The organism is Cytobacillus sp. ABV4_503, assembly GCF_056158445.1.
The window spans coordinates 3,336,208-3,393,878 of sequence record NZ_JBSWTH010000001.1; the positions used below are offsets into that span (position 1 = coordinate 3,336,208).

The following is a 57,671-nucleotide window of genomic DNA, read 5'->3' on the forward strand; positions in this document are numbered from 1 at the left end:
AGCGGCTCATTTGTTTATATTGGGCTGGGGGCTGATGACTGCAATGGGAGCCATGTATCAGCTCGTACCGGTGGCCTTTCTTACACCTATATGGAATGAAAAGTTTGGCTTTTTCCAATTTACGGTTACTGCATTTGGAACCTTATATTTTGCCCATAGTTTATTTCATACTCCAGAGAGCGCGATGCTGCCTGGGCTGATTACTTTAAGTGGCATCTTAATGTTTTTACTGCAAATGTTCATGACTATAAGGCAGCAGGCGAAGCCTAATGTATTGACTCTTTTCGTGGGAACTGCACTGATTAGTCTGTTAACTGTTATTCTAATGGGAATCATCCTGGTCTACAGCATGAAAACAGGATTTATTTCTGATTATTATCAAGCAGTCTTTAAAAGCCATATACTGCTTGGAACAGCGGGCTGGTTTACACTCCTGATTTTTGGATTTTCCTATAAAATGGTTCCCATGTTTTCCTTGTCTCATGGCTATAGCATGAAGCCGGCCAAATATGTCTTTACGGTTTATGCAGCAGGTCTGGCTGCCGCAGTTATCTCTTTTTTCACAGAGAAAAGTTCACTTCTTACCATTGCATTAATGATCCTTGCAGGCGGATTTGCATTCTTCACCTGGCACATGCTGCAAATCCTGCAGAAAAGAGTAAAGAAAAAGCTTGATTATTCATTTCGATTTGCTCTTCTCGCTATACTTGCAGGACTGGCCATCCACCTGGGGGCTTTCATATGCTCGTTAACCGGCAGACTTGAAAGTACCGTCGGGTATCTGGCATTTGCATATCTCATGCTTTGGGTAGCATTGAGCATTTGGGGTTATCTATTTAAAATTGTGCCATTCCTATGGTGGACTTGGAAATACAGCAAAGAAATCGGCAAAAAGAGTGTACCTTCGCTAAAGGATATGATAAATGACAAGGCAGCCATTCCGGTTCTTTCCGCTTTCATTCTCGGTATACTCAGTGTGACAGTCTCCATAGCATATAAACACCTTGTCCTGTTCCTATCCGGTCAGGTTTTAACGGCTGGCGCCAGCATTGTTTTCTGTTATTTGATTATTACTGTTTTAAAAAAATAGGAGGATATGAACTTGAATCCAAAAGAATTAGTTCTCAGCAATCTAAAAAGAGTAATGGATCCTGAGTTAAATATAAACGTGGTTGATTTGGGACTTATTTATGATATTGATTTTCCCGATGATGGCAAGACAGTAATTACCATGACCCTTACAACACCCGGATGCCCGCTCCATGACAGTATTGTCAGCGGAGTAAAGTATTGCATCGAAGATCTGATGCAATTTTCTGCTGTCGAGGTTAATCTTGTCTGGGAGCCTGCCTGGACCCCTGCCCTTATGACACCTGAAGCTAATCAGCTTTTGAGAGGTTAACAATAAGGCAGCGCCCGCTTGGGGCACTGCCTTTGTTCAGCTTTTTATGGATGGCTCTGAAGGCAGAACCCTTATTATCGTTTCACGCACTTCCTGGTTTTCATTTTTATTCATCAGAATATGAACGGTGCCCTTGTCTTCATGTGTTCTAATTAATCGCCCAATTCCCTGTCTTAACCGCAGAATCATATATGGCAGATCAACCTCTCTGAAAGGATCAGATGAACCTTCCCTTTTGGCTGTAAAGACCGGATCATGAGGAGGAAATGGCAAGCCAAAAATAAGCACATTTTCCAGGGATCTTCCCGGTATATCTAGACCTTCCCACAAATGGACAGAGCAGAGGACTGAATGCTCATCATTTTGGAAATTTGACACGAGGGTACTTATTTCTGCATCCCCTTCAAAAAAGATCGGCATACTCAATTTTCCCGATGCAAAGGCTTTGAATTCTGCCAATTCAGAAGGGCTGTTAAATAATACTAAAGCCCTGCCTTCTGTCAGCTTAATTTGTTCCAGAATATATTCCATCTTCGCTAAACATGATTCCTCTGCAAATTCCGGCATGCGAATGACCATATTTTCTTCATAGTCGAACGGGGAATCTACAGTAAAAGATAAATAATCATCTACTCCAAGGCTCTTTGCCATATAATCAAAGGATTTATTTTCTGACAATGTTGCTGAAGAGAATACAAACGGCTTCTTTTGGGAAAATACTTCTTCCCGCATAATATCTTCCACCATTCTTGGCATGATGACCAGGGTTCTTTCACCATTATTTTCTTCAAACCAGGTAATTCCTTTTAAATCCTTTAGGAATAGTGAAAGTGAGTATGCGATTTGCTCAAGATATTCTTCGACAATTTTTAAGTCATATTCATTAATAACGTACATTTCGCTTTCAAACACCAGTTCTTCCTCAAGTGTATTGATTAAGCTCTGCAGTTTACTGCCTTCTCTCATTACATCGGCAGTTTTTTCAATCGTTTTCTTGTCAGAGCCTGCGTCACCTGAAGCGGACATGGAAAGTGTTAAAAAGAAATGCTCATTCTGGTAAATAGCATCCTCAATTATATTTAACGTTTTTTCACGTACATCATTAGCCATGAGCCTTGTCAAAATGGATTCCAGTATCTGCTCAGTAAAACGATAAGTCAGGGCCTTTTGGGAGGCATATTCCAACAAATGGCCTTCATCAAAAACCACACAGGAGCTCTCTGGAAGCAAGGGCAGCTGCCCTTCACGTTTTCTTGATTCCTTGGTCCAGATATGTTCCATATAAAAATCATGCGAACAAATAATCAAGTCTTTTGCGCTCCGGTAATATTCCCGATGGAGAGTTTGACCGCAGCGGTGGCGCTTCTCACAAGTAAAACAATCCTGGATTGAATCCCACGCAACTTTCGTCCAATGCTCATCCGGCAAATCAGGATAATCTTTCCGGTCACCATATCTCTCAAACTTTTGCATGGAAGAGCCTGTTTGAACAAAATCAGGAAGATCATCAAAAATACGGTTATAATGATCATGAACATCATTCGCTACGAGCTTGTCCAGCTTATTTAAACATAGGTACTGATCACGTGATTTTGCCAGCCTGACATCAATATTCAACCCCAGTGCTTTTTCCAGCTTGGCAATATCTCCTTCCTTTTTCACCAGCTGCTCGATTAAAGTCTCATCCGCACAGGCGATAATAGCAGGTTTGTTTATGTACCTTGCATAACTGATTGCATATAAAAGATAAACAATCGTTTTCCCGGTCCCAACACCGGCCTCAGCAAATATAACACTCTTGTCTTTAAATGCCTTCTCCAGCTGAAAGGCCATAAATATTTGCTCATCCCGAATTTCAAATCCTGCTTCAGGCAATATATCGTAAAAAACATCTCCGATCCACTCACTAAGCTTTTCGTAAAAAGATTCGCTCTTGGATACGGCAAAAGGCATTCGGTTAGACATGCTACCCCTCCGTAATTAAAAAGTTAAAGCGCCTTTTTATCCAGACGCTTTGATTTCAGTTCTATCATTATTTCATATTTAGATTGTTAATAATCAAATGAACATCATATAATTTTATCTCAAATACTGCAAGTGTCAAGATTTATAAAAAATCGTATATTGATCTTTCACATAAAAAAACAGGGGTGCTATTTAAGGCAGCCCTGCTCAATATTGACGATCAGTTGACACGTGACATAGAAAATGACAATGCCTGCTGCAGTTCGTCCTGTGCATTTCTTAGACTCTCCAGTGCTTCTGCTGATGGATCACCATCTCCCTGTATTGCTTCAAGTGTTCCATTCAGCGCCTGGGAAATTTTATAAAAATCGATGCTGGAATGCTTCATTGCCACCCCTCCTTAGAAAAGCGCAAGCGCCTTGCCCGCCCCCGACAATCCCTCGAGGGGTAGGCGCTGGAGCTAGACAGCTCTCGAAATAGAATATAGATTCTTATGGTATGAAAAAAAGAATCAGATAGAGATATTCTATACAGTTTCAGAAGGAATTATGCTTTTGTTTTTTAATACTATTTATTTCTTGGCGGTCTTTTTCCCCAGTACTGGTAATAGTCAGTGCGAATAAAACCATTGAAGAGCTTGCGTTTCTTAGTTGCCTTTTTTCCAAAGTGAGTTTCAAATTCTTCGTCTGAGGTCAGGATATAAATGGACCATGTGTCAAGAGAGGCAAATGCACTCCCCATTTCAGTATACATTCGCTGTACCGCAGACTTCTCACCAAGTCTTTCCCCATATGGAGGATTTCCGACAATGACACCATATTCCTTAGCAGTCGTAAAATCGCGCACTTGCATTTGTTTGAAGTTTATTAAATCTCCCAATCCAGCTTCAAATGCATTTTCTTCAGCTATTTTCACCATCCTGTGATCAATGTCAGCACCTGCAATATCGAGAGGCTGATCATAATTCGCCAGGTCTTCAGCTTCATTCCTTGCATCTTCCCAGACTTTTTCAGGTATCCATGACCATCCTTCCGATATGAATTCACGATTAAAACCTGGTGCAATATTCTGGCCGATTAACGCTGCTTCTATCGGGATAGTGCCAGATCCGCAGAAAGGATCTGCAAATGGCTTATCCGGGTTCCAATTAGTCAGCATAACCAATGCAGCAGCAAGTGTTTCCTTCAGTGGCGCTTCCCCCTGCCCTGCACGATATCCCCGTTTATGCAGGCCGCTTCCGCTGGCATCGATGGTCAAAAGCGCTACATCTTTATGAAGAGCAACTTCTATTTTAAATAACGGCCCATTTTCTTCGAGCCAGCCTGACTTGTGATACTTCGTTCTCATTCGTTCCACTATTGCTTTCTTGACTATAGCCTGACAGTCAGAAACGGAAAAAAGCTTGGACTTCACAGATTTTCCTGATACAGGAAATTCGGCATTTTCAGGCATATACTTTTCCCAGGGCAGCGATTTTGTTTTCTCAAAAAGCTCATCAAAACTTGTTGCTTTAAATTCTCCAACTTTTATGCGAATCCTGTCTGCTGTTCTCAGCCATAAATTCGACCGGACAATTGCAGCTTCATCGCCTTTAAATGTTATTCTGCCATTTTCAACTTCACATTCATATCCGAGATCGCGCACCTCTTTGGCAGCGAGTGCCTCAAGCCCCATAGCCGTTGTGGCGATTAAATCATATTTAGACATATTTTCACCTTACCTAAATTCTTATTTCTATATATGTATACCCAAACTGAACTTGGTTATTAATACATAAAGTATATCTGTTTACATACATAGCCGCAACGTATGCCTGTTTGGCCCCATTATTTTAGCCAGCATGGCAGAAAAGTAAAAAGCTCTCCCAAAAAGGAGAGCTTGAATTTATAACACTCATACTGTCTCACTAATAACGTTCTGTAAGCCATGTTTTGTACCGTAGTACTGCAAGCGACATATGTCTCGTACTCAGGTGGCAATCATCTATCTACAGGCATCTGCCTGTCCTTCCCGTTGTTCATTTCCTCAGGGAAAGTGCCCCTACCATCATTTGGGTTTCTCGCTCGCGGGGTTTACCTCGTTCCACCCTTTTCATTTCTGAAAAGGCTACGTCACTGTGGCACTTTCAAGGTATTCATGCCATATCCCGAAGGACTTAGGCATTTTCCCTGCCGTCAGCCAGAGCTAGCTCCGACTGCCCTAGCTTATGAATTCGCTAGGCACGAACACTACAGGCATCTCAGCCTGTGCGAGCATGGACTTTCCTCTACAATATAAAGTATATTGCAGCGATTACCCGAACGCTATTAATGATCACAATGAATATTATATGTAATCTGTGATGGAATAGCAATGGTTTTAAACAGGAAAAACTGACAATTCCTGTCAATCGTACAATTTACTGCCAAAAACGTGTTTTTCCAGATTTGATAATCTTTTTAGAATATCAAAATTGGTTGTACCTGCAGTTTGTGCTGCCGGTCTGCGTGAAGCTTCATCAACCTGTTTTTTCAATCTCATATTTTCCTGCTGAAGATCTTCAATTTCCTGATGGAAGGCTTCATAATCTTTAATGACCAAATCTAAGAACTTATCAACATCTTCAGGCTTATAGCCTCTCATGGCTGTCTTAAACTCTTTTTCCAAAATATCTTTTGCAGTTAATTTAATTTTATCGGATAGCATGACACTCACCTCAGTATATCGCCAATCATAATTAATACTATTTTTCCAGAGATATGTACATTTGTCAATTTATCTGAGCATTATTCAAATATGTCTCTCTGAGAGAATTGTTCTTCTTCTACAATCAATTGTAAATCATAAAAGGTGATTAGTCTAATGTCATATTCATTTTCTTCCTGATATTTTTTTGCGGTTTCATACAAATATTTAGGGCTGCCCTCTTTTTCCAAATCATAAAATAGAAGCAGCACATCACTTTTGCTGACAAAAAAGTGATTTTTTAATCTGAATTGCTGAGGGTTTTCATAAGGTTTTTTTGTTACTGAATCAATAAAATCAGCCTGAAGCAGTATAGATTCATACAATTCTTTGTTCGCATCCTTCCAGGACGCTTCCTGCTCCAAGAAAGGAGTAATGACTGCAAGCTTCAGGTCTTCGTAACCTTCCAGCTTAAGATCAGATACAACTTCAGCTGCCCAAAGCTCGGCACCCAGCTGCCCGCTGATGATAACCCACTCGAGCCCATCATCCATCAGCGAAAGCAGGCTTTTTCTTATGGCGCTTTTTATATAGCCGACTGCCGGGTCATCATTTTTAAATATCCCTACTTCAAAAGGCTTGTACCCCGAAATAACTGCTACTTTTGCCAATTGCAAAAACTCCTTAAAGAAATCTGCCTGGGACTTATTTTAGTACCATTGATATTTATATAAATAAAACAAGGGCATAAAGCCCTTGTTTATTATCTGCCGGAAAAACTCGGCCCTTGTTTTGGACCCATACCGGTTGATGCTCCTGCTACGCCAGTACCTGGTCCGCCATACCCAGGACCCATTCCCATGCCTGGGCCCATTCCCATACCTGGACCCATTGCTGGGCTATATGCACCTGCCACGCCAGGTCTTGGTCCCATATTAACATTCGATTGTGTCACCTGGTTCACGTTAGACTGCGATTGCGGGAAAGAATGCTGATTCTCATAGTTAATGTGGTTTACATGAGTATGATGTGTAGGATGTATGTGTGGAACCACAATGTTCTGGAACGAATGAGTTACACAGCATTTTGTCGGATGAACAACAGCAGGCATCACCTGCGAAGGTCTTGGTCTGCAATACATGTAAAGATCCCCTTTCGAAATTGTTTTTACATTAACAACCTATGTGAGAAAGAGTAATCTTGTACTAATGAAAATACCTATTTTTTAGGTACTAGCCCTAGAGCATACTGTAGAAACTGTCTTTTAAATTGGAGAAAACGATTGCTGTAGTGAAAATTACAAGGAAGAATAAAAATAAGATTGCTTTATACATTTTACCAGCCCCACTATATAAAATTCCTAAAAAAGTACCACACAAGTTATAATTTTACCTGTTAGGAGAAGTACATACAACTAGGAAATAGTGGATTTTTTTGTCTGGTATATTAAAATTATGTTACAGGGAAATTTAAGTTCGATTAAACTTTCGTTCAAGCCGTACAATCCGCCGATGTAATTCTTCCTGTTTAATTTTTAGCTTTTCTGTTTCGCCACCTGAGATTTCTTTCATCATGTTAAAAGCTTTTTTTGCGTACATAATAGCCTGGTCTATATCCTTTAAGCGATGCTCATAGATCTTGGCCAGTTCAATGCATGATATTACCTTCATATTCATCAAGCCTTTTTCAGCAATATCCTTCCATAATTTTGCCGCCTCATCCCAGTTTTTATGTTTCTTATGCTCAAAAGCCAGTGCAAACCTGGCATTCAAAGCTTCAGAAGACTCTCCTCCGGATATTTTATTAAAGGCTGTCTTCGCCTGTGAAGATTCACCCAGTGTTGAAAGCCATCTTCCTACTTCATAGACCTCACGAGGAGTCTGTTTTTCATCCAGCTGCATTATTTGGAAAGAAAGATGTGTATACAGACTGATCAAGGATAAAATATCTATTTCATTATGTTTTATGATTCCCAGCATTCCTTCAGGATTTTTTCTTTCCACAAAATCAAAATAGATCATCGGTGCCAGAAAACCCGGAATATCATCCTTTCTTTCAATCCCCAAAACATCCTTTTCTACTGCACCAAGTTTTATCCTCTCGAGTTTGTGCTTCCACATTCTTCTTGCTGCATGATACAAATCAAAATGGCCAAATGGAGGAAGTTTTGGTACATGCTCCCTAAGAAGGGTATGCCTTGTTTTTACCTGCGGCCAGTCGAAAGCCTTCCCGTTGTATGTCACCATTGTTGAATAATCAATGCTTTCAAGAAAGCTCTTATACAATGGAATCTCGGCTCCAGGTTGAGGAAGGATATGCTGCTTCAGCTTTATTTTACTCCCGTGCAGACTGGCTTGGCCAAGCAGGAATATAGTATTGCCAGTACCTCCGCCCAGACCTGTTGTCTCCGTATCAAAAAAGAAAAGATTCTCCGGCCCATGACCGGCAGCAGACAGGGGATGCCTGATGTCTGAAGAATTCCAGGCCTCCACCGCCGCTGTAAACTGTCCAAAAGAATAGATTCCATGCATTTGATCAAGGCTATACTCCTTTTCCCTTACTAGGCAATAGGAGTCCTCAAAATAATATGGATAGACATTTTCGGATTCCCATACTTCTTTGAATGGCACATCGATATTATTCTTTGACAACTTTATGGGAGATGACTGTTTATCCTCTGTGCCGAGATGGCCTTTTAACCTGTTCAGTTTGTTTTTAATGGACAATTCTATCACCCGCATCATTAACACCATTTTTAAAAGAGCTAAGTATCTTCAGTACGTCTTTTTTTGCCGTTTCTAATGAAGTATCTGTTCCGGTGCAGGAAGGACAGCCCTGGTCACATGAACATCTGCTTACCATTTCCATCGTTTCGTGCATGATATGTTCTATTCCCCCAAAAATTTTCTCGCTTAACCCTACACCGCCGGGGTACCTGTCATAGAAAAAGATTGTCGGTTTTTCATTATGGGATGCTTTTACCTGGGGGACAACATGAACATCCTGAGGATCACACATAACAAATAGCGGCACTATATGCTTCAGGGCATGCGCTGTTCCGATGAGTCCCTGCTCAAGCCGATCTTCCTTATAATTTAAGGATTCCTTGTTAAACGAAAGCCAGGTTGAGCTTGTATGAAGTTCTTCTTCCGGAAGTGTTATTGGACCAGATCCGATATTTTCATGTGTTTCAAACTTAATTTTCTTAAAGATCGTAGCCATTGCCACTACACTTACATCCCCAAACCCTACTTCTCCAATGGTGGATGTTCTGAGTTTATCCTGTTCCAGCACCTTTAGCTCAACTGCCAGGTTAGCATCTGTAAAATAGTCTACATCCACTTCGCGGACAAAGGCTTTTTTCTCTTCCCAATCAAGCATTTCCACCTGAAACTGGGTCCCCTGGTGGAGATAAATTGCTTCTTCATGCAGAAGAGTCATAGCGGAAAAGCGGTCCATTTCCCCAATAACTTTCACATTCGCGATATCTGATTGATCGATTATAACGACATTTTCCTGTGATGCTGAACGGAGGCTGATGTTATGGGCAGGAAATGAGTCTTTCATCCAATAGAATTTATCTCCGTTTTGATGCAATATCCTTTCTTCTGCCAGGTATTCCAATACCTCTTCAGTTTCAAAGGTGCCAAAACGTTCCCCGGCATTAAAAGGAAGCTCATAGGCTGCACACTTGATATGATCCACCAGAATAATAAGGTTATCTGGATTAATTCTGGCTGTTTCAGGACTTTTATTAAAAAAGTATTCAGGGTTTTGAATAACATATTGGTCGAGTGGACTGGAGCTTGCCACCATGATGACAAGCGATTCACCATGCCTTCTGCCTGCACGTCCAGCCTGCTGCCATGAGCTGGCAATTGTACCGGGGTATCCAGTCATGATACAAACCTGCAGCTGTCCGATGTCCACTCCGAGCTCAAGGGCATTTGTGCTGACAACTCCATAAATCTCCCCTGAACGAAGTCCTTTTTCTATTTCCCGCCTCTGGGTTGGCAGATACCCCCCTCGATAACCCCGAATAGCTTTAAATCCCAATTTATGCTTTACAAGCTCCTGGAGGTAGGTCAGAAGAATCTCGACTCTGACTCTGCTTCTTGCAAACACAATGGTCTGGATTTTGTTTTTCAGAAGTTCACCTGCTAGCTTTCTCGCTTCCAGAGTAGCGCTTCTTCTAATATTAAGCGGTTTATTGACAATAGGAGGATTGTAAAATACAAAATGCTTTTTCCCGCTCGGGGCTCCATTATTATCTACGAGTTTCATCGGCTTTTCTGTAAGCTTTTCTGCGAGTTCCAATGGATTTGCAATTGTTGCAGAAGTACAGATAAAAATGGGGTCACTCCCGTAAAAGCGGCAAATACGTCTAAGGCGGCGTATGACATTGGCTACATGGCTTCCAAATACTCCTCTGTAAATATGAAGTTCATCTATGACCACATACTTCAAATTTTCAAACAAAGACACCCATTTTGTATGATGGGGCAATATCGCAGAATGAAGCATATCCGGGTTTGTTATAACCACATGCCCAGCCCTGCGTACCTTTTGCCGAATGTTTGCTGGTGTATCCCCGTCGTATGTATAGGAATTGATATCCAATCCAGACTCCTGGATGATTTCATTGATTTCGCTTTTTTGGTCCTGAGCCAGGGCTTTTGTCGGAAACATATAAAGCGCCCTAGCATCTGGATCATTGACAATCGTCTGCAGGACTGGAAGGTTGTAGCAAAGCGTTTTTCCTGAGGCTGTTGGAGTAACTGCTACAAAACTGTCCCCATTAATGGCTGTACGATAAGATGTTTTTTGATGTGTATAGAGCCTTGTAATGCCCCTTTTTTGCAATGCCTCTATTAATGAGGGATGAATATCTTCCGGAAGGCAGGCAGTCTTAGCCTCTTTTTCTTCTATTGTATGCCAATGGACAATATTATCTTTATATTGCTGTTCAGATATAAGTTCTTTCATGATTTCAGGCAGATTTTTACGTACTTTCATCTATTTCACCTCATACCCCTATTCTAGCGAATAAACGTTCGTTCTAACAGAGCAAACTCTTAAATTCCATTAACTTTTTATGGAAATATTCTATTAAACTTTAAAATCTTCGTCCGCAATTCCTCTTAATCAGATTTCATGGAAAAAATTGACTGAAAGTTCCAAATATAGGACAATATTATGTATATTTTTCATTTATTTAAAAGAGGTGAAGCCATGCTGCACAGCATTTTAAAATCAGCAGCGGTGTTTTTGTTAATACTGATTGGATTTATCCTGATTCTTCTTCTTCCCCGGGAACAAGAGGTAACTGTTTTTTCGGCGTTTCATGTTGAAGCGGATTATCCCTTTAGCTTGGAAATATATAAAAAGAGAATACAAGATTTTACTGATTATATAGTAACTGAAAAAGGTTTGGGTGATGCAAGGAGCGGACGGCCAGTCAGTGAGGAATCAGCGATATTTGTTATGCGCAGCATTAAGATTATATTGCCGGCTTTTATGGCCAGCATGCTCATTGGCACACTGATGGGTGCACTCCAATTTTACAGGAGAAAAAAATTCACCGGGAAGCTGCAGAACTTTCTTTCATGGCTGTTTTCTTCCGTACCCGATTTTTTTCTTTTTATTGCCATTCAATATCTTTTGATTCTGATGATGCAGCATGGGCTGCCCCACTTTAAGCTTTATGGGCATGAAAATTGGTATAGCTTTTTACTGCCTCTCATTTCTTTATCCGTGTTTCCATTTCTTCATATGTCCCGTTTCACGTCGGCTGCACTTGAAAATGAAATGGGGGAAGAATATGTGCGCACAACCTATGCGAAAGGTCTGGGCGACTTTAAAGCACTCCTGCATATGCTCTGGAATTGCTGGTCCCCCATTTTGAACCAGGCGCAGCTGGTGATGCTCTATATCCTATCCAGCCTGCCAATCATTGAAAAGCTGGCTGGCTATAATGGGGCAGGCAAGGAGCTGCTATTCAGCATATCTTCTAATGATGAAATAAAGGCACTGTCCCTAATGCTCCCTTTCCTCTTTATCATGTTTATAACTATTGTCCTTTCACAGATAGTAAAATTCTGGCTCGTGCCAAAAGGAAGGTTGTGATGGAGTATGCGCTTTTCAATATGGTTTAAGAAACATGCCTTATTTTGTATAGGAACTGTTTTGCTGCTGATATTATTGGCAATCACGTTTGCCGGACCATATCTTCCTTTTGTAGACCGCGAGTTAACAAAGATTACATACATCCTTAATGAGGATAAAAGCCAGTTATACCCCCATATCCGCCATCTGAGGATTACCTCTTCGGCACTGACAAAAGCGGAAGAGATTTGCTCAGCCTGGTCATATTGGGAGCAAAAGAAACCATTTTGCTGGTTGCCTGTATAACTGTCCTGCGATATGCACTGGCCATTCCGCTCTCCTTTCTTGCTCACAAAAAGTGGATGGGTACACACCTCCTCCTTAAATGGCTTAATGGACTGCTGTCATATATTCCAACCATCATCATTGTCATGCTTCTTGCCATGCTTCCGCCATTTTTGTTAACTGAACACCGGCCTCTATTCCTGCTTCTAATTATAGGTATGGCAGAAATGCCCCGTGCTGCAGAAATGATAAAGCTGGAATTTGATCAGATATCTTCCAAGGAATATATATATGGAGGAATTGCTGCTGGGGCTTCACCTTACAGGCTTTTCAGAACATACTATCTGCCTTTTCTTTTTAGTAAGCTTCTTGTATATATGGTTACAGACCTTGGAAAAGTCATGTTTTTGCTTGGTCAATTAGGGTTTGTCGGCATTTTTATTTCCCAGGATTTAGTCCAATCTATGGGAGGAGATTGGCAATTGATCAATAATTCGATTTCTTGGCCTATGATGCTGATGAAGGCCTTTGAGGATATAAGAGGCCCGATTTGGATTCCTTTCTTCCCAGCTTTTGCAATGACCTGCGCCATCTTAACTTTTAATATATTCGCTCAGGGATTAAAATCATTTTTCACCAATAAAGTCCGATATATTTAGGTGTTCCAGCCGGCCTATCCATTTAAGGGCCTGATTTTATATAATAAGCTTTTTTTAATATAAAGTTTATGAATGTTTTTTGTTACAATAAGCTTAATAGGACAGACGCAAGAGGTGGATTATGAGAGCAGAAGAAATTAAGGGAGTTCTTTCCCAGTTCTCTCTTTTTAAAGAACTGAACAATGAAGAGCTGGATAAAGTGGTAGAGATATCAATTTCTCGGGAATGGAAAAAAGGAAGTCACGTTTTTCTTCAGGATGACCCGCTTGACAATGTTTATTTTATTAACTGCGGCAGAGTTAAGATTTATAGAAGTGACATTAATGGAAAAGAGCAGATTGTTGCCATCTTAACAAAAGGCGAGATGTTCCCTCATGTAGGATTTTTTAGAAAAGGCGGGTATCCGGCTTTTTCGGAGGTGCTTGAAAATGCTCAGCTCGTCGTTGTGCCAATTTTGCAATTCGAAAAGGTACTAATTGAGAACCCTGAGCTGTGCATAAAGGTGTTTAAAGTTCTGGGCGAGAAGATTGTCGATCTGCAGGAGAGGCTGGAAGCGCAAATTTTAAACAATACTTATGAACAAATCATCAAATTGCTTGTCCGTCTTGCCAAAATGCATGGGCAAAAGCGTGAAGACGGCAGCTTTATTTTAAAAGGAGACTTCACCAATAAAGACCTTGCCAATATGATTGGCACTACAAGGGAAACGGTCAGCAGGACTTTAACAAAAATGAAAAAAGAAATGTTAATTGAAACAGATCAGGATGGACATTTAATCATAGATCCTGATCAGCTCTTAGAGACAATCTTTTAAAAACCGCACTATGCGGTTTTTTTCTTTTACCTTAATGCCGGCAGGAACATCCACCCAATGGGCAGCATAGGATATGTTGAAAAATCCTGTTTGAGAGGGGATGGATGTATATATGGAGGATCCAAAGAAAAAAGACCGAAATGAGCCATTTGGTGACTTAATGAAATCGATGAATCAGCTTTTTCATGAAAAACCCGTTAGAGGATTTCTGCAGACTATGGATGATTTCTTTAAGAATCCCTTCCCAACTTCTTCTTCCTTCCATGTCGATGTTGCGGAAACCGAAAAAGAACATATCATTAGTGCAGAACTTCCAGGAATAAATAAAGAGCAAATACAAATTGACATCCTGGACAATTATATAACCATTTCTGTCAAGTCCACTGAGATGATAACAGAAGAGGATGAGAAAAATAAAGTTTTCCGAAGACAGCAAAGCATGCAGCGTTCCAGCCGGACCGTTCCCCTTCCCCAGCCAGTTAATGAAAAGAAAGTAAAGGCAGTTTACCAAAATGGCCTTCTGCAAATCACAGTGCCAAAGCAGCAGGGAAAAAGAATCGTGATCGATGAAAGCTGATCCTGCCTGCAAGCCATGTAAAATTGATTCACTAATAAGGTCGGGTTAAACAAAAACAAGCAGTATCAATGCCTGCTTGTTTTTGTTTGAATAAACTGAATCAAAGGTGCTAATTAGCTGTTTAGTTTAGATGTATCAATCCAATTATTGAAATACCCGGTCGGAACACTGAAGTAATCTTTTGTGAAGGATATAAACTCCTTCGTATCGACCTCTTTATAACGGAAATTTTGATAATAATCGGACAAGAACTGCATCCCCACTGCTTTAGGGGATTCCCCTTTTAAGGGATACTTTTCCTGAATCATTTGTAAAATCTCCAGAGCAGGCTGCCCGTAGATATAGCCTGTATGCTTTACCTCATTAACCGGCACATTTGAATATTGCCTGCCAAAGCCAGCTTCTTCAATGGCCTCCATTCGATAATGGGAAATGCCAAATGCCTGTCGTTCAGCCTGATTTTGACCTGCATAGAAGTACATAGAGGTGGCAAATTCAGTAATTCCTTCATCAATCCATGCATTATTGTATGGGTCATTGGCCACTACGCCATAAAAATACTGATGAGCAATCTCATGGACAATAGAAATATCATAAAACCTCTTATCATCAATATATGGGTTAATAGTTACAATACCGGGATATTCCATAAATTGTCCATCATCCAATACGATGTCAAGCTGTTTATGCGGGTAGTCTCCTATATTATCCTGATAGAATGTTAATGCATTTTTTGCCAGAGTTAATGAAGCTTCATGATCTTTATCATGATTGCTTCTTGAAAATAATCTGACCTTCACACCGTCTTTCGCTTCCGTTTCATAAACTTCCATATCTTTCATGACAGCAATGAAGAAGTCTCTGACATTTTTGGCTTTAATATTCCCTTCATTTTTCCCTTCTGCCGGATCTTTGTCTGCTGTAGAAGCCAGAGAATACCCTTTTGGAAGTTTATAGGAAACGTTGAAATCAGAGAAGCCTGTATGAAATGTTTCCAGCCCTTCCATATAAGGCTCTTTATTCCATTTGCCTTTTTGATATACTGCAGCCATAGGGTACCATTGAGCAAGATAATAGTTTGTGTCTACTTTTGAAAAGCGGCTGCCTTTGTCAGGGACTGTAAATGCATATTCAATCTTTACATTATGTCTGCTTTTATCTTTCATTTCAGGTTTTAACTTTATGGTTAACGTATCACCCTTTAACTTAAAAGACGCTTTTTGCCCATTCACTGTCACCTTCCTGATATCTGCCTCAGACGTTCCTTCAACAGAATCAAATGTATGACCCTCTGTAAAAACATTTGGAATAAAATAAAATACAAGCTCTTTCCATTCTTTATTTGATTGGTTTTTCATTTGGATAGTAGCATCGGCAGTGAAATAGCCTTCGCCATTCATTTTCAGATCAATGTTGTAATCCGCGTGGCTTCCGCTTCTAACGCCAATATTGGCGTCTTTTGCTGCAGTTACATAGATTCCAGCACCAGCAAAAGCAATGACTAATGCAGAAAAGGCTGCTTTAGGGGCAGAAAAAGACCAAAATTTCTTTTTTCGGCCATATTGTTTTCTGGAAGGCTGAATTAACGGTTCATGCCCTGTCCTAATCCATGGTGTACGCTGGTAATTTGACTGAAATCGATTCTTCAATCCATTTGCCAGGAGACTGAAGGATACTGTTGTATATAAAAGGACCGCAAGCGGCGCAACTAATATATGAGTGTTTCCATAGATGTTCAATCTTGCCTGCCCAACAAGCCCTGACAGCTCTTTTGTAGCTGATAGGTATATGATGGGGTCAAATCTCATAATGGTTCCGCCGACAAAAATATTCAAAAGCGCCAGCTGTCCCATAAGAGCAATCACATACACAATTTCAAGTATAAACATAACAAGGAACGTTTCCTTTAACTGAGGGAATATATGCTTCCAAATCAAACGGTGTTTTCCAGCTCCCAGTGCTTTGGCCGCTTCAATATAAACGGATTTAGATAATTCAGCGGTTTTAAGCCTTACAGATGACACTATGCTGGGAATGCTTATGATTGACGCAATAACTATAAAGTAGACTATTAATACATTTTGCTTAAGGCTGCTGTTGAAGCTTATTGGCGCCAGGAAAAAATACAGGATCAGAAACAGCGGAACATAGCTCCATGCATTTTCAAAAGCAATCAGCCAGCCTGGTGTCCTTTTCAAGCTGCCAGCATACAAACCGATGATGGTTCCGAAAGCCATTTTAATGATCGTAACAGCAGCTGCAATAAAGACAGTGTATCTTAATCCATATAAAATCATGGACAAAAGATCGTAGCCCCATTTGTCAGTCCCCAGAGGATAGGAGGATGATTCAAAGGGCTCCAATGGCGGAGCCAAAACCTTCCCGTCTGTATATTGTGTTTCCAATGCCGAAGTCAATGAATGCGGTGCAAGAATAGGCCCAAATATGCTGAAAAATAACAGGACTGCAACCATAAGAATTCCGATAATCAAGGAGTAATTTATTTTTAGCATCTTATTCATAGATAAAACCCCGTTTAAACAGATAGAATATGAGTCTGTTAGAAATATAGACAATTAGAGAAATTAAAAGCATGGCAAACAAGCCAATTGCGATCGGCTGGACCTCATTGCTCTGAAAAATAAATTTCGTTATGCCGGAGACATTCATAATATGTTCAATAATGAAGAGATTGCCAATGGCCAGGGAAATCACCTTGATTAGCTCAGATTTAATAAATGGCTCCAAATTTTTAAATACATGCTGAAAATTTATGTAATTCAAGCTCATTCCTTTAGCAACTGCAGTCTTAATATAGTCCTCCCCGCTTGTTTGATAATATTTTACCGAAACAAGCTTAAATAGATATAGAGTTGGAGCTAAGCTTGCGAGCACTGTTGGAAACCAGATGTTAAGGGCTCCTCCATCCGGCCTGAGTGAAATCACTCTGATCCCCGTCATTTTATAAATTTTAACGGCAAGAATCATAGACATTACAATGATTATAAAGTCGGGTATGGACGCAAGGATATTCAAGAAAGCCCCAAAAAGCTTAGTAAGCCTGAAACGGCTGATAAAAACTCCGAAAATAAGACTTATAACTAAGGAAGCATTCACAGCTATCAATACAATTAACAGACTTGTAGTAAAGTTATCAGCAATATCCCCGGCTATAGGACGAGTTTGCCGGCCGAGCTGATAGGTACCCAGGCTGCCCCCGCTTACTTCTTTAATAAAATCACCATAAATCTGAGGTAAACTTTCAAAGCTCCAATCAAGACTCCCGCTTAATGGATCAACAGAAATAATTTTTGGCATTGCCGCAAGAAGCAAAATCAATATAAATATGATAAATATTTGCTGAAGCGCACGAACCATACAAATCCCCCTTCAATGACCATGAGCCATTTTTCTATTTTTCACTTTTATCTAAATTTTGTCAATCATACAATTACATTTTCCTGGTTAATAATTCCTGTTTTTTGGGAGTTGCAAATAATAGACCAGCTATTTTATTTTCAAATATATTTAATTTTTTTTCAAGTCTGATTTTTATATATAATTCCATGCCACTATAATAATAGACAAAAAAAAAGGCCATTTCGGCCATGATCAGTTAAGCTTTAAATATTCCGCCAATTCCTTTTACCATTGATGACACTTGCGTTACAGCTGACATCATCTGACCTGCGGTGTCCACCATTTTATTGAGATCAAGCGAACCATCCTGGGCTTTAAAGGAATTCATAATGCTTTGCACTCCGGATGGCTGTTTAGGAATGAATGATTGTTTAGGATACGGATTCATATACGGCATCTGCTGCAGCGGACTTGCTTGCCTGAGTTCCGTAATAATCTTCAGATTCTAATGGGTTTTGAAAAACACCAGCATTTTTCGAACCGGTCTTTGCGTAGTATCCTTGGTCATAGTTATGCTGCGGATAGGGATTTGGTGAATAATTTTGCTGCTGCAATCCTGCCATCTGAGGCGGCTGATGATACTCCATATTATAAGGCATATAATAAGGGCTATACTGTCCAGCAGAATTATAATAATTCTGCATTGGCTGCTGCCTCATATAAAATTGGCCATTCGCCCCCATATAAAATGGATCCATGTATATACTTTGATTTAAATGGCCGTATGGCTGAAGATGGCTCGCTCTATTCATTACTCGGCCAAACATGGGCAAACATCCTCCCCATTCAAAAAATATAAGTATATTAGCAATAATTCCAGGCAAAAGCCTTCTAATTATCACCAATATAATATATGAAAGATTTGCCCAGAATGTGAAAGGATCATTAAGATTAATAATGGAAGCGGTTTCCGTTTTTGTCTAACTATGAAGAATGGTGTCGGAAGTTTGATTTTTTTAAAAACGATGAAAAATAAATTTTCATGATAGGATATAAAAAACAAAACAGTTTCTTGTCCCCTTTTTCATTTACCGGGCTGCGGGGAAGGAATTTCTCCGCGAATCAATATTCAGAGGAGGCAATATCATGAATGTTCACGAACTAAAAATGAAGTTTCATCAGCTGCGGGAGTATACTCCTGAAAATGTTAATGAATTATTGGATTTTGCTAAAAAGGCCTATATCCATAATGAAATTTCCAGTACAGATTATCGAAATCTCGTTCGTGAGCTTGAAGCTCAAGGAGCGGCCGTTCCGGAAAGCTACAAAGATAACACCCTCCAGGATTCAGTAAATGCATAAGAAATTTTAAAAAAGGGATCCTATTTCAGGTTCCCTTTTTTTCTTCACCTGCTAATTTTATCAATTGCTTTAGGACATACACGGCGGAATTAACATAATTAATGAACCTGGTTTTGCTTGTTTCAGGGAAAAATGCCTGAATGGAAACCATTTCAATATGTTCAGCAGCAGATTCAATCTGCTGAGGATAAAGATTTCGGGGTTTATGAATGCCAATCCACTTCAGGGCTTCATCTTTCCATCTATCATTTATGGATTTAACATCATCAGCAAAAGGTTTGACTTCATTATAAAAATCACCCTTTTCACCTGATTCCTTAACTTTTTTAAACCTGCTGTCTGAGATTTCCACATATTCAAGCAGCTGTTCTGTCATTTGCAGCAGTACTTTTTCACGATTCATTCAGCTTCATCTCCAAAAATAAAAGTAGCTAGTCAACATTAGCTACTGAAGGATACTGCTATTCTATGCCAATTAGAAGCCAAGTTCAAGCTTCATTCCTGCTGACCTTTTTGCGTCTTCTATATTGTCTGCCTCAGACTTGATTACTGTCATATCCACTTCAATCGCTTCCAGCCTGCTTTCGCAAACCTCCAGTTTTTCTGTCTGTTCATAATACCAATCCTGACGAAGTCCCGACAAATTAGATTCCAGTACATTTTCAAGCTCTTCCAGCTGATCATATATTTCTGTAAGCATGGCCAGCAATTCATCTTTTTCTACCATTTTTCCCTGCATACAAAAAACCTCCCGATTTCTATTTCTCCTTGCTTCCTGCAATAAAATACGACGAAGGATACAGTGAAAATTTTGCTGTGTGCCTACATAATTCTATTTCGCTCGTAGGTTTCCTCCATGCATGACAAAACTAGAAGTGATTCGTCAAAGAAAGTACTAATTTGCATGTCAGCAACATGGTTTCGACAGCCCCCGGAAGAATGAAAATAGCGTCATTGAACAAACTAATTAACGGAGGTGTAATGTAATGGCAAAAAAAGAAAAACAAAATAAAGCACAGCCAAAAAAGCTGGAAGAAACAAAAACAGGCTATGGCAATAAGAAGCTTGAAGGCCCTGACCGCCCTTCAACTTAAAAGAACAAAGGCGGAAGCGCCTTGATCAGCCCCCGACAGGCATAAGACGAATTACGCAGGAAATCCTGATTTCTGGAGTGATTTGGCTTATGACCCGAGGGGCTAGGCGCTGGAGCTGGATGCAGATATTTTTTCATCAAAGTTATTACATTGTTATACTTTATAAATTCATATAAAAGCAAGGGCTTCCTTGCTTTTTTTCACTGTTCCGCTAACAAAGCAAGCGAATTAATTTTCCCAGCTTCGCAGCAGTATGAAGCTGTTTCTGCTTATGCAAATACCATTTTGTAATATGGACAGGGTGTTTTAGGACAACTGATTCTGATGACCATTTACTCTTAATGCGATTTTTTACAGACCAATCATTAAATTGATGAATGTGATGTGTGATTATTGGGTATGTACAGCGTAAGAAAGGGGTGGTTCTCCGTTGTCTTCCCATAAAGTATTTCTCATAATCATGCCTTGAACCAGTATGAATTGTGCCTGAAGCAAATTCATACACGTCCCCATAATAGCTGGTGTCAAATAAGATTTCTGCCAGCCGTTTTCCAAGATCAATTCTTTTGGACACCGATCGGAAACCATTTACACTTGCCCCGTATAATTCCCCTTTACACGTAGGGAAGATTACAGAACTAAAATGAAGATAGTCCTGAAAGGAAAAAAGCAATGTATGAAAAACTTTATTCTTATAAATTTCATGTTCCATTACTGGTTCTTGGATAACATTTTGTTCATTGATAATCAGTGAGATCATTAACCTCTTTTTATTTCTATTTTTCCAGAAAAAAAGCCACTCCTGTTCCATAAATGCCGATACATGAAAAATTTTTAATAAATGAAACATTGGCCTATTTATTTTCGTCGAATAATGATAGAGGAGCAATTGTGGAAATGCATCCTGAAAAATCAGCCAATTGGCCCTTTCATATGTAATATAAAGCATATCCCTCAATTTCTTTCCTATCAATTTAGGAAAACAGCTTCCTTCAAGATCACACATATTCCAGCCGGCATTTCGAGACACCATGGAAGCAAGAAACGCCCAGCGAATCTCAGGATGCTTTTTATAAAACCGGAAATAGGCTTCCGTTCTTGAAATATTGTCCAGGTTATATTTTGCTGTCATCTTCATAATATGATCCATAATTGCCTGTTCCTTTTTCTCATGGCTGTCCAAGAATTTCCCAGGAAGGAACATCTCATTTCACCTCAGAAACTGATTGGTCTATCTTTAGCCAGCAGGCAGACATGCCAAATGACTCTGTAACACGATTAAAACCGGAAATAATGCTCAAATGGAGTTTCCTATATACTTTGTTATTTAGAACTTTTTATTCAGCCAAATCAAGCTTACTTTTGTTATTATAGGGAGGAGTTTAAAACGAGGTGAATGCATGAATTTCCATTATCCTAATGGCAGAAGATATACCCCACCTGCTAATAGCGCCAAAAAATTAACACCAGAGAAGAAATGGACCTACAGCAATCGTGGAATGACATTGGAGGAAGATATAAATGAAACCAATGAATTCTATTTGGAACAGGGAATAGCCACTATTCATAAAAAGCCTACTCCTGTTCAAATCGTCCAGGTCGATTATCCAAAGAGAAGTGCGGCCGTTATTAAAGAAGCATATTTCAAACAAGCTTCAACAACCGATTATAATGGTGTGTATAAAGGGAGATATATTGATTTTGAAGCAAAAGAAACTCAGAACACGACCTCCTTCCCTTTAAAGAATTTTCATGAACACCAGGTGAAGCACATGGAGAAGGTACTAGCCCAGCAAGGGATTTGTTTTGTTCTTCTCCGCTTTTCTGCTACCGAAGAAGTTTTCCTTTTAGAAGCACATCATTTGCTCTCATACTGGGAGAGAATGAAGGATGGGGGAAGAAAATCAATTACCAAGGGTGAAATCGAAATGCATGGCCATCACATTCCGCTTGGATTTCAGCCCAGAATTGACTATATTAAGATAATAGATTATCTTTATACCCTTAAATAAGTTTTTTTACAGTTCCATTGTTAAGAAAGGATGAACATAGATATGACTGAAAAATATCAATCAAGAGAGGAGCGCCGCAAACAGCAATCCAAGCCTAAAAAGAAGGGCGGGAAAAAAGGCACAGGCACTTTTAAACGTATTTTTCTTATTTTAATTGCCCTCGGAATTGCTGGAATGCTTTTAGGAGCAGGCGCTTTTGCTTTTATGGTGAAAGACGCACCAAAACTTGATGAAAAATTGCTGAAGGATCCAATTTCTTCACAGATTTACGATATGGATGGCGAATTCATTACAGATGTAGGATCCGAAAACCGTGATTATGTCGCTTATGAAGATATACCCAAACTAGTGGAAGACGCCTTTTTGGCAACTGAGGATGTCCGCTTTTACAAACATAATGGGATGGATTTAATACGATTAGGCGGTGCAGTAATTGCCAACGTAACTCGCGGATTTGGTTCGGAAGGGGCGAGTACGATTACCCAGCAGGTGGTAAAGAACTCCTTCTTAAATAATGAAAAAACGCTAAGCAGGAAAGCTCAGGAAGCCTGGCTCGCCTTCCAGCTTGAGCGCAAGTATACAAAACAGGAAATCTTTGAAATGTATGTAAACAAGATTTATATGTCTGAAGGGCATGGAGTTTTAACGGCATCGAAAATCTTTTTCGGTAAAGAACTTGCTGAGCTGGAGCTGCATGAAGCAGCCCTTTTAGCCGGCATGCCGCAAAGCCCGAACAATTATAATCCTTTTGATCATCCTGACAAGGCAGAGAAAAGAAGAAATATTGTCCTTTCTTTAATGAATCAGCATGGTTTCATTACAAAAGAAGAAATGGAAGCAGCCCAAAAAGTTCCTGTGGAATCTACACTTGTGGCTGAAGAAAAAGAGAAACAAATGAATCAAAATATGATTCCTTTATCGACGTTGTCTTGGATGAAGTGGAAGATAAATACCCGGATCTAAACCCTTATTCTGATGGACTAAAAATTTATACGACCTTGGATCCTGATGCACAGAAGCACGTAGAAAACATCTTAAACACTGATGCAGCGGTAGCGTATCCAGATGACGAGTTCCAGGCGGGAATCACCCTGCTTGATACAAAAACCGGTGAAATCAGAGCAATTGGCGGAGGACGCAATCAGGAAGTAAAACGCGGATTTAACTTTGCCGTAGATCAAAAAAGACATGCTGGTTCAACTTTTAAACCGATTGTCGATTATGGACCTGCAATCGAATATTTAAAATGGGGAACCTATCATACTATAGTTGATGAACCCCACACATATTCCGGAGGAACAAAGATCAATAACTGGGATGGAAAGCATATGGGCCCTATGTCTATGCGTGAAGCCCTTGCCCGTTCCCGCAATATCCCTGCCCTGAAAACACTTCAGGAAGTAGGGACTGATAAAGCATTGGAATTTACTAATAAATTAGGCATTCCAATGGAAGAGATGTATGAGTCCTATTCTATCGGCGCTTATGAGGTTTCCTCTCTGCAGGTAGCCGGCGCATACAGTGCATTTGGAAACAATGGGTTTTACACTGAGCCTCATGCCATCAAGCAAATTGAAATGCGTGACGGCACAAAGCTTGATTTGAAACCTGAATCTGAAGTAGTAATGAAAGATTATACAGCATTTATGATCAGTGATATGCTGAAAAGCGTAGTTAAGTCTTCTTATGGAACCGGCCGTCTGGCAGATGTTCCAGGATTGCCTGTAGCAGGAAAAACGGGGACTACAAACTACACCGATGAACAGGAACAGGAGTTTGGAATTCCTGGAGGTGCTGTGCCTGATGCCTGGTTTGCAGGATATACAACTAACTATACAGCGGCTGTCTGGACCGGCTACCAGGATAGAAAAAATTATATCCCGGCAGGCGATGAGCAAAAAATTGCTCAAAAACTGTTCAGCAGCTTAATGTCACATGTATCAGAAGGGAAAGAAACAGAAGACTTCAAGGTCCCTAATTCAGTTGAGAAAGTAGCGATTGAAAAAGGCAGCAACCCTGCCAAACTGGCAAGCCAATTCACGCCTAAGGACCAAATCATTTATGAGTATGCTGTAAAAGGCAATGCTCCGACACAAGTGTCTGAGAAGTTTGATAAACTGGACTCCCCTTCTGGCCTTTCAGCGAACTTTGACCAGGAGACAAATGAAATTACATTATCATGGGAATATCCAGAAGATGCAGAAGGCACTCAATTTGAAGTGACGGTATCCGTAAATGAAGGCGGAGATCAGCAGCTTAGCGTTACTTCAGAAAAAGGCTTAAAAATTGCCAATCCCCAGCCAGGAGCTGTATATACCTTTAAAGTAACAGCATTTAACGGTGATCAGCAAAGTGACCCAGCTACTGTAAAAGTAGAAATCCCTGATCCAAGCGTCATCGAAGAAGATGAAACTGAAGGTGAAGGACAGGATGGAACTGGCGAAGAAGAACAGGATGGTCAAGAAGGTCAAAATGGTGAAGACGGCCAGGGCGGAAACCAAAATGGAGACGGTTCTGGAAATGGTAATGGTAATGGTGATGGTTCCGGAGATGGATCCGGAGATGGATCCGGAGATGGTGAAGGAGCCGGAAACGGTGATGGTGATGGTTCCGGAGAAGGTGATACCGGTACCGGAGAAGAGAACGGAACGGGTACTGGAGGAGGTACTGGCAGCGGCGGAAACGGCACTGGCAGCGGAACCTCAGGCTCGAGCGGTTCTGGAAATGGATCTGGCACATAACTAAATAGAAGTAAAGAGCTGACTCAGTGATGAGTCAGCTCTTTTTTGTCTATGTACTGCTGAGTTTTTTTGGAAATGAGCTGTACTGGTACACTTTTACGCGGGTTATGGGGGGTTGTGGCACACTACCTCCTTTTATACGTGAAACTCTGGGGTTCGCGCGGAACTCGACCTTTTGTGCGCGCATTTCACCAGTTTGCGCGCGCTTTCCTTCCTTTTGAGCGCGGCTTTTTTTTAGTTACGCGCGAAACTCTGGGTCTTGCGCGGATCTCAATCTTTTGTGCGTGCATTTCTACAGTTTGTGCGCGCTTTCGTTCCTTTTGCGCGCGGCTTAATGGAATTTTTGCACGGCACTTGCAGTTCGTGCGGCCTATTAAAACTGATGACCTTTTTCTCTAGCCATAGAAAAAAGCGCCTATCATTTACAGGCGCTTTCTCTTTATTTTTTCCAATGCAAGCATCTTCATATATTGCTTTTCCATTTCAGCCATTAGTTCAGACAGCTGTATATAAGAATGATAAAAAGCCGGTCGTGCAAAAATGAAATTAAGCCGTTCTTTAAGGTTCATTGGCTTTATTGGCAATTCTCCAGGATCTGACTGAAGGTTTACCGGTTTGCTGTTTGCCCAATACAATAGCTGTAAAAATACTCCCAAAGATACTTTCATCGGACCTAAGGCTGCCTTCTGGTCCCGGTTTGAGAAGTGCATTTCCAAAACTTGTCTCTGCCCTGCCCACTCATTCATTAAGACCGGAATATATTTATCGCTGGTTTCCCAAGGCCTTACAGCAGGTATGCCCGCATAAAAAGCCGCATCATATAAAAATGGCAGGAGAGGCTGATAAGCTGAAAGGGATCCTTCTTTTACAGCCAATGAATCATTCTTTTTGTAAAACAAGGGATGGCATAATTGTTCTGTAACAGGAATGGCTATCTCCCCGGTCATTTTGCTTGCTTTACCTTCATTCGTTTTTTGCCTTCCCGGCACAAATCCAGCAGAGGGCAAATCTCACATTGAGGATTCTGTGCCTTACAGTGGTATCTTCCAAAAAAGATCATACGATGATGAGTTATTGACCATTCATCCATCGGCACTTTCTTCATTAATGTCTTTTCAACTTCAAGTACAGAGTCCTTCCAGCGGCAGAAGCCAAGCCTTTTGCTTACTCGTTCAACATGAGTATCCACTGCAATGGCAGGCACTCCATAAGCCACTGAGACAACGACATTAGCAGTTTTGCGGCCTACTCCAGGAAGTTTTGTAAGCTCATCCCTGTCGCGCGGCACTACACCCTCATATTCATCCAGAAGCAATCTGCATAGCTTTTGGATATTCTTAGCTTTGTTGCGATAAAGACCAATAGAGCGGATATCCTCCTGCAGTTCCTCAAGGGTAACATTAAGGTAATCCTGGGGTGTTTTATACTTTTGAAACAGGTTTTTTGTCACTTTGTTTACCAAAGCATCAGTACATTGTGCCGATAGTGCTACAGCTATGACCAGTTCAAATGGATTGGAATGATTTAATTCACAGTGTGCTTCCGGGAACATTTCCCCCATTGCATCAAGGCAGTATCTAATTTGTGTTTTATTTAACAAAGAAATCACCAACTTACTATCTTCAAAATTTTGGATGCTGCTTAAGCCTGCTTACTGTTCAAGCCAATTATAAAAGGGAACGGATTTCGTTGTCTGTGATGAAGTGTCTTCCCTCTTCGTCCTTTGCTGTGCCTGGTTCTGCCTGAATTTTTTGCCATAGCTTTTTGCCTGTTCAATCGTTTTTATGCCGTTCTTTTTCCATTCAAAAAGAATCCGGTCTATATATCTGAAATTCAGTTTGCCGGATAGGACAGATTCTCTTAGTGCTGCTTTTATTATATGAGGATCATGGTGATCATCATCCATCCAAAGCGCAAGTGTTTCACATTCAAAAGGTGAAAGCGGCCTGCCGAATTCCCTTTCAAAGCAAGTATAAAGATCTGTTTCCTCTTGCTGACTCTTAACTGCTTCCTCTTTTTTGCCGGTGAGCAGAAACTTGTCAATAAGTTTCTCCCAAAGCGGATCAAGATGGTATCTTTCATATCTGATGCCATCAGCAGAGTAGCTATCTTTAATGTCAATAAAGCCTTTTTGGATTAGTTTTCTTAGCAGATCCGTACATTCAGCCACAGAAATGGTCATGCGGGAAGATAATTCTACAGGGGTGGGAAATTCATTCCCGTGTTCAATATAGGAAATTACATGAAGAATTAAGACGAGTTCATGCTCATTCAAATTCATTTCTTTATATTGTGACAGCAGGACTCCAGGTATTGAAATATTTCCTTCCTGAAGCCATTTTAATAAACTACTTTTAGACATTCGGGACACCTCCTTATCAGTATATCATGAACATAGCGGCCAAAGTGAGATGAAAAACCGGTAACTTTTCCATGAAGATTCAGCTTGACTGTTTCTTCTAAAAGATCTAGCGGGAATCGGAAGAAGCAAAAAATCCGCGGAAGGCGGATTTTTGCTTTATCTCAATTAATTTTTAATTATGGATATAGACGGTTTAATAAACGAGGAAACGGAATTGTTTCACGTACATGCTCAACGCCGCTGATCCAGGCAACTGTTCTTTCAAGACCAAGACCAAATCCGGAATGCGGCACTGAACCATATTGGCGAAGCTCCAAGTACCATTTGTAAGCATCCATATCTAATTTATGTTCATCAAGGCGCTGCTTGAGGAGGTCGTAGTCGTGAATACGCTCAGAGCCGCCGATGATTTCTCCATAACCTTCAGGTGCAATCAAGTCGGCACATAATACAACATCTTCTCTTGATGGATCAGGCTGCATATAGAACGGTTTCAGTGAAGTTGGATAGTGTGTGATAAAGACTGGCTTATCATAGCTTTCTGCAATTGCTGTCTCATGCGGTGCACCAAAGTCGTCTCCCCACTGGATATCATCAAAGCCTTTTTCCTGAAGAAACTTAATTGCTTCATCATATGTGATGCGCGGGAATGGTGCCGTAATTTTTTCAAGCTTCTCCGTATCACGGCCTAATGTTTTCAGCTCAATAGAACAGTTCTTTAGAACAGATTGTACAATATGAGCTACATATTCTTCCTGTACTTTTAAGTTATCATCAAACTCACAGAAAGCCATTTCAGGTTCAATCATCCAAAATTCAATTAAATGACGGCGAGTTTTGGATTTTTCAGCTCGGAAGGTCGGTCCGAATGAAAATACCTTTCCGAGAGCCATAGCAGCTGCTTCCATATAAAGCTGGCCGCTTTGTGATAAATAAGCATCTTCATCAAAATACTTTGTGGCAAAAAGTTCTGAAGTGCCTTCTGGGGCGCTTCCCGTCAGAATTGGCGGGTCAACCTTGGAAAAACCTTGCTCATTGAAAAACTCATATGTTGCCCGGATAATTTCATTTCTGATTTTCATGACTGCATGCTGCCGGCGGGAGCGCAGCCATAGGTGACGATTGTCCATCAGGAATTCAGTTCCATGTTCTTTAGGGGTAATCGGATAATCTACCGCCTGATGAATAACTTCCAGGCCTGTAACCAGCATTTCAAATCCGAAAGGTGAACGCTCATCCTTTTGAATCTTGCCAGTAACATAAACGGAAGATTCCTGAGCAACTGATTTTGCACCCTGAAAAATCTCTTCCGGCACTTCCGCTTTTACTACAACACCTTGTATAAAACCAGTCCCATCACGCAGCTGCAAAAATGCAATCTTTCCGCTTGAGCGTTTATTGGCAATCCAGGCTCCAATCGTAACTTCCTGATCAACATATTTATGAACTTGAGAAATTGTTGTTTTTATCAATTTATGTTCCCTCCAAAAAAATCTAAACAATCACTTCTTATGTATCGCTATATATTATACCTTCAAGCACATTGACAAGCAATAACAGTAAATTTTTATACGCTCTAAATAGATAGAAAACACAGAAGGAGGCCGGATATGATCCGGCCGCTCCTGTTTCACATTACTTCATGTTCTTTTCAACAAATCCGTGCATCCGTTCCACTGCTTTCTCTAATAATTGAAGAGAAGTTGCATATGATAAACGGATATTATCCGGAGAGCCAAAACCAGAGCCTGGAATCACTGCAACCATCGCTTCCTCGAGAAGCGCCTTCACAAATTCATCGACACTTGCAAATCCCGTCAATTCTGCTGCCTTTTTCACATTGGGAAACAGGTAAAATGCTCCTTGCGGTTTTACACATGTAAAGCCTGGAATGTTGATTAATTTATCATAGATAACATTTAATCGATGTTCGAATGCTTCTCTCATTTCTTCCAGTGTATCCTGTGGTCCGGCATATGCAGCGATTGAACCATATTGTGCTGTTGTTGTCGGGTTGGATGTGCTGTGGCTGGCAAGGTTGGTCATAGCCTTGATAATATTCCTATTACCTGCGGCATACCCAATTCTCCAGCCTGTCATGGAATGAGACTTTGATACCCCATTAATGATAATGGTTTGTTCTTTAAGCTCAGGTGAAAGTTCGGCAATCGATGTATGCTGATGGCCGCCATATACCAGTTTTTCATATATCTCATCAGAAATGATAAGGATATTATGCTTTAAACAAACCTCACCAAGCTCCTTCAATTCTTCAGCCGAATAAAGCATGCCCGTCGGGTTGCTTGGTGAGTTAATGATAACTGCCTTAGTTTTACCAGTTATACTTTTAGCCAGCTGTTCCGGGGTGATCTTAAAATCATTTTCCTCTCTTCCCTCTGCATAAACAGGAATTCCCCCAGCTAGTTTAACCTGTTCAGGATAGCTGACCCAATATGGCGTCGGGATAATGACTTCTTCCCCTTCATTCAGCAAAACTTGGAACAATGTATATAAGCCATGCTTTGCACCATTGGTAACGATGATTTCTGAAGCGTCATAATCAAGTCCCTGGTCTTTTTTGAACTTGTTTGCGATTTCTTTCTTTAATGCTGGAAGACCTGCTGAGGGCGTATATTTTGTATGTCCCTCATTCATGGATTTCACGGCAGCATCGATAATATGCTGTGGCGTATTAAAATCCGGCTCGCCTGCTCCCAATCCAATAACATCATGTCCCTGTGCTTTAAGCTCTTTTGCTTTAGCTGTGATTGCCAGAGTTGTTGATGGTGTCAATGCTTTTACTCTTTGTGCCAGTTGAATCTCCATTGCTTGCTTCCTCCCGATTTTCTCCTGCACTAAGGCGGTGTATTGCCTCAGGCTATAGATTTTCAATTTTTTTTAACCAATCTCCTGTTTTAAAATCTATATAATAATAATTTATTAAATCACTGCCGGAACGGTAATGAATTTCCCATAATGGAATATTTTTCTCCATTCCCAGCCGCACAGACATGATTTCAGCAGCTTTTTCTCCTGCTTAAGTCTGTTAATGGCTTCATTTCTGGAAATTCCATCAGATTGCTTTAGCGTAACGATTTTCCCCTTTTTTTCTGGAACCCACACATATATGCTCGTCCCATCATGATCTTTGCCCTCGATGACATAGTAAGTCTCAGTACCATGATATAAATTGAAATCTTCAGTTTCAGCAAGATCTGTTTCTTTTTTCGCAAGCTCTACAGCCTTTGATTCTGCCGCTCTAACCGGATTCATGCTGTTGAAATAAATTAAAGAGCCTGCTCCAATGAATATGACAAGCAGAATAATGATACCCCATATTGCTTTTTTCATGTCTCAATCACTCTTTTATGTACGATAAATCGTAAAGATCGCTTTATTTTGGTCTTCCTGATCAAGCGCTAAACCGAACATCAAGTCTTTTTCTTTTAAAGTTCTGTTCAATGCATCAACAATTTTATACAGATCCGGGCTTTGCTGGATCTTCACGGTAGATAAAACCTCTATTTTGCTTTCCATTATGGAATTCCTCCTCAGCCTCTACAATATTTGTAACTTATATACTCAACCGTTAAGGGTAAACTAATTTTACAAAGAAATAAATCTAAGTAACAGTATAACAGCAGATTTGATTAACTGGTATTAAAACAACTACAAATTTTCTTCTGGTCCACCACGTCATGCTGCGCTGAAAGCGCAGCTTTTTCGTTTACCCTTTTCAGGAAGATGATGATTCTGCCGATAATAATTATTAAAAAATTTAATTACCTCCACAAAATATCTTCCGGAAGGAATTTTCGTGAAGGTTTAATTTTATTTAGTTGAATTCCTCGCCCTGGAAAATCGTGAATAATTCATAGTTAATGTCTGTAAATTTGATGGTGACGGTTCCGTGCTTTCTTGTATAATATACATCAACCCAGGCATCATTTAACAGTCCGAACAGATTCGAATCATGTTTTATGGATGGTCTATAAAAAAGAATGGCGATTTGAGGATCCAAATGTTTGATCATCTCTTCTGAAATGGAATCATTCCTTCCAAATGCAGGAAGCTTTACAATATTAACATTGGATAGCTCTTTTTCCATGAGAAAATCTTTAGATTTTGGACTTGTCGAGTTCATAAATAATACCCGATGCCTTGCAAATGTGAAGGAAATATCCATTCCTTCCCCTGTTTCTTTACCTGCATACAGGACTTCTGCAAGCAATCCCGGAAAAGGCCTGCTTAAAATTCTGATTCCAGGCATGCAGTTTAAGATCACTGCTTCCGATCTCACCCTTCAATTCCGAAACTGCAGAATCATTCGCTATAATTTCTTTAACCCCGAAATCTTCTATCAGCCATTTAAGGCTGACTATGTTATATAATTCCTCATCTGTCAGGATGATTGCTGAGATCCGATTAACGCCATATAATTCAAGAAGCTTTTTTAATTCTTCCCCTGTTCCTTGTCCGCCGGTGTTAATAAGAACTTTTTCGTCATTTCCATGATGAATCAAGGAAGCCTCGCCATCAGATAAAGAAAAAAACGTAAAAGCCAGCTCATCACTTTTTAATTTTAGGTCAATGCTTTCTACTTTAACAGGAACTGCTGGTGAGTCCTTAGGTATGTAATACCAATTCGTGAACAGTAGCATAAAGGCGAACAGCACGTTCATCTTTCCATTCCTCCTACATATGAACAAAAGCAGACTGAGGATTAATAATAAAACCCAACAAATTTATAATGCGTTAATCATCTAAATTTATCCTGATAAAAACATATGCCGTGTTCATCGAAGAAGGATTCAAGGGAAAATCCCCTGAACTTTTTACAGCCAAGTATAAATTAATTCGACAATTTCATCAATATTACTTTTCTGGACAGGAATAGGCGGAATGGAATCCAGAAATGCCTTTCCATATCTTGCGGTGATAATTCTCCGGTCAAATATCACGATGACTCCTCTATCCGAACTTGTTCTGATTAATCTCCCGACACCTTGCTTAAAGCGGATAACTGCTTCGGGCAATGAGTATTCGGAAAATGGGTTTTTTCCTTCGATTGCAATTTGTTCATTTTTCGCCTGTGCCATTGGTTCATCTGGCGGTGAAAAAGGCAGTCTGACAATAACAAGGCAGGAAAGATCCTCACCCGGGATATCTACACCTTCCCAAAAGCTGCTTGTCCCTAAAAGAATAGCTTTATCAAATCGCTGAAAATTCCTCGTAAGCCTTGATCGGCTTCCGCTTGTAACACCCTGGGCAATGAGAGCAAAGTCCTCCAGGAAACCTGATTCCTTAATAAGCTCATAGGTTCTCCTTAACATTTCATGTGAAGTGAAAAGAATCAGCATTCTTCCTTTCGCTGCTTCCGCAATTGAAATGATATGCTCCGTAATAGATGCCACATACTCTTCGAGCGGTACTGCATTAACCTCAGGCAAATCATCAGAAACCACGAGCTTAACCTGACTCTGATAATCAAAAGGAGATTGAATTTGCTTTAGCGTGCATTGCTGTTTCTCAAGCCCCAGTTCCTTGAGAATAAAACTGAAAGAATTTTTCACAGATAAAGTGGCAGATGTAATGACCGCACTTTCCTTTTGGCTGAAGAATTGTTCATGAAGAAGTTCAGAAACTGATACAGGCTGTGCGTAAACAGTTGTGGCATTTTGTGCAGAGCGGGTATCCATTTCAATCCAAACAACAAATTCCGGGGACGGCAAGTGAAAGATATGGTTTAAGTCCTCATACATTCCCCTCAAATCATCCAGAATGGAAGCCACTTCCTCCATTAATGCTTTCTCTTCAAGAGATAGAGCTGATTTAATATTTGAAACTGCGCCTACACGGTTGTCTATGCCCTGGATTAATTCCTTAAGCATAAATCCAAAACGTTCGGAACTCGCCAATACAGCATTCGTTTCCTTGTTGGCAGCAATTTTATTAAATCGGACTGTAATTCGATTAACGCTTTTTTTTGCTTTTGTATATTTTTTCGCATAAATCGCTATAACTCTAAACAACTCATCCATTTCATGTATAATGTCACCAATTATTTGGTTGACTTCAAAAGAATGCATGAATCCATCAGGTGTCTCTGCTTTTTCTTCCACCAGCTTTTCAAGCTTATAATATAACTGTTTCTGTTCAAATAATCCAATTTGTCCAAGCATCAGCCGAACTGATAGATAATCAAGCTTGCTGCCAAAATGTTTCCCTGATGCCTTAACAAAATGATGCCCCTCATCGATAACCACATGGCTGAATTCAGGCAAAATAATATTCTCTGCTGTTAGATCCGTTAAAAGCAGTGAGTGATTCGTAATAATGATATCTGCCTTTTGAGCATCCTTTCTTGCCCTAAGATAAAAATCTCTGGAAATCCACGACTTATCCTGCAAAAAAGCTGTTTCATCATTCTTTATCCTGCTCCAGTAAATCATCCCGCCGCTTGACAGGTTCAATTCATCAATATCTCCTGTGTCAGTCTCCAGAAGCCAGACAAGTATCTGCATTTTGCTGAGGGTTGTATCATAATTATCTTCATCATCTCTTAAAGTTTGAACAAACTTCGCAAGGCTGATATAGTGGCCTCTGCCCTTTAGCAATACAGCTTTAAGCGGGAACGACAGCATCTTTTGCAGCAGAGGAACATCCTTCGTCAGCAGCTGCTCCTGCAGCTGTGTCGTATAGGTACTGATAAGAACAGTTCTTCCGCTTTCCTTTGCATAAACTGCTGATGGAACAAGATATGCTAAAGATTTCCCAACACCAGTGCCTGCCTCTATTAATGCATGCTGTTTATGTTTGAACGCTTCATAAACCGAATCCATCATGATAAACTGGCCCTGCCTTTTTTCATAAGCAGGGAATGCTTTAATGAACATTTCCTGTTTTTCCTCATCACTGAGTGGAAAGCCCTGAAATTTAGAGCCTGGAGATTTCTGTGCCTTCATCTCTTTTTTCAAAGCAATCCCTCTGTGAACTTCCATTTCATCACCTAAATACCCAATCTTACTTTCATTAACAGCAATAAGCTCGTCCAATAATATATCAAGATCACTCTTTAAACCTCCAGACAGCTTATGCAGCTGTTCTATGGTGTTTTGGGGAAGGTTTTTTAACTTGTTTAATAATATTAACAGGAGCTCAGCGGTCACCATCGCATCACTGTCTGCCTGATGGGGACGTTCATGATTAAGGCCTTCCCGGAGTGCAAGATCAGATAATTTGAAGCTATCTGCAGTCGGAAAAAGAATACGGGCCATCTCAACAGTATCAAGAACAGGACCGTAAAACCCGTTATATCCCGCCTCAATCAATTCTTCCTGTAAAAAAGATAAATCAAATAAAACATTATGAGCCACAAAATAGGCACCCTCAAGCAAAGTCAAGACTTTAGGGGCAATTTCCGAAAAGAGCGGGGCATTCTCGACCATTTCATCTGACAATCCTGTCAGCTCTTCTATGAAAGGGGGGATAGATTGCTCCGGGTTTACAAGGGAGGAGTATTCCTCTGTGATTTTTCCGTTCTCAATCACCACAGCAGCGAATTGTATCATTTTATCGCCTTTTTTCGGGGCGTTCCCGGTTGTTTCCAAATCCACTACAACATATTTATTACCCATGGCTAACACCTCTATATTCAGTCATTCAAACGGTATCATAAAAACGGAAAAAGAAAAAGGCAAATAGCTTTTCCCCTTATTATTTTTCTTCCACCTGAACTGGGCCGTTATTCACTGCTTATTATAAAAAAGAGCTGAATCTCCATATGAGTTCAGCACTTTATAAAACTCTATTTAAAATACTGTACTTTCCGGCTCTGCATGAATCATGTCAGCGATCCGATTGCTGCTGTCCATTATCGCTACCTTTGGTTCATGATAAGGTACCTTTTCCTCAGGAATGAGAGCATATGAAATGATAATGACAATATCCCCTTCCTGAACAAGGCGTGCAGCTGCACCATTCACGCAAATTACACCGCTCCCTCTTTCACCGGGTATTATATAGGTTTCAAATCTTGACCCATTATTATTATTAACAATTTGAACCTTCTCATTGGGAGCCATTCCTACTGCTTCAATAATGTCCGTATCGATAGTGATGCTGCCAACATAATTAAGATTGGCTTCTGTTACTGTTGCACGATGGATCTTGCCATTCATCATGGTGCGAAACATGCTGCCTTCCTCCCTTAGCTTTCTTATTTTACTGATATAATAGCGTTATCTATTAAACGGGCCTTTGAGAATTTAACGGCCATTGCAATGATGATTTTACCTTCCAGGCGGGAAAGCTGTCTAAGATCCGGGTAGGATAGAATTTCAATATAATCCAATTCCCCGCTTGTATTTTTTTCAATGAATTCCCTCATGCTGGCGAGTATCCTTCGAGGATCAAGTTCCCCTTCCGCTATAGCGGATTCAGCCATCTTAAGACTTTGATGGAGAGCTGATGCCTGATCGCGTTCTGCAGGAAGTAGATATACGTTCCTTGAGCTCTTAGCCAGGCCATCTTCTTCCCTGACCGTCTGAACAGGGACAATTTCCACCGGAATATTGAGATCTCTTACAAGTCCATCAACAACGGCTACCTGCTGAGCATCCTTCATTCCAAAATATACTTTATCAGGCTGTACAATGTTAAAGAGCTTTATAAGGACCGTTGCAACACCGTCGAAATGTCCCGGCCTGGATTTTCCGCATAAGACATCCGTCCGGTCCTGCACCTTGGCCATTACAGACGGAATCACAGGATACATTTCCTCTGCTGAAGGAAAGAAGATGTAGTCATTCCCCTCGTTCTCTGCAAGGCTGCTGTCCCGTTCGAAATCCCTGGGATATGCCGCTAAATCTTCTTTAGGTCCAAATTGCAGCGGATTGACAAAGATGCTTACAATTGTCACATCATTTTCTTTTCTGGCGTTACTTAATAAAGAAAGATGGCCTTCATGCAAATAACCCATAGTCGGGACAAAGCCGATTGTCTTTCCTTCCCTCTTAAGCTGTAATGCAATACTTTGCATTTCTCTTATGTCAGTAATCGTTCTCATGCTTTTCCACCATATAAGCTCATCAGCTCTTCCTCTTTCATATTGAAGGAATGGGAATCATCAGGAAATGATCCGTTTTTCACTTCTGCAGAAAAAGCCGCGAGGCTATCGCAGATTATCGGGTTCAGATTTTCATACTGTTTCACAAACTTCGGAACGCGCTCCACACCGTATCCTAATACATCATGGTAAACAAGGACCTGTCCATCTGTATCCTTGCCGGCCCCGATCCCTATGACAGGAATCGTCAATTCTTCAGTAATCTGCTTTGCCAGCTGTTTTGGAACACACTCAAGGACAAGAGCGAAAGCTCCAGCCCTCTCACATTCTCTGGCATCATCAATCAGCTTTCTTGCTGCTTCAGCGTTTTTTCCCTGGACTTTATATCCCCCCAAAACCCCCACGGATTGCGGTGTCAGGCCAAGATGGGCAACAACAGGAATGCCTGCTTTGGTTAACGCTCCGATTTGATCTGCGACTTCATCACCGCCTTCTAGCTTAACAGCATGCGCCCCTGTTTCCTGAATGAGCCTTGCTCCATTTATAAGTGTATCTCTTGCGGACAAATGATAGCTCATAAATGGCATATCAATCACAATGAATGTATTTTTTGCTCCTCGTTTGACAGCTTTTCCATGATGAATCATGTCTTCCATCGTAACAGGAACCGTTGAATCATATCCCAGCACTACCATCCCAAGCGAGTCCCCCACAAGAATCATGTCTATATTGGCCATTTCAGCCTGTTTGGCAGCTGGGAAATCATAAGCTGTCAGCATGACAATTTTCTCATCATTTTCCTTCATTTTTAGAAAATCAGTTGTTTGCTTCATCATTCGTCCTCCTTATACAGGAAGAGGCAATAAAACTTCCAAATGAGTAAAAAAACAGAACATTAAAAAAACCCTTCTGAAGGCAGAAGGATTTTGCAATAGCTCATATATCAGTTCATCCCTCTGTCCCGGTCCATTTTTTTGGATCTAGGCAGATATCTATTTATTTTATGGTCTTGCAAAAAGGTGCAGTTCTTTTAGGATACTGCCCATAAAAAGTATATCAAAAAGGCGAAAGAATTGGCTATAAAAAATTTTGGGTTTACAAATTAGACTTCCAGCTCTATATCCGCAGAATAGACGTGATGGACCTTTCCGCTGCTGTCTTCGATCATCAGTACTCCATCTTCTGTAATTCCAAGAGCCTTGCCATATATGCTGCCGGTAATAGTTCTTGCAGTAAGGTTCTTGCCAATGCTGACAGCATAACTCTCCCATAAAAGCTTAATCGGATAGAATCCTTTATCTAAATACAGTTTATAAAGGTTTTCCAGTTTGCCCAGCAATACTCTAATCAGCTCCGCTCTTGAAAGCTTTTCGCCTTTTTCAATCGAAATAGAAGTGGCAATGTCTTTAAGTTCATCTGGATAATCATCAAGCTCCTGGTTTACATTGATTCCGATGCCGATGATTATTGAAATAATGCGGTCTGCATCCGCCTGCAGTTCAGTCAGGATTCCCGTAACTTTTTTCCCGTTCATTAAAATATCATTTGGCCATTTAATTTGCGGTGTTAGATCTGTCAGCTCTTCAATCGCCTGTACAACAGCCACTGCTGTAATTAGCGTAAGCTGCGGTGCTTTGGGAGGTGGAATGTTCGGCCTCAGGATAACACTCATCCAGACGCCTGTTGATTTGGGGGAATGCCATCTCCTGTCCATTCTTCCCCTGCCTGACAGCTGTTCTTCCGCAATGACGACTGTACCTTCCTGTGCACCTTCGAAAGCAAGACGATGGGCAATCTTCTGAGTTGAATCAACACTTTCTTCATGATGAATTTGACGGCCTAGTGCTTCAGTCTGCAAACCCAGCCTGATTTCATCTGGAGAAACCTTTTCAGGTGTTTTCGTAATCCGATATCCTTTTCTTCTGACCGCTTCCAGTTCAAAACCTTCTTTCCTCAGCTCTTCAATATGCTTCCATACAGCCGTTCTTGAACAGCCAATCAGGTCGGCTAAATACTGGCCTGAAAGATATTCCTCCTTGCTTTTTGTAAAAGCATCAATCAATTTTTTCCTAATTTCTGATTGCAATTTATGAGCCACTCCCTTATGGATTCATTGCTGTTAATCAATTCGCCGTGCAAGACAGCTTTCTCCGTTTTTTCAAGCTCTGCTTTGATCCAGGGACCAGGAGGTTTGCCAAACCAATCCATCAGGTTATCTCCAGTAAGCTGAAGATCGCTTCTCACTTTAATCGGCAGAGCATTATATTGACGCACCAGGGTATTGGCTCCCCTGCTTGAGTCCTCGTGTAAGATTACGTTGCGGACCCGCTCGGCGTTTAGTGCAATGCATCCTGCCTGGTAAAGGGAATAGGCATCCCACTTATTATTGGCTCTATACCGAATCCATTTAATAATTGCCAATATCTTTTTTAATTTCTTTACAGGCAGTTTCCAGCTTTTTAAAAACTCTTCAGCCTGCGGCTCACCTAAATCAAAGATGCATGCTAGAAAGGCCCACATTTCTTCCACTGTCAGTTCAGCTGCATTATAATCTTCTGCCTGCATTAATTCCTTTTGGAAGCCAGACATATTTGGCAGATACTTAGACAATCCTGTTTCCCCAATGACCATAAGAGCTTTCATCCGGCTGGTTCCTGCTAATAGTTTTTCGAATTCTGCCAGCTTTCTTTCGACTGCAATGTTTTCAAGTAAATGAGCCAAAGATGCCAAAGCATCATAAGTTTTTTTTTCAATTTCGAATGCAAGCTGACTAAAAAAGCGGACTGCTCTCATCATTCGAAGTGCATCTTCAGTAAATCTCTCAGCAGGCTGTCCAACGGTGCAAATTCTCTTCTCTTCTATTGCTCCCCTGCCGTTAAATGGATCAATGAGATGCCCTTCCTTATCCATGGCAATGGCGTTCATTGTAAAATCTCTTCTTTTCAAATCCTCTTCCAGAGATCTGATAAATTGAACTTTTGAAGGCCGCCTAAAATCCAGATATTCAGCCTCTGACCTGAAAGTTGTAATTTCATAGGGTATGCCATTATGCAGAACAACCACAGTGCCATGCTCAATGCCCACATCAAGTGTTCTTGGGAATAAGGTTTTGACTTCCTCAGGGGCAGCGGAAGTGGCAATATCGACGTCCGCAATTTCCTTGCCAAGAATATAATCCCTGACAGATCCTCCTACAAAATAGGCCTCATAACCTGCCTCTTCTATATTCTCGAGGACAGGAACTGCCTTTAAAAAAGCTTCATTCATCGAAGGTCACCTTTTTCCAAAAGTTCATAATAAAAATCTTCATATTGAATGACAATCTGACTGGCACTGAACCTTCTTTTAGCGAGTGAAATGGATTGGGAAGCAAACCTTTCAAGCAGGGTCTCATCATTAAGCAGTTTAATCGCTTTTTTTGAGATATCAGTTATATCTCCAAGAGTACAAATATAACCTGTCTCACCGTCGCTGATTACTTCTGGAATTCCCCCAGTATTAGTGCCGATGCAGGGCACTCCGCATGCCATTGCCTCGAGAGCAACAAGTCCAAAGCTTTCCTTTTCGGATAATAAGAGCATTAAATCACTGATGCTGTATAGCTCCTCCAGATTATCCTGTTTTCCCAGAAACAGGACCTTATCTTTAAGGTCCAGATCATTCACCAGCCTGCAAATAACGGTCATTTCCGGTCCGTCTCCTACTAATAGCAGCTTGGAAGGAACTTCTTCCGTAATTTTTGCAAAAGCCTTAACAACATCAGGCACCCGCTTTACACCGCGGAAATTGGAAACATGGATGATAACCTTCTCATCCGGTTTTATGCCATATTCTTCTTTAAGATAAGAAGAGTCGGTTTTCTTGTAAATTCTTTCATCTATAAAGTTATAAACTGCTCGTATTGATTTATCAGGCTTTATCAGGTCATAGGTTTGCGAAATGAGCGCATTGGATACCGCTGTAACGCCATCAGACTTTTCGATTCCGAAACGGATCGCATCTGTCAGGGATGGATCATACCCGAGAACTGTAATATCTGTTCCATGAAGGGTGGTGACAATTTTAATATCCGTGCCGCTCATCTGCTTAGCCAGAATCGCACAAACTGCATGCGGGATTGCATAATGCACATGAAGAAGGTCAAGTCCTTCGCGTTTGATTACTTCTGCCATTTTACTTGCTAGCGCGATATCGTATGGAGCATATTGGAACACGGAGTACTGATTTACATCCACCTGGTGATAAAAAATATTTGGGTACATCCTTTTCAGTCTAAAAGGGAGGCTTGATGAAATAAAATGTATTTCATGGCCCTTTTCGGCCAGCATTTTACCCAGTTCTGTTGCAACAACACCTGATCCTCCCACCGTGGGATAGCAGGTGATACCTATTTTTAATTTTTTTCTCATAATTCTCCACCGAATATATCCAAATTTACCATTAAGGGTTTATTGACTTTAAAACCCTCCGCATATTCCACTCCGGCCTGTTTTCCAAATAGGCCTTCCCTTGCTGCAACAGTCTCAATATAACCGTTGACAAGTGGTGTATCAAATGAATTTGGGCTTTTTGCAAACTGACTTTGATAAGACTCCAGTCCTGCAGTTTTTTTATCCATAAAAGCTGAGATATCGATTAGGAAGTCAGGCTTATGGAAACCATTTATCATGTAAAAGTGCAGGCTTTTCACCTTATGAGGAGCAAAATTGCCGCCTGTTTCATACTTCTTGATTCCGGCCGAAAAGACCGCTTCTTCTACAAGCCGGGCACAATGTCCATGGTCAGGATGCCTGTCCTCCATATAAGGCGCAAACACAAGAGCAGGCTTGTATTTACGGATTATTTCCGCAATCTTTTTTATGTACTCCTGGTTAAAATATAAACCCCTGTCAGGCAAGTTAAGAGTCTCCCGAACGCTGACCCCCAGAATTTCAGCTGCTTGCAGTGATTCCTCTTTACGGATTTCAACCGTCCCATTAGAGGAAAGCTCGGCCCGGGTCAAGTCGCATATTCCAATCTTTTTTCCGATAGAGGCAAATTTGGCAATTGTTCCGCCCATGCCGATTTCAACATCATCAGCATGCGCACCAAATGCCAGAATATCAAGATTATCCAGGTTCATTCATGTCACCTTTTTCACTTACAATATTCCTCCATGATAAATCATTGCGTTCCAGGCCTTTAATAATTATTTCAGCAGTACCCATATTAGTCGCCAGCGGGACGGCATATACATCACATAGCCGCACCAAAGCTGAAACATCCGGCTCATGAGGCTGAACAGTCAGAGGATCTCTGAAGAAAAATACAACATCCATTTTATTGTTGGCAATTAAAGCACCAATTTCCTGGTCCCCGCCAAGTGGTCCAGACTGAAAACGATGAATGGAAAGGCCAGTTTCATTCATGATACGTGAACCAGTTGTTCCAGTAGCGTAAAGGGTATGTTCAGCAAGAATTGATTTATAGGCGATCGCAAATCTTACAATATCATCCTTTTTCTTATCATGGGCAATTAAGGCAATGTTCATGTTGGCACTCCTTTCTAATCAATAATATTTTCGAGGCCGTAGACGAGAGTATCAATTTTTAAAACTGTATCAACAGCAAGCTTTACTCCAGACATAAAGGAAGCCCTGTTATAGGAGTCATGACGGATGGTCAATGTTTGTCCCTCCGACCCGAACATAACCTGCTGGTGAGCAATCAGGCCAGGAAGACGTACAGAGTGTATATGCATGCCATCAAAATTTGCGCCTCTTGCACCAGGAATCGTTTCCTTCTCCTGTGAGTGGCCCTGCTCTTTTTTCGCTCTTACATCAGCAATCATTTCTGCTGTTTTCACTGCAGTTCCAGATGGAGCATCCAATTTCTGATCATGGTGCAGCTCTATAATTTCCACATCGTTAAAATATCTTCCTGCTAATTGTGAGAATTTCATCATTAATACAGCACCAAGTGCAAAGTTTGGGGCAATAATGCAGCCGATTCCTTTTTCCTGGCAAAGTTCTTCAAGTTCTTTCAAATTTTCCTTCGAAAAGCCCGTTGTTCCAACAACAGGCCTTACACCATACTCCAGGGCTGTTTTTGTGTGGAACATTCCTACTTCAGGAGTGGTCAAATCGATAAGCACATCCGGTTTTAGGTCCTGAAAGCATAGAGCAAGATCTGTGTAAACCGGAACTTGGCCAAACTGTGAGAATCCTTCAAAATCGCCAAGAAAGCCTCCGCCATTTTTATGATCGATCACAGCAGCTATTTCATAGTTTTCTATTCGATTAACAAGGTGGACAGCTTCACTTCCCATTCGTCCCCGCGGTCCCGCTATAACAATTTTAACTTTATCCATTGTCTTCTCTCCTCTATTCTTCAATTCTTGTCCATCTGTCTTTATCCCGTGTGCTGAATTTTTTCATGACACGATCGTGCGCTTCTTCCAAGTCAATATTTAAGGAATTTGCAAAGCATATTAGAACAAAAAGCATATCTCCAAGCTCTTCTTCGATCGCCTTTTCTTCTTCAGTGGATTTTTTGGGCTTTTCACCATAGTAATGGTTCACTTCCCTGGATAGTTCCCCAAGTTCTTCAGTCATTCTTGCAAGCATGGCCAATGGACTGAAATAGCCTTCTTTAAATTGGCTTATGTATGAGTCTACTTCTGTTTGCATATCCTTCATTGATTTTGCTGTTTGCATTTATTTCACCTCTGCTTTTAATAGGTGTTTCTATATACGGAGATTACCACTTTTCATGTTAAGCTAAAGATCGGCTATTTTACAAATATTTTTTATCATCGAGCTTAATTGATTCCCGTGGGCCTTCATGTCCCTGAAAGGTCATTGCTCTTATATTCTGTATCTTATATAATTAGATACGCTTTGGTATTGTGATATTCAGGCAGTGGAGGGATAATATGCATTTTGGATTAAAGTTTAAGAATATTTTTTTCATTTTGCTTGGAGCGGCCATTTTTTCGTGGGGCCTTGTTCATTTTAATATGCAGAATAATTTGGCTGAAGGCGGATTCACCGGGATAACGCTGCTCTTATATTTCCTGTTCAAGTGGGATCCTTCTTATACAAACTTGCTGCTGAATATACCCCTTTTCTTTATAGGGTGGAAACTTCTTGGCAGGAATGTTTTTGTTTATACGATCATAGGAACGGTCGGTGTGTCCATTTTCTTATGGATTTTTCAGCGGTACCAGATCGAAATGCCACTAAAAGAGGATTTAACTCTTGCTTCTCTATTCGCCGGAGTCTTCATCGGGATTGGCCTTGGGACCATTTTCAGGTATGGGGGCACAACAGGCGGAGTGGATATAATCGCGAGGCTTACCCATAAGTACGCAGGGGTCAGCATGGGAAAAACGATGTTCATTTTTGATTTTTTTGTAATAGCACTTTCATTAATTACATATTTGGATTACAGGGAAGCAATGTATACTCTTGTGGCTGTTTTTATCGGTGCCAAAGTAATTGATTTTATGCAAGAAGGGGCCTATGCAGCAAGGGGAGCGATGATTATTTCAGAACAAAATGATGCCATTGCCGATAAAATCATGAAAGAAATGGACCGGGGTGTCACTGTGTTAAAAGGCCATGGCTCCTTCACCAAGATAGAGCGTGAAGTGCTCTATTGTGTAGTTGGCCGTAATGAAATTGTTCGTTTAAAAAATGTCATCACAGCTGTTGATCCGCATGCTTTTGTATCGGTTACAGCTGTCCATGATGTACTGGGGGAAGGCTTTACTTTGGATGAAAATAAAAAGCCGGTTGAACGCTAAAGAGTAGTTCCAGGAGATGTCATGATGGACATCTCTTTTTTCAGCAAAAAGCCGGCTACCCGGCTTTTACACAGACTAGCTCCGGGCGCCAGCGGCTTTTCTTACTCCGACCTTGTCATACCTGTGTAAATAAGGATTAAACGCAGCAATTCCAGCACAGCAACAGCAGCTGCCGCCACATATGTCAATGCAGCTGCATTCAAAACTTTTTTAGTTTCTCTCTCTTCATCGTTTCTTATTATTCCGAGTGACACTACCTGATCCATCGCACGATTAGATGCATTGAACTCCACTGGAAGAGTGATGAGCTGGAAAACCACTGCAGCTGCCATAAAGATAATTCCCAGCAGCACCATTCCGCTCAACCCTGCAAAAAAACCGATCATGATCAGAATCCAGGAGAAGTTTGAACCAAGATTCGCAACAGGCACCAGCGCATGGCGAAAACGCAGAAAAGCGTAATCCTGATTATCCTGAATTGCATGGCCAACCTCATGGGCCGCAATAGCAGCTGCTGCTACTGAATGGCCGTGATAATTTGTTGCTGATAGCCTGACATTCTTAGAACGCGGATCATAATGATCTGTTAAATGCCCCCTGGTTTCCTCCACGCCAACGTTATATAAGCCATTTTCATCCAGAATTCTTCTGGCTACTTCAGCACCTCTCATTTGCGTGGATGAAGGAACTTTTGAATATTTGCTGTAAGCTCCCTTTACTTTCATTTGCGCCCAGAGCGGAACAAGAATAATTATTGCAAAATAAATGAGATATCCTCCCATTTTAGTACCTCCCATCAAGCTGATCTTGTTGAATTTTAACCGCTGACCTGAAGATATCCAGCATACAAATCGCTCTGCCTATCTTTTCCCTTTTCTCTTGATTACAAAACGGGAAAAGACTCTCATTTTTTGTAAGGCTCTTTTCGTATATATTGTTGTTTATCGCCAATAATATTGTCCGTTGATTTCCGCTCCAGGTTGCTCGCTTTCCGCGGGGCGGGCGGTGAGCCTCCTCGACGCTGCGCGCCTGCGGGGTCTCACCTGTCCCGCTACTCCCGCAGGAATCTCGCACCTTCCGCTACAATCAACTCAGCAAATCATATACAAAAAGCAACAAACCTTGCGAAAACAGCCTTTTGTATTTAAGATCGATTTTTTTGTCTTGCCCTGTCTCCCTTATATTTTCTCCAGCCTACGTAAGATAATGTAATAATGATTATGCTCCCTGTTGAAATGATCACCCACCAAAGGGATGGATCTGTTTCATCTTCTGTCATTTCATCAAAGATTGTCTGCAGATCATTTTCCAATGCAGCAAGTTCCTGCTGGCTTGCCTGCTGAGAAAGCACCTGCGGCCGGTAATGATCGATAAAATTAATGCGTGCGTTCAGTTTTTGTACCTTTTCTGCATCAACATCAATTTTTAAACTTGGATAAATAACCTCATATAAAGACAAAAAGGAATTCAAATGTGAATGAAAGTTTTCGTTATTTCCACTGTATGCGGCTTCCTTAACTTCAACAAATACCGTCATAATCGGCTTCTCCATTTCGGTCCATAAAGGCTGATATTTTGAGGAGATTGCATCCATTACAAGGCGGAATTTTGTTGCATGATTCAGCCTTTCTTCATGGCTCATTGATGTATTGACAGCAGCTTGTACAGCATCATCATGGGAGACGGTAATAATCCGCAGTTCGTCCATTGTAAATGGCCTTTCCTTGCCATTCACAGCAACAAATTGCTCGGAAAAATACTCCAAAAGCTTCTTGGCATCCTCATACCTATGGAGCTTAACCATCTGTAAGGCTTCATTAGATAATTGGTCTAATTTATCTATTTGTGTTGTCTTATCTGCAGACACCATTCCAGGCAATAACATAAGAATGAATAAGAATGCGATTACTTTTCGCCTCATTAAACTTGTCCCCCCTCAAATTACTATTAGATAAATATGAAAAGAGGGACAAGGTTAGACCAGAAATTATTTACCTTAGCAAGGTTATTTCTTTCAGATACGAGGACCAAAACGCTCAATGTTTTGGCGGAGCATTACTTTACTATATCCAGACTGAACCGCTTCTTTCTTAAGGCGAAGTAATAAGCGGTTCCTAATGAAAAAATACTTAGCCAAAATGTAAAATAGCCGATTTGCGGTGTGTACAGATCTAAAATAGGATAGCGCGGCAGCATGAAAAAGACGTAATCAATTACATCATTATGAAAAGTCCAGATTCCCGTTAAAACAAGATGCCATACTTTAAAACGGTAGAAAGGTGCATATAGAACCCCCTGGACTGCCATTGCACCATGCGAGAAGATCAGCATGAGGGCAACCGGATCCAATTCACCTGTCACCTGAAAAACCAGCAAATTCATTACTACAGCCCATATTCCGTATTTAATAAGGGTCACAATAGCTAATGCTTCAAACATTGGCCAATTTTTGCCCAATAGAAAGGCGATTAGCACAAACATAAAAAACAGGCTCGCTGTAGGACTGTCCGGTACAAAGGGCAGGAAAATTGGCGGTGTCTCGACAAGCTGCCACTTATACCAGATATACCCATAAATTGTACCTGCCGTGTTAATGATCAGAAGCAGTATCAGCATAGCTCTGTTGCCTAATAAAGGATAGATCCATTTCATTTTTTGTTCTCCTTCTCTATGTACACGATTATTTCATTATTTTACCACACCAAGTGCATGTAAAAAAACGAACCATTTATGTGCATAAAAAAAGAAGCTGGCAATGCCAGCTTCTTTACCAATTATTTGCTTTCAAGGCCAGAAATAAACTCAGCAAGCTTTTGAAGTTCTTCATCAGTGCCTTTGAACATTCCTGGAGGCATGGCGCCTTTACCGTTTTTAGCAATGTCAGCAACTTCTTCAGGTGTTAACCCAGTGTCAACAAGTGCAGGTGAACCTGCTCCACCCTGAAGATCTCCTCCGTGGCAGGAAATACAGCCGTTCGCTTCAAAAATCTTGTAGCCTTCGTCCTCTTTATCAAACTCTACTTCAGCCACAATCTTACCTTGCTGTGCTGCAGCTTCCCAGTCATGATGTGCAACAGACTCCCAAGTCAGGAAAGTGATGCCGGCAAGAGCCAATAGCATGAAACCAGTTGCTAGAGGACGCTTGGACGGACGGCGTTCAGGTCCGCGGTCTATGAATGGTGCAAGCAGCAAAGCTCCGAATGCAAGACCCGGAATAATGAAAGCACCGATTGCATTATATGGTCCAGAAGCATAGCTGTATTTCAGAAGCTGGTACAAGAACAGGAAGTACCAGTCTGGCAGCGGGATATAAGCTGTATCACTAGGATCAGCAATTTTTTCTAATGGCGGCTCATGCGCAATTGTCAAGCATAGGAAACCGATAAGGAATACAGCCCCTACCATCCATTCCTTTAATAGGAAGTTTGGCCAGAATGCTTCTGTTTTTCCTGGATATTCCGAATAGTCTTTCGGGATATTCGGTTTGCGTTCTGCAGGAACACGAGAGTCACCTACGAATTTCATACCTTTACCACGATGCATTGGGCGATTTCCCCTCCTTTTGCAATGATCAAAAAATTATTTCTTACAACGGTCCTGAAATACCCTGTTTACGGATCATAATAAAGTGGGCAGCCATTAACCCGAATAGTGCAGCCGGTAAGAAGAATACATGGATGGCAAAGAATCGGGTGATAGTCTGAGCGCCGACAATATCAGAATGTCCGGCAATAAGTATTTTCAGATATTCTCCAATCAGCGGAGTTGATTCTACAATCTGGATTGTTACTTTTGTAGCGAAAAGGGCTTTCATATCCCAAGGCAATAAGTAACCTGTAAGTCCAAGTGCAAGCATAATGAAGAAAATAAGCACTCCGACAACCCAGTTTAATTCACGGGGCTTCTTATAAGCTCCCTGGAAGAAAACACGTAACGTATGTAGGAACATCATTACGATTACCAAACTTGCTCCCCAGTGGTGCATACCGCGGACAATTTGTCCAAATGCAACATGGTTCTGTAGATAATACACGGATTCCCATGCATTTTTAATATCCGGAACATAATACATTGTCAGGAACATACCGGATAAAATTTGAATTACAGTTACAAAGAACGTCAGACCGCCAAAACAGTAAACGAATGCAGAGAAGTGATGTGCAGGGTTTACATGTTCAGGAACTTCGTGGTCGGCAATATCCCGCCAAATCGGCGTAATATCTAAACGTTCATCTACCCAATCATAAATTTTGTTTAACAATTATTACGCCTCCTTTCGCGGTTCAGCCTTGCCTAAATACAAAAAGCCATCTTTTTCTGTGTAAGGAAATACATCTAGCGCTGCAACCGGCGGTGTACCTGGAACGTTTGTCCCATCCTTTGTATAAAGGCCGCCATGGCAAGGGCAGTAGAAATGATCAGGGTTTGATTTGTCAGTATTCCAGTCAACTACGCACCCTAAATGCTTACATACTGGAGACAATGCTACAATTTCACCTTTTTCATCCTTATAAACCCAAGCAGTGCCGGTAACTTCGGATGTGTACCAAGCATCCTGCTGTTCAAATGTGTAATCAACCCTTGTTGGCGTTTCAGTAATTTCAGCCACTTTTTGCTTTGTTGGGATAAAATCACTCTCACCAGCTGCCTGCAATACAGGATCGACCGCAAAACGGACCATCGGCATCAGCATGCCAGCTGCCATGAAACCGCCTACACCAGTAAGTGTATAGTTTAGGAATTGACGTCTAGAAACTCGATTTTTGCTCATACTTTTCCCCCCTCTATTATGAAGTTAAGTCCAACGGACAAAATTCAACACAATATAAAACTAGGACATAACAATGATATATCAATCTTTATGTAAGGTCAATATAATCCTTTGGCGAAACATGTAAATAGAGCGACTTAACATTCACACTATTCACCATTTTGCCACTTTTGGACGAATAAATTCAACAGCTGCTTTACCTGGTCATCCAGAATGGAATTTCGATAGTTTTCATCCATATGCTCAAGAGGCAGGGATGGCAGCCAAATCAAACCTCCTTCCAAGCGGTCTTCAAGTGATTTCCACATGCTGTCAGAAGTTAGAAGGAATATGTGCTTAAATCCCTGTGCCTTCAATTCTGCTTCCCATTCGCCCAAGCCGCTGAGCAGGCTGTCTTCCCCTGCTGATTTCAGATAGGCATAGCCAGGAAGCATGATCAGCCGCCCTCTGAATTGCCGTTCAAGCTGCACACTAAGAAGCGATATAAATTCTGTCATGGCTACTGACTGTTTGATATCATCGCCAAATGATACCGGAAGGAGCGGCAGAACTGCAGTGTCTACATATTGCTTTTCTTTAAGGAACATTTCGATATCCTGGGATACCCATTTCATATCATTCACTCCATTACATATATTTGCCTCCCTTAATATATCATTAATGATTAGAGTGCTTCAAATCAGATTACGCTATAAGGTCGCTGACAAAATAAGAGCCCTGCTTTTATAAAAGCAAGGCTTAGGTTATTTCTATTTTATTCAGCTGCTGAGTCAAAATGTTAAAGGCTTTTTTATCCTGCTTATCCAGTGCTTCATCAATCAGCTCAAGGAGTTTTTCTCTTCTGAATTTCTCCAGGCTTTCTGTCAGGAACCTTTCAGCGATCAGCCGGTCCTTTTCATTAATCTGCAGTGTTTTTGGCATAAAGGGGTTTTCCTCCATGACAGCTGCATACTGATGGGCTTTGTTGGAAGCATGGAAATTAAGCTGAATGTAAATCTCTTCATCCCTGTTTAAGCGGATATCATGGAAGGACTTCTCCGCATCTGTGGTCATTACATTCTCTTTATAAAAACGGAAAGGTACTTCATCCACACAATGGGTGGACATGATGAGGCCTCTTGGACAATACTGTGCCTGCTCCACAAAATGCACTTTCTCCATAAGCTGGTCATGGCTCATCAAATAATTGAGAATCCATACGCATTCTCTTCTTTTGAGCTGATAATGGTTTAAAAACCAGCGGATAAAATCTTTTTTCTCGTTGACAGATACAGGGGTCGCCATTTTTGATTCCCTCCTCTGCTTACAGACAAATTTGGCCTAACTGAAATTACAATAAGGTCACCCTTCGCTTAAAAAAGCAGTTTCCTCATTTAAGCAAGAAAATCATCAGTGAGTCTTTCCAGAACATCGAGATACTCTTCATTGCCTGGCTCCAATTTAATTAGTGTATTAAAAATTTCGGCAGCCTCTTCCCTTTTTCCTTCCTCTGCTAAAAAATATCCGTAATCTGAAAGAAAATCAGGCTGCTGTTTAAAGAAAGTATATGCAAGCTGATATTTGTTTAATGCCTCTGAATATTCTTCAGTATGCTGAAAGGCAACAGCTGAATCCCAAATAAGCTGCGGCTCTTCAAGCTCATTCAAAATATCAGTGATCTCGATTACATCTTCATATTTTTCCTGCTGGAGAAGCAGTCTATTTAAATTAATGGCTGCCTGGACATATTCGGGATCCAGCGCAAGAGCCTGCCTGAACATATCTTCAGCTTCTTTTTCATTGCCATTTTTCAGGGCGAGCTTACCGCCATAGAAGAATAGTTCTTTATTAAATTCATCCTGTTTTATGCCTTCCTTCACCGCTTCAAGGCCTTTTCCAGCCTCTTCCTCCCGCTCGTATGCCTGAGCAAGGTATAAATACAGTGAATGATACTCGGGGTCAAGTTCCTTCAGTTCTGTCAATTTTTCAATTGCTGTACGGTTAAAGCCTGCTTGCAGCGCTGTAAAAGCATAGCTGAAAAGGGTATTAATCTCCAGTTTATCATCAAGCGCTTTTTCGTAATAAGGAAGGGCTTCCTCAAATGCCCCTCCTGCGCTGAGAATATCCGCCATTCTCTGATTTACATTTATGCCTGCAATGACTTCCTCTTTCCCGAGAACATTTTCGTAAATCCGTTTTGCTTCCAGGAATCTTCCCTGCTCTGCATAGAGTTCACCCAGAGCAAAATCTACTATTACTTCATCAGGCAATATTTCTTTTGCTTTCAGCAGCTTTTGTTCGCTGACCTCGAATAGACCATCCATTTGATAAAGGTCTGCTAATAGGAGAAGCGACTGCGGAAAGCTTGGGTCATGCTCATTTATTCTTTCGAGAACGAGGATGGCTTCCTCTTCATGTCCAAGATCAATATGTGTTTCAGCTAACAGAACCAGCAGTTCCCCTTCTTCCGGATATGCTTCCAGAAGACGTTCATATAATGCTTTTGATTCCTCAAGGAATCCATACTGGAACAGTTCTTCTGCCAGCAGGAACCTTTCATCATGTGAACCATCCAGCAGTATTTGCTGATAGCTCTCCAATGCTTCTTCGTGATGACCGTTTTCTAATAGAGTAATGATTTTATTTACTTTATCCATACTAAGTTCCTTTCGAATGCTAATCGGCTATTTTAAAGTAAGCTGGTGTACTGATTTTAACATGCTCGCCGTACCCTGAACGAAAAATCACTTCCTGTCCGGCTCGTATCACTTTTCCCTTCAGAACAGAGACAGCAAGTTTATCTCTATGATAATGAAACAGCTGTGATTCTTCAACGGTAAGACCTTCACCAGGTTTTTCGTATAAATTATAGCTGACTTCACTACCCTGATGGATATTTCCTTTTAACGGGTAAATTCCTGCCTTGGATAGGACTGACCGGGATAGCGGTTCGTGTTCGTTCAGCTCATTTGGCATAGAAGGGATTTTCTGCTCCTGCATCAGTTTTTTCCATAATGTATTAATTCTGCTTTTCTCCTTTTCGTTCCTGCATGCAAAGATAGGGGCAAGCGGGCAATTGTAAGGAAACATAGCTTCACGCAGCCAACCCCATGGAACAGCTTCAAGCTCCTTTGCATCCTGTATTTCAACAAAGACAACAGGAATCCTTTCCCTCTTGCATCTTCTCATAAAAGAAGGTGTGAGGAGACGTACAGGAATCTTAACACCAATAATATAATCGATTGGGCTGCTTAACAAACTTGCCTTAAAGCATTTAAGATCACTCTTCATGGAATATTCATGTTTTACAGGTGCGGCTGTCAGGAAAGCAGTACAGCCTTTTAATAGGAACTCCCTTATATAATACTCTTTGAGTTCTGAAAAAGACATTTCCAGCGGTATAGATGTATCCAGAACCACAAATCCTGCAGCCATAATAAATGCTTCGGCATCCATTCTGGCAAACTGAAACCTTTTCATTTCTGCCTGCATCAGTGAAATCTCATTATTCTTGATCAGCAGTGATGTTTTTATCAGCTTGTCTTCCTTTAAAATATTTGCATTCTCAATAATATAAGTCATAAAACCACCCTCTAAAACGGTCTTATGACAAGCTATGAATTTTTTACATAAATATGACTAATTGAATAGAAAAAGAGCTGCAGGAAAACAGCTCTTTTTTACGATTATGAAATAAGGCTTTCAAAATGTTCGAAAAACGACGGATAGGATACAGAAATAGCTTCTTTCAGATGAAGCTGAACTTCCCCCTTTGAAATGGCAGCGGCAACCGCAAGCATCATTCCGATTCGATGGTCCCCATGGCTTGAAACAGTTCCTCCTGAAAGGGATGATCTCCCTCTGATCACCATTCCATCTTCCGTTGCAGTAATATCAGCTCCAAGCTTTGACAGTTCATTGACAACCGTATCAATGCGATTCGTTTCCTTGACTTTAAGTTCTTCTGCATCCTTGATTACTGTTTCTCCCTCTGCCTGAGTTGCAAGCAGGGCAATAATAGGAATTTCATCGATAAGCCGGGGAATGAGCGCCCCTTCGATAACGGTTCCTTTAAGGTCAGATGTTCTAATGGTAATATCTCCTGCAGGCTCGGCTGATCCATTTTCATATGGCACAATGCTAATATTTGCACCCATCTGCTGCAACACATCAATGATGCCGGTCCTTGTAGGATTCAGCCCGACGTTTTTCAATTTAATCTCACTATTAGGCACAATGGCTCCTGCAGCCAGAAAGAAGGCAGCAGAAGATATGTCGCCAGGAACATGAATTTCCGCCCCTGTTAGTGTTTGTCCGCCTTTAATCCGAATAGTATGCCCATCTGCATCAGCTTCCCCGCCAAATTGCTTAATCATTCTTTCGGTATGATCACGCGTCTTCATAGGTTCAATAATGACTGTTTCCCCGCTGGCCTGCAGACCGGCAAAGAGCAGCGATGATTTTACCTGTGCACTCGCAACAGGAAGCTCATAGGTTACCCCTGCCAGCGGTCCTCCAATTACTGATAAAGGAGTAAATTCTCCATTCTTCCTGCCATAAATCTTCGCTCCAAATAAACTTAGAGGCGCAGTAACTCTTGTCATTGGCCTTTTTGCTATTGATTCATCCCCGACAAGGACTGTATGGAATGGACGGCCAGCCAGGATTCCCATCATAAGGCGAATGGTCGTACCGGAATTGCCAACATCCAAAAATTCTTCGGATTCCTGTAATCCATCCATCCCCTGCCCCATAATGGTGACTTTATTGCCTTCCTGTTCAATAGATACTCCGAGCTTACGAAAGCATGCTATTGTGCTTAAGCAGTCCTCACCAAGCAGAAAATTGGTTACAACAGTCTTTCCCTTTGCAATTGATCCAAACATCACAGATCGATGAGATATGGATTTATCACCTGGTACCGCAATTTCTCCGCTTAATCCTTTAAGATTTGACCTCAAATTTGCCGGAGTCATATTATAATCACCCTTTGCTGGTTTAATAAAGGTCTTACCGCTTGCCTATAGACCAATGGTTGTTTCATAGCTTGTATATTGTTCTAAGCAATTAATTGCCCTTTCCCGGTCCTCTTCAGTCTGAAAGCTGATAACCAGGACTCCATAAATTTCTTCTCTTGTTTCCAGTATTCTGATATTGGTGATGCTGATCTCTTCCTTGGCTAAATATCCAGTGATTTCTGAAATGACACCAGGGTAGTCAGGAACATCAACGAATAGATCATAAAATGCCGGAATTGCCCCTTTTTCTTTTTGCGGCAGCTCATCCCTGAACCGTTTTGCATGGGAAAAATACTCAAATATGCCTTCACTGTTTTCTTCCTTGAGGATTGTTTTAACATTCTCCATTTCCTCCTGCCAATCCTCCATTAACTTAAGCAGCACTTCTTTATTCTGAAGCAGGATATCTCTCCACATTGCAGGGCTGCTGGAGGCAATCCTGGTAATATCCCTGAATCCGCCAGCAGCCAGTCTTGGAATCAGCTTTTGCGAACGGCTTGTTTTTTCTGCCTGATGGACAAGAGAGGCAGCCACCATGTGCGGGAAATGGCTCACGATACCAGTTATATTATCATGTTCTTCAGGCGATATGGTCAGAAATTTTGCTTTCGTCCCTGAGAGCCATTCTTTTAACCTTTCAATCTCTGCGGGGGAAATATGGTCTTCAGGAGTGAGAAGATAAAAGGCATTTTCAAAAAGCAATGCTTTTGCTGCAGTAACACCGCTCTTATGAGAGCCAGCCATAGGGTGGCCTCCGATAAAAGTAATTCCTTTTTCCTTCAGTACCTTAGCACAGCTGACAATTTCCTTTTTAGTGCTGCCTGCATCCGAAATGATGACCGTGCTTTTCAATTCACACTCTTCTAATATATGTATTATTTTTTGTGTTTCCTGAACAGGTGCAGCTATTAAAATTAAATCGGCGTCTTTTGCACCTTCTTCAATAGTTACAGAAATTTCATCTGCGACCCCAAGCATTTCAGCAAGGCGTCCCTGCTCTTTATTTACATCAAAGCCGATGATCATGCTCTCACTATGGCTCCTTTTTAATGATAATGCCAAAGAACCGCCGATCAAACCAAGGCCGATAATAAAGATTTTTCCTCTCATTCTCTCACCGCCTTTATTAAAAATAATTCAGAGGCATCTCTGTGCCTCTGAATGGTTTTCAAAAAAGTATTATTACTAAGACCTCATATATTGCCTACAATGCCGCAGCCTGCTTTGCAAGGTATTGTTTCATTGCGGATATCACTCCATCATTCTGTTCCTTGGAACCTACTGTGACACGGACAAATCCCTGGAAACCAAGTGCTTTGCCGGAACGGACGATATACCCTTTTTCAAGCAAAAATTGAAACACTTCATTAGAATCGGCATTAAAGTTGATTAAAATGAAATTTCCCTGTGAAGGGTAGTATTCCAGCTCATGTGCTTCACAGAAAGTATAGAATTGTTCCAGACCTTCCCGATTTTTCTGTCTGCATTCTTCGATAAAATTCTGATCTCCAATGGCTGCAGCAGCTGCAGCCTGAGCAAACTTGTTCACATTGAACGGCTCCCTAACCGGCTCCAGAGCTTTGATCGTTTGAGGATCTGCAATTCCATAGCCTACCCGAAGGCTTGCTAAGCCATAAATTTTCGAAAATGTACGCAGTACAATCAAATTTTCGAATTTCCGGATCAAATCCAATGCATTGTAGTAATCTTCAGCTATTACGTATTCATAATAAGCTTCATCAAGGACAACTAATACATCCCGAGGCACCTTTTGCAGGAAGGAAAGCAATGAAGATTCATTAACATAGTTCCCTGTCGGATTGTTTGGACTGCAAACCCATACTACAGCTGTGTTTTCATCGATTGCAGCCAGCATTCCATCAAGATCATGTCCCCCATCAATTAATGGAATTTCCCTTATCTCCGCACCTTCTACTACAGCATTATGCCTATATTGAGGGAATGTTGGCGCAGCCATAACAGTATTTGTTTCCGGACTTAATAAAGCTCTGGAAATCATTTGAATAATCTCATCCGAGCCGTTGCCAAAGATCAGCTGATCTTCCTGTATGCTTAGGTGTCCAGCCAGAGCCGTCCGCAGTTCAGAAGCATAACCATCGGGATACAGAGCAAAAAAAGATGGTGACTGATTCATAGTAAAAAGAACTTTTTCAGAGCATCCAAACGGATTTTCATTTGAAGCAAGCTTAACTATTTTATCCAGACTGTATTCCTTTTTTACTTGATCAATTGATTTTCCCGGCTGGTAAGGAGTTAAATTCAACAGCTGTTCCTTCCATTTCATTCAAATCCACCTCTTTTTCATCACTTTTACTTATTATCGTATTAAAGTATTATTTGATCTGCTCCAATATTATCACAAAACTCTCCATTAAGGAGAGTCTGTGGCCTTTAGATCCGGGCGAAGCTGGATGGCTTCACGCAAATATATATGGCAGATATTCTGCTGAGGGGCACCTGTATTCACATGCATCATAACCCTAATACAATTCCGAAGTGATCCTTCAACAGGTATTTCTCTCATGCACATGACAGGAACATAAGTCCAGCCCTCTATTGAACGCATTGCCTTTGCAGGAAAGGCTGCTGTCAATTCTTCCGTAACGGATATAAATACAGAAGCAACATCCTCAGATTTAATCTTATTCTCCCGAATCATTTGTCTGATCAGCAGCTCAGTTGCTTCTAATACCTCAGACTCACTATTCTTATCTACGGTGACGGCTCCCCTCACCCCTCGAATCACTTGCAGCACCTCCCAAAGCTGATACACCAGCCTTTTTATCTCTTAATAATAAAGACTTCCTTGTTTATTTTAAAAATGTTGCAAGCTCCTGCAGAATAACATCATCAGAAACTTGGTGTATAACAGGCTTACCCACTTCTTTTAAAAGAACAAAGCGGACATTCTGGCCTTCTGATTTTTTATCCTGCTTCATCCTTTCCAGCAGTTTTGAATGTGATAAATCTTCCGGGAGGCCGGTTTTGTAGCCAAGCTGATCAAGCCATCGCCGGAATTCGTTAACATCAAAACGCAGGTCAAGCATTTTTTTACTTAATTGGAGTGCGAATAGCATTCCTACTGCGACAGATTCTCCATGTGTCCATTCTCCATAGCCTTTTTCTGCTTCGATTGCATGGCCCAGGGTATGGCCGAAATTCAGGAATGCACGAACACCCGCTTCCTTTTCATCCTCAGCAACGATCCTGCCTTTGATTTCTATCCCCTTTGTAAGCATCCCGCTTATTTCATCAGAAGGAATGCCATCAAGCGAGCGGATGTTGTTTTTAAGACTCAAATAAAAGTTCATATCATGTATCAAGCTATGCTTTATAACTTCTGCAAACCCTGAGCGCCTCTCTTTTTGAGGAAGGGAAACAAGAAAATCCAAGTCATAAAATACGGCTTGAGGCTGATAAAAAGACCCTACCATATTTTTTCCTAAAGGATGGTTGATGGCCACTTTCCCACCAACGGCGCTGTCATGCGCCAATATAGTTGTAGGAAGCTGAATGAAAGGTATCCCTCTCATAAATGTGGCTGCAACGAAACCTCCCAAATCTCCGACAGCTCCCCCGCCAAAAGCCAGAATAAGAGATTTTCGGTCAAGCTTATGTTCCAAAGCAA

Annotated in this window: 59 protein-coding genes, 1 other RNA gene and 1 pseudogene (2 of these 61 only partly in view); 10 read left to right on the forward strand and 51 right to left on the reverse strand. The window is 41.0% G+C overall.

The window, feature by feature from the left end; all coding sequences use genetic code 11:
• A protein-coding gene (locus tag ACXAD1_RS16730) for a hypothetical protein (protein WP_474911325.1) crosses the window boundary here: on the forward strand, positions 1–1,090 show its 3' portion. Its footprint begins 161 nt before the window's first position; 1,090 of the gene's 1,251 nt are visible here — the last part of the coding sequence; its start codon lies off the left edge, out of view; it ends in the stop codon at positions 1,088–1,090.
• A 12-nt stretch (positions 1,091–1,102) separates the two neighbouring features.
• Positions 1,103–1,402 (forward strand): metal-sulfur cluster assembly factor, encoded by a 300-nt coding sequence (locus tag ACXAD1_RS16735; protein ID WP_474910621.1) that lies wholly within the window; start codon positions 1,103–1,105, stop codon positions 1,400–1,402.
• A gap of 36 nt (positions 1,403–1,438) precedes the next feature.
• Here ACXAD1_RS16735 and ACXAD1_RS16740 read toward each other — a convergent pair whose 3' ends face one another.
• From ACXAD1_RS16740 to ACXAD1_RS16780, 9 genes are all read right to left on the reverse strand, one after another.
• Positions 1,439–3,367 (reverse strand): ATP-dependent DNA helicase, encoded by a 1,929-nt coding sequence (locus ACXAD1_RS16740; RefSeq protein WP_474910622.1) that lies wholly within the window; start codon positions 3,365–3,367, stop codon positions 1,439–1,441.
• 220 nt (positions 3,368–3,587) lie between these two features.
• The gene (locus ACXAD1_RS16745) at positions 3,588–3,755 is read right to left on the reverse strand and encodes a hypothetical protein (RefSeq protein ID WP_206838105.1); all 168 of its coding nucleotides are present in this window, start codon (positions 3,753–3,755) and stop codon (positions 3,588–3,590) included.
• Between the two features lie 179 nt (positions 3,756–3,934).
• A complete protein-coding gene (locus tag ACXAD1_RS16750) occupies positions 3,935–5,074 on the reverse strand; it encodes a THUMP domain-containing class I SAM-dependent RNA methyltransferase (RefSeq protein WP_474910623.1) in 1,140 nt (379 codons plus the stop codon).
• A 208-nt stretch (positions 5,075–5,282) separates the two neighbouring features.
• Positions 5,283–5,671: RNase P RNA component class B (gene rnpB / locus ACXAD1_RS16755), an RNA gene on the reverse strand.
• An 81-nt stretch (positions 5,672–5,752) separates the two neighbouring features.
• Positions 5,753–6,052, reverse strand: a complete 300-nt coding sequence (gpsB, locus tag ACXAD1_RS16760) for a cell division regulator GpsB (protein WP_113884602.1) — start codon at positions 6,050–6,052, stop codon at positions 5,753–5,755.
• An 80-nt stretch (positions 6,053–6,132) separates the two neighbouring features.
• Positions 6,133–6,702, reverse strand: a complete 570-nt coding sequence (locus ACXAD1_RS16765; RefSeq protein ID WP_474910624.1) for an SLOG family protein — start codon at positions 6,700–6,702, stop codon at positions 6,133–6,135.
• A 92-nt stretch (positions 6,703–6,794) separates the two neighbouring features.
• Positions 6,795–7,172 (reverse strand): CotD family spore coat protein, encoded by a 378-nt coding sequence (locus ACXAD1_RS16770; protein WP_474910625.1) that lies wholly within the window; start codon positions 7,170–7,172, stop codon positions 6,795–6,797.
• Between the two features lie 328 nt (positions 7,173–7,500).
• Entirely contained in the window at positions 7,501–8,757 is a 1,257-nt protein-coding gene (locus ACXAD1_RS16775) for a ribonuclease H-like domain-containing protein (RefSeq protein ID WP_206838112.1), read from the reverse strand.
• Positions 8,747–11,047 (reverse strand): DEAD/DEAH box helicase, encoded by a 2,301-nt coding sequence (locus ACXAD1_RS16780; RefSeq protein ID WP_474910626.1) that lies wholly within the window; start codon positions 11,045–11,047, stop codon positions 8,747–8,749. The genes ACXAD1_RS16775 and ACXAD1_RS16780 overlap by 11 nt, the downstream gene beginning before the upstream one ends.
• Positions 11,048–11,263: 216 nt before the next feature.
• On the opposite strand from ACXAD1_RS16780, the gene ACXAD1_RS16785 reads away from it, so the two are divergent.
• From ACXAD1_RS16785 to ACXAD1_RS16800, 4 genes are all read left to right on the forward strand, one after another.
• Positions 11,264–12,157, forward strand: coding sequence for an ABC transporter permease subunit (locus tag ACXAD1_RS16785; protein WP_206838117.1), 894 nt, complete (start codon positions 11,264–11,266; stop codon positions 12,155–12,157).
• 227 nt (positions 12,158–12,384) lie between these two features.
• Positions 12,385–13,080 carry an ABC transporter permease subunit gene (locus tag ACXAD1_RS16790; protein WP_474910627.1) on the forward strand — a complete coding sequence of 232 codons (696 nt, stop codon included), beginning with the start codon at positions 12,385–12,387 and terminating at the stop codon, positions 13,078–13,080.
• Between the two features lie 121 nt (positions 13,081–13,201).
• Positions 13,202–13,894 carry a Crp/Fnr family transcriptional regulator gene (locus ACXAD1_RS16795; protein ID WP_474910628.1) on the forward strand — a complete coding sequence of 231 codons (693 nt, stop codon included), beginning with the start codon at positions 13,202–13,204 and terminating at the stop codon, positions 13,892–13,894.
• A 112-nt stretch (positions 13,895–14,006) separates the two neighbouring features.
• Positions 14,007–14,471 carry an Hsp20 family protein gene (locus tag ACXAD1_RS16800; RefSeq protein WP_206838125.1) on the forward strand — a complete coding sequence of 155 codons (465 nt, stop codon included), beginning with the start codon at positions 14,007–14,009 and terminating at the stop codon, positions 14,469–14,471.
• 113 nt (positions 14,472–14,584) lie between these two features.
• Here the strand turns inward: ACXAD1_RS16800 and ACXAD1_RS16805 are convergent, their stop codons facing one another.
• The 4 genes from ACXAD1_RS16805 to ACXAD1_RS16820 all read right to left on the reverse strand — a co-directional run bounded on the left by ACXAD1_RS16805 (position 14,585) and on the right by ACXAD1_RS16820 (position 18,658).
• On the reverse strand, positions 14,585–16,993 hold the full coding sequence (locus ACXAD1_RS16805; protein ID WP_206838129.1) for an ABC transporter permease subunit: 2,409 nt from the start codon (positions 16,991–16,993) through the stop codon (positions 14,585–14,587).
• Positions 16,986–17,849 (reverse strand): ABC transporter permease subunit, encoded by an 864-nt coding sequence (locus ACXAD1_RS16810; protein ID WP_206838131.1) that lies wholly within the window; start codon positions 17,847–17,849, stop codon positions 16,986–16,988. Before ACXAD1_RS16810 ends, ACXAD1_RS16805 begins: the two co-directional genes overlap by 8 nt.
• A 238-nt stretch (positions 17,850–18,087) precedes the next feature.
• Positions 18,088–18,279, reverse strand: a complete 192-nt coding sequence (locus tag ACXAD1_RS16815; RefSeq protein WP_474910629.1) for a YppG family protein — start codon at positions 18,277–18,279, stop codon at positions 18,088–18,090.
• Positions 18,263–18,658 carry a hypothetical protein gene (locus ACXAD1_RS16820; RefSeq protein ID WP_474910630.1) on the reverse strand — a complete coding sequence of 132 codons (396 nt, stop codon included), beginning with the start codon at positions 18,656–18,658 and terminating at the stop codon, positions 18,263–18,265. The genes ACXAD1_RS16815 and ACXAD1_RS16820 overlap by 17 nt, the downstream gene beginning before the upstream one ends.
• Positions 18,659–18,977: 319 nt before the next feature.
• On the opposite strand from ACXAD1_RS16820, the gene ACXAD1_RS16825 reads away from it, so the two are divergent.
• Positions 18,978–19,193, forward strand: coding sequence for a YppF family protein (locus ACXAD1_RS16825; protein ID WP_009332703.1), 216 nt, complete (start codon positions 18,978–18,980; stop codon positions 19,191–19,193).
• 25 nt (positions 19,194–19,218) lie between these two features.
• Here the strand turns inward: ACXAD1_RS16825 and ACXAD1_RS16830 are convergent, their stop codons facing one another.
• From ACXAD1_RS16830 to ACXAD1_RS16840, 3 genes are all read right to left on the reverse strand, one after another.
• Positions 19,219–19,596, reverse strand: a complete 378-nt coding sequence (locus ACXAD1_RS16830) for a YppE family protein (protein ID WP_474910631.1) — start codon at positions 19,594–19,596, stop codon at positions 19,219–19,221.
• Positions 19,597–19,668: 72 nt separating this feature from the next.
• Positions 19,669–19,932 carry a hypothetical protein gene (locus ACXAD1_RS16835; RefSeq protein ID WP_206838136.1) on the reverse strand — a complete coding sequence of 88 codons (264 nt, stop codon included), beginning with the start codon at positions 19,930–19,932 and terminating at the stop codon, positions 19,669–19,671.
• A 566-nt stretch (positions 19,933–20,498) separates the two neighbouring features.
• The gene (locus ACXAD1_RS16840) at positions 20,499–21,491 is read right to left on the reverse strand and encodes a DUF2515 domain-containing protein (protein ID WP_474910632.1); all 993 of its coding nucleotides are present in this window, start codon (positions 21,489–21,491) and stop codon (positions 20,499–20,501) included.
• Positions 21,492–21,687: 196 nt separating this feature from the next.
• Between ACXAD1_RS16840 and recU the strand changes: the two genes are divergently transcribed.
• Together recU and ACXAD1_RS16850 are read left to right on the forward strand one after the other, a co-directional pair.
• Positions 21,688–22,299 (forward strand): Holliday junction resolvase RecU, encoded by a 612-nt coding sequence (gene recU / locus ACXAD1_RS16845; protein WP_206838139.1) that lies wholly within the window; start codon positions 21,688–21,690, stop codon positions 22,297–22,299.
• A 42-nt stretch (positions 22,300–22,341) separates the two neighbouring features.
• Positions 22,342–25,040, forward strand: a pseudogene (locus tag ACXAD1_RS16850) (PBP1A family penicillin-binding protein).
• 422 nt (positions 25,041–25,462) lie between these two features.
• Here ACXAD1_RS16850 and ACXAD1_RS16855 read toward each other — a convergent pair.
• From ACXAD1_RS16855 to ACXAD1_RS16950, 20 genes are all read right to left on the reverse strand, one after another.
• The gene (locus tag ACXAD1_RS16855; protein WP_474910633.1) at positions 25,463–25,987 is read right to left on the reverse strand and encodes a YpoC family protein; all 525 of its coding nucleotides are present in this window, start codon (positions 25,985–25,987) and stop codon (positions 25,463–25,465) included.
• Positions 25,984–26,640 (reverse strand): endonuclease III, encoded by a 657-nt coding sequence (gene nth / locus ACXAD1_RS16860; RefSeq protein ID WP_206838147.1) that lies wholly within the window; start codon positions 26,638–26,640, stop codon positions 25,984–25,986. The genes ACXAD1_RS16855 and nth overlap by 4 nt, the downstream gene beginning before the upstream one ends.
• Positions 26,641–26,691: 51 nt before the next feature.
• Positions 26,692–27,402 carry a DnaD domain-containing protein gene (locus ACXAD1_RS16865; protein WP_474910634.1) on the reverse strand — a complete coding sequence of 237 codons (711 nt, stop codon included), beginning with the start codon at positions 27,400–27,402 and terminating at the stop codon, positions 26,692–26,694.
• Between the two features lie 176 nt (positions 27,403–27,578).
• Positions 27,579–28,871: an asparagine--tRNA ligase gene (gene asnS, locus ACXAD1_RS16870; RefSeq protein ID WP_474911326.1), complete on the reverse strand. Its 1,293-nt coding sequence runs from the start codon at positions 28,869–28,871 to the stop codon at positions 27,579–27,581.
• Between the two features lie 166 nt (positions 28,872–29,037).
• Complete coding sequence (locus tag ACXAD1_RS16875; RefSeq protein ID WP_474911327.1) at positions 29,038–30,222, reverse strand: pyridoxal phosphate-dependent aminotransferase; 1,185 nt, start codon at positions 30,220–30,222, stop codon at positions 29,038–29,040.
• Positions 30,223–30,342: 120 nt separating this feature from the next.
• Entirely contained in the window at positions 30,343–30,753 is a 411-nt protein-coding gene (locus ACXAD1_RS16880) for a cell wall elongation regulator TseB-like domain-containing protein (RefSeq protein WP_474910635.1), read from the reverse strand.
• Between the two features lie 15 nt (positions 30,754–30,768).
• The gene (locus ACXAD1_RS16885) at positions 30,769–30,939 is read right to left on the reverse strand and encodes a YpmA family protein (protein ID WP_009332715.1); all 171 of its coding nucleotides are present in this window, start codon (positions 30,937–30,939) and stop codon (positions 30,769–30,771) included.
• Positions 30,940–31,237: 298 nt separating this feature from the next.
• Positions 31,238–31,633 (reverse strand): hypothetical protein, encoded by a 396-nt coding sequence (locus ACXAD1_RS16890; RefSeq protein WP_474910636.1) that lies wholly within the window; start codon positions 31,631–31,633, stop codon positions 31,238–31,240.
• On the reverse strand, positions 31,605–32,084 hold the full coding sequence (locus ACXAD1_RS16895) for a hypothetical protein (protein WP_474910637.1): 480 nt from the start codon (positions 32,082–32,084) through the stop codon (positions 31,605–31,607). The genes ACXAD1_RS16890 and ACXAD1_RS16895 overlap by 29 nt, the downstream gene beginning before the upstream one ends.
• A 153-nt stretch (positions 32,085–32,237) precedes the next feature.
• Positions 32,238–35,039, reverse strand: a complete 2,802-nt coding sequence (dinG, locus tag ACXAD1_RS16900; protein ID WP_474910638.1) for an ATP-dependent DNA helicase DinG — start codon at positions 35,037–35,039, stop codon at positions 32,238–32,240.
• Between the two features lie 174 nt (positions 35,040–35,213).
• The gene (panD, locus tag ACXAD1_RS16905) at positions 35,214–35,597 is read right to left on the reverse strand and encodes an aspartate 1-decarboxylase (protein WP_474910639.1); all 384 of its coding nucleotides are present in this window, start codon (positions 35,595–35,597) and stop codon (positions 35,214–35,216) included.
• Positions 35,598–35,620: 23 nt separating this feature from the next.
• A complete protein-coding gene (gene panC / locus ACXAD1_RS16910) occupies positions 35,621–36,469 on the reverse strand; it encodes a pantoate--beta-alanine ligase (protein WP_474910640.1) in 849 nt (282 codons plus the stop codon).
• Positions 36,466–37,302 (reverse strand): 3-methyl-2-oxobutanoate hydroxymethyltransferase, encoded by an 837-nt coding sequence (gene panB / locus ACXAD1_RS16915; RefSeq protein ID WP_474911328.1) that lies wholly within the window; start codon positions 37,300–37,302, stop codon positions 36,466–36,468. The genes panC and panB overlap by 4 nt, the downstream gene beginning before the upstream one ends.
• A 269-nt stretch (positions 37,303–37,571) precedes the next feature.
• A complete protein-coding gene (locus tag ACXAD1_RS16920; RefSeq protein WP_474910641.1) occupies positions 37,572–38,555 on the reverse strand; it encodes a biotin--[acetyl-CoA-carboxylase] ligase in 984 nt (327 codons plus the stop codon).
• The gene (locus ACXAD1_RS16925) at positions 38,528–39,736 is read right to left on the reverse strand and encodes a CCA tRNA nucleotidyltransferase (protein WP_474910642.1); all 1,209 of its coding nucleotides are present in this window, start codon (positions 39,734–39,736) and stop codon (positions 38,528–38,530) included. Before ACXAD1_RS16925 ends, ACXAD1_RS16920 begins: the two co-directional genes overlap by 28 nt.
• Complete coding sequence (bshA, locus tag ACXAD1_RS16930; RefSeq protein ID WP_474910643.1) at positions 39,733–40,878, reverse strand: N-acetyl-alpha-D-glucosaminyl L-malate synthase BshA; 1,146 nt, start codon at positions 40,876–40,878, stop codon at positions 39,733–39,735. Before bshA ends, ACXAD1_RS16925 begins: the two co-directional genes overlap by 4 nt.
• Positions 40,875–41,591, reverse strand: coding sequence for a bacillithiol biosynthesis deacetylase BshB1 (gene bshB1 / locus ACXAD1_RS16935; protein ID WP_206838167.1), 717 nt, complete (start codon positions 41,589–41,591; stop codon positions 40,875–40,877). Before bshB1 ends, bshA begins: the two co-directional genes overlap by 4 nt.
• Entirely contained in the window at positions 41,578–42,000 is a 423-nt protein-coding gene (gene mgsA, locus ACXAD1_RS16940; RefSeq protein ID WP_370223683.1) for a methylglyoxal synthase, read from the reverse strand. Before mgsA ends, bshB1 begins: the two co-directional genes overlap by 14 nt.
• A gap of 14 nt (positions 42,001–42,014) precedes the next feature.
• A complete protein-coding gene (gene dapB / locus ACXAD1_RS16945; protein ID WP_206838171.1) occupies positions 42,015–42,818 on the reverse strand; it encodes a 4-hydroxy-tetrahydrodipicolinate reductase in 804 nt (267 codons plus the stop codon).
• A gap of 13 nt (positions 42,819–42,831) precedes the next feature.
• Positions 42,832–43,164, reverse strand: coding sequence for a nucleotide pyrophosphohydrolase (locus tag ACXAD1_RS16950; protein WP_206838174.1), 333 nt, complete (start codon positions 43,162–43,164; stop codon positions 42,832–42,834).
• A 218-nt stretch (positions 43,165–43,382) separates the two neighbouring features.
• Between ACXAD1_RS16950 and ACXAD1_RS16955 the strand changes: the two genes are divergently transcribed.
• The gene (locus ACXAD1_RS16955) at positions 43,383–44,255 is read left to right on the forward strand and encodes a YitT family protein (RefSeq protein ID WP_370223684.1); all 873 of its coding nucleotides are present in this window, start codon (positions 43,383–43,385) and stop codon (positions 44,253–44,255) included.
• A gap of 101 nt (positions 44,256–44,356) precedes the next feature.
• Here ACXAD1_RS16955 and ACXAD1_RS16960 read toward each other — a convergent pair whose 3' ends face one another.
• The 15 genes from ACXAD1_RS16960 to aroB all read right to left on the reverse strand — a co-directional run.
• Positions 44,357–45,037, reverse strand: a complete 681-nt coding sequence (locus ACXAD1_RS16960; RefSeq protein WP_206838179.1) for a zinc metallopeptidase — start codon at positions 45,035–45,037, stop codon at positions 44,357–44,359.
• A 362-nt stretch (positions 45,038–45,399) separates the two neighbouring features.
• Positions 45,400–46,176 carry a sporulation protein YpjB gene (ypjB, locus tag ACXAD1_RS16965; RefSeq protein WP_206838181.1) on the reverse strand — a complete coding sequence of 259 codons (777 nt, stop codon included), beginning with the start codon at positions 46,174–46,176 and terminating at the stop codon, positions 45,400–45,402.
• 134 nt (positions 46,177–46,310) lie between these two features.
• Positions 46,311–46,907: a lipoprotein heptaprenylglyceryl N-acetyltransferase LhaT gene (lhaT, locus tag ACXAD1_RS16970; RefSeq protein WP_474910644.1), complete on the reverse strand. Its 597-nt coding sequence runs from the start codon at positions 46,905–46,907 to the stop codon at positions 46,311–46,313.
• A gap of 122 nt (positions 46,908–47,029) precedes the next feature.
• Positions 47,030–47,797, reverse strand: coding sequence for a menaquinol-cytochrome c reductase cytochrome b/c subunit (locus tag ACXAD1_RS16975; protein ID WP_009332735.1), 768 nt, complete (start codon positions 47,795–47,797; stop codon positions 47,030–47,032).
• Positions 47,798–47,840: 43 nt separating this feature from the next.
• Entirely contained in the window at positions 47,841–48,515 is a 675-nt protein-coding gene (qcrB, locus tag ACXAD1_RS16980; protein WP_035330156.1) for a menaquinol-cytochrome c reductase cytochrome b subunit, read from the reverse strand.
• 3 nt (positions 48,516–48,518) lie between these two features.
• Positions 48,519–49,025, reverse strand: a complete 507-nt coding sequence (locus ACXAD1_RS16985; protein ID WP_009332737.1) for a Rieske (2Fe-2S) protein — start codon at positions 49,023–49,025, stop codon at positions 48,519–48,521.
• Between the two features lie 149 nt (positions 49,026–49,174).
• Positions 49,175–49,639, reverse strand: a complete 465-nt coding sequence (locus ACXAD1_RS16990; protein ID WP_423375191.1) for a YpiF family protein — start codon at positions 49,637–49,639, stop codon at positions 49,175–49,177.
• 124 nt (positions 49,640–49,763) lie between these two features.
• Positions 49,764–50,309, reverse strand: coding sequence for a ReoY family proteolytic degradation factor (locus ACXAD1_RS16995; protein ID WP_206838187.1), 546 nt, complete (start codon positions 50,307–50,309; stop codon positions 49,764–49,766).
• An 89-nt stretch (positions 50,310–50,398) separates the two neighbouring features.
• Positions 50,399–51,661 carry a tetratricopeptide repeat protein gene (locus ACXAD1_RS17000; RefSeq protein ID WP_474910645.1) on the reverse strand — a complete coding sequence of 421 codons (1,263 nt, stop codon included), beginning with the start codon at positions 51,659–51,661 and terminating at the stop codon, positions 50,399–50,401.
• 19 nt (positions 51,662–51,680) lie between these two features.
• On the reverse strand, positions 51,681–52,586 hold the full coding sequence (locus ACXAD1_RS17005; protein WP_206838191.1) for a hypothetical protein: 906 nt from the start codon (positions 52,584–52,586) through the stop codon (positions 51,681–51,683).
• A 104-nt stretch (positions 52,587–52,690) separates the two neighbouring features.
• The gene (gene aroA / locus ACXAD1_RS17010; RefSeq protein ID WP_474910646.1) at positions 52,691–53,980 is read right to left on the reverse strand and encodes a 3-phosphoshikimate 1-carboxyvinyltransferase; all 1,290 of its coding nucleotides are present in this window, start codon (positions 53,978–53,980) and stop codon (positions 52,691–52,693) included.
• A 45-nt stretch (positions 53,981–54,025) separates the two neighbouring features.
• Positions 54,026–55,132, reverse strand: coding sequence for a prephenate dehydrogenase (locus ACXAD1_RS17015; protein ID WP_474910647.1), 1,107 nt, complete (start codon positions 55,130–55,132; stop codon positions 54,026–54,028).
• A 94-nt stretch (positions 55,133–55,226) separates the two neighbouring features.
• A complete protein-coding gene (hisC, locus tag ACXAD1_RS17020) occupies positions 55,227–56,327 on the reverse strand; it encodes a histidinol-phosphate transaminase (RefSeq protein ID WP_474910648.1) in 1,101 nt (366 codons plus the stop codon).
• An 87-nt stretch (positions 56,328–56,414) separates the two neighbouring features.
• Entirely contained in the window at positions 56,415–56,789 is a 375-nt protein-coding gene (gene aroH, locus ACXAD1_RS17025; RefSeq protein WP_206838199.1) for a chorismate mutase, read from the reverse strand.
• Positions 56,790–56,853: 64 nt separating this feature from the next.
• A protein-coding gene (gene aroB / locus ACXAD1_RS17030; RefSeq protein WP_474910649.1) for a 3-dehydroquinate synthase crosses the window boundary here: on the reverse strand, positions 56,854–57,671 show its 3' portion. The gene runs 259 nt beyond the window's last position; only the last 818 of its 1,077 coding nucleotides appear in the window; its start codon lies off the right edge, out of view — the gene reads right to left on this strand; it ends in the stop codon at positions 56,854–56,856.

What these genes read in the sequence shown, in the direction of transcription:
- ACXAD1_RS16740 (WP_474910622.1), bottom strand. Translation starts at nt 3,367, where the DNA reads ATGTCTAACCGAATGCCTTTTGCCGTATCCAAGAGCGAATCTTTTTAC.
- ACXAD1_RS16745 (WP_206838105.1), bottom strand. Translation starts at nt 3,755, where the DNA reads ATGAAGCATTCCAGCATCGATTTTTATAAAATTTCCCAGGCGCTGAAT.
- ACXAD1_RS16750 (WP_474910623.1), bottom strand. Translation starts at nt 5,074, where the DNA reads ATGTCTAAATATGATTTAATCGCCACAACGGCTATGGGGCTTGAGGCA.
- gpsB (WP_113884602.1), bottom strand. Translation starts at nt 6,052, where the DNA reads ATGCTATCCGATAAAATTAAATTAACTGCAAAAGATATTTTGGAAAAA.
- ACXAD1_RS16770 (WP_474910625.1), bottom strand. Translation starts at nt 7,172, where the DNA reads ATGTATTGCAGACCAAGACCTTCGCAGGTGATGCCTGCTGTTGTTCAT.
- ACXAD1_RS16780 (WP_474910626.1), bottom strand. Translation starts at nt 11,047, where the DNA reads ATGAAAGTACGTAAAAATCTGCCTGAAATCATGAAAGAACTTATATCT.
- ACXAD1_RS16785 (WP_206838117.1), top strand. Translation starts at nt 11,264, where the DNA reads ATGCTGCACAGCATTTTAAAATCAGCAGCGGTGTTTTTGTTAATACTG.
- ACXAD1_RS16795 (WP_474910628.1), top strand. Translation starts at nt 13,202, where the DNA reads ATGAGAGCAGAAGAAATTAAGGGAGTTCTTTCCCAGTTCTCTCTTTTT.
- ACXAD1_RS16800 (WP_206838125.1), top strand. Translation starts at nt 14,007, where the DNA reads ATGGAGGATCCAAAGAAAAAAGACCGAAATGAGCCATTTGGTGACTTA.
- ACXAD1_RS16805 (WP_206838129.1), bottom strand. Translation starts at nt 16,993, where the DNA reads ATGAATAAGATGCTAAAAATAAATTACTCCTTGATTATCGGAATTCTT.
- ACXAD1_RS16810 (WP_206838131.1), bottom strand. Translation starts at nt 17,849, where the DNA reads ATGGTTCGTGCGCTTCAGCAAATATTTATCATATTTATATTGATTTTG.
- ACXAD1_RS16815 (WP_474910629.1), bottom strand. Translation starts at nt 18,279, where the DNA reads ATGAATCCGTATCCTAAACAATCATTCATTCCTAAACAGCCATCCGGA.
- ACXAD1_RS16820 (WP_474910630.1), bottom strand. Translation starts at nt 18,658, where the DNA reads ATGTTTGGCCGAGTAATGAATAGAGCGAGCCATCTTCAGCCATACGGC.
- ACXAD1_RS16825 (WP_009332703.1), top strand. Translation starts at nt 18,978, where the DNA reads ATGAATGTTCACGAACTAAAAATGAAGTTTCATCAGCTGCGGGAGTAT.
- ACXAD1_RS16830 (WP_474910631.1), bottom strand. Translation starts at nt 19,596, where the DNA reads ATGAATCGTGAAAAAGTACTGCTGCAAATGACAGAACAGCTGCTTGAA.
- ACXAD1_RS16835 (WP_206838136.1), bottom strand. Translation starts at nt 19,932, where the DNA reads ATGCAGGGAAAAATGGTAGAAAAAGATGAATTGCTGGCCATGCTTACA.
- ACXAD1_RS16840 (WP_474910632.1), bottom strand. Translation starts at nt 21,491, where the DNA reads ATGTTCCTTCCTGGGAAATTCTTGGACAGCCATGAGAAAAAGGAACAG.
- recU (WP_206838139.1), top strand. Translation starts at nt 21,688, where the DNA reads ATGAATTTCCATTATCCTAATGGCAGAAGATATACCCCACCTGCTAAT.
- ACXAD1_RS16855 (WP_474910633.1), bottom strand. Translation starts at nt 25,987, where the DNA reads ATGACCGGGGAGATAGCCATTCCTGTTACAGAACAATTATGCCATCCC.
- ACXAD1_RS16865 (WP_474910634.1), bottom strand. Translation starts at nt 27,402, where the DNA reads ATGTCTAAAAGTAGTTTATTAAAATGGCTTCAGGAAGGAAATATTTCA.
- ACXAD1_RS16880 (WP_474910635.1), bottom strand. Translation starts at nt 30,753, where the DNA reads ATGAAAAAAGCAATATGGGGTATCATTATTCTGCTTGTCATATTCATT.
- ACXAD1_RS16885 (WP_009332715.1), bottom strand. Translation starts at nt 30,939, where the DNA reads ATGGAAAGCAAAATAGAGGTTTTATCTACCGTGAAGATCCAGCAAAGC.
- ACXAD1_RS16895 (WP_474910637.1), bottom strand. Translation starts at nt 32,084, where the DNA reads ATGAACGTGCTGTTCGCCTTTATGCTACTGTTCACGAATTGGTATTAC.
- dinG (WP_474910638.1), bottom strand. Translation starts at nt 35,039, where the DNA reads ATGGGTAATAAATATGTTGTAGTGGATTTGGAAACAACCGGGAACGCC.
- panD (WP_474910639.1), bottom strand. Translation starts at nt 35,597, where the DNA reads ATGTTTCGCACCATGATGAATGGCAAGATCCATCGTGCAACAGTAACA.
- panC (WP_474910640.1), bottom strand. Translation starts at nt 36,469, where the DNA reads ATGAGAACGATTACTGACATAAGAGAAATGCAAAGTATTGCATTACAG.
- panB (WP_474911328.1), bottom strand. Translation starts at nt 37,302, where the DNA reads ATGAAGCAAACAACTGATTTTCTAAAAATGAAGGAAAATGATGAGAAA.
- ACXAD1_RS16925 (WP_474910642.1), bottom strand. Translation starts at nt 39,736, where the DNA reads ATGAATGAAGCTTTTTTAAAGGCAGTTCCTGTCCTCGAGAATATAGAA.
- bshA (WP_474910643.1), bottom strand. Translation starts at nt 40,878, where the DNA reads ATGAGAAAAAAATTAAAAATAGGTATCACCTGCTATCCCACGGTGGGA.
- bshB1 (WP_206838167.1), bottom strand. Translation starts at nt 41,591, where the DNA reads ATGAACCTGGATAATCTTGATATTCTGGCATTTGGTGCGCATGCTGAT.
- mgsA (WP_370223683.1), bottom strand. Translation starts at nt 42,000, where the DNA reads ATGAACATTGCCTTAATTGCCCATGATAAGAAAAAGGATGATATTGTA.
- dapB (WP_206838171.1), bottom strand. Translation starts at nt 42,818, where the DNA reads ATGGATAAAGTTAAAATTGTTATAGCGGGACCGCGGGGACGAATGGGA.
- ACXAD1_RS16950 (WP_206838174.1), bottom strand. Translation starts at nt 43,164, where the DNA reads ATGCAAACAGCAAAATCAATGAAGGATATGCAAACAGAAGTAGACTCA.
- ACXAD1_RS16955 (WP_370223684.1), top strand. Translation starts at nt 43,383, where the DNA reads ATGCATTTTGGATTAAAGTTTAAGAATATTTTTTTCATTTTGCTTGGA.
- ACXAD1_RS16960 (WP_206838179.1), bottom strand. Translation starts at nt 45,037, where the DNA reads ATGGGAGGATATCTCATTTATTTTGCAATAATTATTCTTGTTCCGCTC.
- ypjB (WP_206838181.1), bottom strand. Translation starts at nt 46,176, where the DNA reads ATGAGGCGAAAAGTAATCGCATTCTTATTCATTCTTATGTTATTGCCT.
- lhaT (WP_474910644.1), bottom strand. Translation starts at nt 46,907, where the DNA reads ATGAAATGGATCTATCCTTTATTAGGCAACAGAGCTATGCTGATACTG.
- ACXAD1_RS16975 (WP_009332735.1), bottom strand. Translation starts at nt 47,797, where the DNA reads ATGCATCGTGGTAAAGGTATGAAATTCGTAGGTGACTCTCGTGTTCCT.
- ACXAD1_RS16985 (WP_009332737.1), bottom strand. Translation starts at nt 49,025, where the DNA reads ATGAGCAAAAATCGAGTTTCTAGACGTCAATTCCTAAACTATACACTT.
- ACXAD1_RS16990 (WP_423375191.1), bottom strand. Translation starts at nt 49,639, where the DNA reads ATGAAATGGGTATCCCAGGATATCGAAATGTTCCTTAAAGAAAAGCAA.
- ACXAD1_RS16995 (WP_206838187.1), bottom strand. Translation starts at nt 50,309, where the DNA reads ATGGCGACCCCTGTATCTGTCAACGAGAAAAAAGATTTTATCCGCTGG.
- ACXAD1_RS17000 (WP_474910645.1), bottom strand. Translation starts at nt 51,661, where the DNA reads ATGGATAAAGTAAATAAAATCATTACTCTATTAGAAAACGGTCATCAC.
- ACXAD1_RS17005 (WP_206838191.1), bottom strand. Translation starts at nt 52,586, where the DNA reads ATGACTTATATTATTGAGAATGCAAATATTTTAAAGGAAGACAAGCTG.
- aroA (WP_474910646.1), bottom strand. Translation starts at nt 53,980, where the DNA reads ATGACTCCGGCAAATTTGAGGTCAAATCTTAAAGGATTAAGCGGAGAA.
- ACXAD1_RS17015 (WP_474910647.1), bottom strand. Translation starts at nt 55,132, where the DNA reads ATGAGAGGAAAAATCTTTATTATCGGCCTTGGTTTGATCGGCGGTTCT.
- hisC (WP_474910648.1), bottom strand. Translation starts at nt 56,327, where the DNA reads ATGAAATGGAAGGAACAGCTGTTGAATTTAACTCCTTACCAGCCGGGA.